The organism is Leucobacter triazinivorans (genome assembly GCF_004208635.1).
In the GTDB taxonomy this organism is placed as follows: Bacteria; Actinomycetota; Actinomycetes; order Actinomycetales; family Microbacteriaceae; genus Leucobacter; species Leucobacter triazinivorans.
Map to the genome: position 1 here is coordinate 2,235,528 of NZ_CP035806.1, position 57,307 is coordinate 2,292,834.

Sequence of the window (57,307 nt, forward strand, 5' to 3'; positions counted from 1 at the left end):
GAATTGGACGCCCGCTCAGGGCGAGGGGGAGCAGCAGTCGGCGCTCGAGCAGTTCGGCGTCAATCTCACGGAGGAGGCCCGGTCGGGCAAGCTCGACCCAGTCATCGGGCGTGACGGCGAGATCCGTCGGGTGAGCCAGGTGCTCACCCGGCGCACGAAGAACAACCCCGTGCTGATCGGCGAGCCCGGCGTGGGCAAGACCGCCGTCGTCGAGGGGCTCGCTCAGCGCATCGTCGCGGGCGACGTGGCCGAGTCGCTGAAGGACAAGGAGCTCATCTCGCTCGACATCTCGGCGCTGATCGCGGGTGCGAAGTACCGCGGCGAGTTCGAGGAGCGCATGAAGGCCGTGCTGCAGGAGATCAAGGACTCCGACGGCAAGATCATCACGTTCATCGACGAGCTCCACACGCTCATGGGCGCCGGCGGCGGCGAGTCGTCGGTGGCGGCCTCGCAGATGCTCAAGCCCATGCTGGCCCGCGGTGAGCTGCGGCTCATCGGCGCGACCACGCTCGACGAATACCGGGAGTACATCGAGAAGGATGCGGCGCTCGAGCGGCGCTTCCAGCAGGTCTACGTCGGCGAGCCCTCGGTGGAGGACACGATCGCGATCCTGCGCGGACTGAAGGAGCGATACGAGGCGCACCACAAGGTGACGATCGCCGACTCGGCGCTTGTCGCCGCGGCCGGCCTCTCGAACCGCTACATCACGGCCCGTCAGCTGCCCGACAAGGCCATCGACCTCATCGACGAGGCGGCCTCGCGACTGCGCATGGAGATCGACTCCGCGCCGGTCGAGATCGACGAGCTGCGCCGTGCCGTCGATCGCATGAAGCTCGAGGACCTCGCGCTGAAGAAGGAGAAGGACGCCGCCTCGAAGGAGCGCCGTGCGAAACTGCAGGAGGACCTCGCGGCGAAGCAGGCCGAGCTCGACGTGCTCGAGGCCCGGTGGGAGCAGGAGCGCGCCTCACTCAACCGGGTGGGCGAGCTGCGCGAGAAGCGCGACCGCTTGAATATGGAGGCCCAGGTGGCGCAGCGCGAGGGCAACCTCGAGAAGGCGTCGAGGCTGCTCTACGGCGAACTCCCCGCGATCGAGAAGCAGATCGCCGAAGCCGAGAACGCCGAGCTCTCGCACGAGGTGGGCGGCGAGCCGCGCATGGTCAACGAGCAGGTGACCGACGAGGACATCGCCGGTGTGGTCGCCGCCTGGACGGGGATCCCGGTCGGCCGCCTGCTGCAGGGCGAGACGGAGAAGCTGCTCGCGCTCGAGCAGGAGCTGGGCAAGCGGCTCGTCGGCCAGGGCGACGCCGTGCGGGCGGTGGCCGACGCGGTGCGTCGCACGCGGGCGGGTATCGCGGATCCCAACCGTCCCACCGGCTCCTTCCTGTTCCTCGGCCCCACGGGTGTCGGCAAGACCGAGCTGGCGAAGGCCCTCGCCGAGTTCCTGTTCGACGACGAGCGCGCCATGGTGCGCATCGACATGTCGGAGTACGGCGAGAAGCACTCGGTGTCCCGGCTCGTCGGCGCCCCTCCGGGGTACGTCGGCTACGAGCAGGGCGGCCAGCTCACCGAGGCGGTGCGCCGCCGCCCCTACTCGGTCGTGCTGCTCGACGAGGTCGAGAAAGCTCACCCCGAGGTGTTCGACGTGCTGCTGCAGGTGCTCGATGACGGCCGCCTCACCGACGGGCAGGGCCGCACGGTGGACTTCCGCAACGTGATCCTGATCCTCACGTCGAACCTGGGCAGCCAGTACCTCATCGATCCCGAGATGGGGTGGGGCGAGAAGGAGGACGCGGTGCGCGAGACGGTGCGTCGCGCGTTCAAGCCCGAGTTCATCAACCGGCTCGACGAGATGGTGATCTTCCGCCCCCTCTCGGAGGCCGATCTCGCTCAGATCGTCGAGCTCTCGATCGACCGGCTGCAGCTGCGGCTGTCGGATCGGCGGCTTACCCTCGGGGTCACGCCCGAGGCGCGGGCCTGGCTCGCATCGCGCGGCTACGACCCGATCTACGGCGCCCGCCCGCTGCGCCGCCTCATGCAGCACGAGATCGATGATCGTCTGGCGCGGGCGATCCTCTCGGGCGAGGTGCGCGACGGCGACGCGGTGCGCGTCGACGTGGCGGCCGACGGCGACGGCCTCGTGCTCGAGAGCGCGGGATCGGCGCCCGCCGCCTCGGTCGGCTCGCCCGGGTTCGCGGGCGCGAGCGGCGAGGGTCCCGATGACGTGATCGAGGCTGAGCTGCTCGACGACTGATCCGGACGCCCCGTCCCGCGCGCATCTCGCGGGACGGGGCGTCGTCGCATCCGCGGCGCCCCGGTTCCGGGCTCTGCCCCGGCTCCGGTCCCGGGGCAGGCCCCGGCTCCGCGCCGCACCCGCGCCCCCTCCCGCGCTGCTCCCGCCCCGCCCCTCGTCGTACGCCCTTCCCGTGCCCCACCCGCATTCGCGCGTCAGTTGATGTCACCAAAACAGCCGCGAGGCCGCAACTACTGGCGCGCGTAGCGCAGGGGCCACGGGAGGGGCGGGGGCGCCTGCGCGGAAGCGCTCGAGCCCGCCTCCGTGCCCCCGCGCAGAAAGATCACAAAACGGTAACGAACTTCGCTATGCTGTGAGGCACCGCGCGACGAAGCGCGGCGCGAGGAGGCTCCGGCATGAGGGATGCGGCCACCGGTTGGGGGCGCGGTGCGCTGCGCACCGGGCTGCTCGCATGGACGCTCACGACCCTGCTGCTGGTGCTCTGGGGGGCCACCCCGCACGCGGCGGCCGCGAGCAGCATGCAGATGCACGGCGCCCTGCACCGCGACGGCGCGGTCGGCATCATCTCGCACCGCGGAGCCGCCGCGATCGCCCCGGAGAACACGCTCGCCGCCATGCGGGTCGCCATCGATCGGGGCGTCGAGTTCGTCGAGACGGATGTGCAGTTGACGGCCGACGGGGTGCCGATCCTCATGCACGATCCCACGCTCGACCGCACCACGAGCGGCAGCGGCCCCGTCGCACTCCGCAGCTTTGACGAGATCCGAGCGCTCGACGCCGGCAGCTGGTTCTCGCCCGAGTTCGCGGGCGAGGTCGTGCCCACGCTCGAAGAGTTCCTCGACGCGCTCGAACCGTCGACCACGCGCGCGCTCGTCGAGCTGAAGGGGGAGTGGGCGATCGAGCAGCTGGAGGCCGTCACCGAGTTGCTGCGGTCGCGGTACATGGTCAATCGCGTGGCGCTGCAGTCCTTCGAGACGCCGACGCTGGAGGGTCTGCAGCAGGTGGCGCCCGAGTTCGCGCGCGTGCTGCTGACCCGGGAGTGGGACGAGGGCACCGTGCAGCAGGCGACGGAGCTGCAGGTCTCGGCCGTGGGTGCGCGCACCAAGCTGTACGACCGGCGCCCCGAGCTGCTGCAGCGACTGCGCGCCGTCGGCATCGGGTCGCTCGTCTACACACTGAACACCGAGAAGCGCTGGGACCAGGCGAGCCGGCGGGGCGTCGACCTCGTCGTCACCGACGACCCGGTGCGGCTGGCCGTCTGGCGCGACGCGGCCTGACCGGCGCCCAACCGCGGCCCGACCGCGGCCCGCCGTCTCACAGCGTCACGCGGGCCGCAGGTCGCGGCGCGGCTGGTAGCGTCGGATCGGATCCGGCACCCCATTCCGAAGGAGCACTGCAGCGATGAGCACACAGACACAGGCCCGCACCGTCATCGGCGACTCGGGGATCGAGATCGCGCCGCTCGCGCTCGGCGGCAACGTATTCGGCTGGACCGCCGATCGCGAGACCTCGTTCGCCGTGCTCGACGCCTTCGTCGCGGGCGGCGGAGACTTCGTCGACACTGCCGATGGCTACTCCCACTGGGTGCCGGGGAACTCCGGCGGCGAGTCCGAGACGATCATCGGTCAGTGGCTCGCGTCGGGTCGGGATCGCGACGGCGTGGTCATCGCGACGAAGGTGTCGACGCACCCCGAGTTCACGGGGCTCGCAGCGGCGAACGTGCAGGCCGCCGCCGAGGCATCGCTGCGACGGCTGCAGACCGACCGGATCGACCTCTACTACGCCCACTTCGACGATGCGGAGGCCCCGCTCGAGCACACGGTGGCTGCCTTCTCCCGCCTCGTCGACGAGGGCAAGGTGCGCGCCATCGGCGTCTCCAATTACACGGCGGATCGCATCGCGGAGTGGTTCCGCATCGCGCGCGAGGGCGGCTACCACCTGCCCGTGGCCCTGCAGCCGCACTACAACCTCGTGGAGCGCGACTTCGAGACGAACGGTCTGCGCGAGGTCGCCGCGCAAGAGTCGCTCGCGGTGTTCCCCTACTACTCGCTGGCGAAGGGGTTCCTCGCCGGCAAGTACCGCGAGGCGGCCGACGCCACCGCTCCCGGCGCCAGCGCCCGCGCCGAGGGGGCGGCAGCCTACCTCGACGATCGCGGGCGCGCAGTGCTGGACGCCCTCGACGCGGTCGCGACGGCGCACGGCGCGCCCGTCGCATCGGTGGCGCTCGCCTGGCTGCGTCAGCAGCCCACGGTCGCGGCGCCCATCGCGAGCGCGCGCAATACCGAGCAGCTGCCCGCGCTGCTCGCGGCGCTGTCGCTCGAGCTCTCCCCGGAGGAGATCGCGGACCTCACCGCTGCGTCGGCGTAGGGGCACCCTCGCCGGGTGAGCGAGCGGAGCCCGGGGTGTCGACTCGCAGCGCTCGCCCAACCGGCGGTACGGGTCTGCTCCCGCTGATCAAGCAGAGGCGAAGCCGGAGTCGAAATCGAAACCCGGAGCGGCCACCGCGCTCACCCGCCGAGAGCGGCCGTGATGCGCTCGGGCGAGAGCGCCGCGTCGATCGCCAGCTGCGCAGCGCCGAGGATCGCGGCGTTCGCCGCGGCGCGCGACGGCGCGATCGTCAGGTGCTCGGTGGAGAGCGGGATCGAGCGGGCGTAGACCACCTCGCGCACTCCGGCCACCAGGTGCTCGGCCGCCTGCGCCATGGTGCCGCCGATCACGATGGTCGACGGGTTCATGAGACTGACGCAGGCGGTCAGCACCTCCCCGATATCGCGGCCGGCCTGCCGGATCGCCTGGATCGCCGCGACGTCGCCGCTCTTCGCGAGCGCGACGACCTCGCTCGGGCGCTCGATGCGTCGCTCCGGCGTGCTCAGCGCCCGCGCGAGGGCGCGGCCCGAGGCCACCGCCTCGATGCAGCCGCGGTTGCCGCAGGGGCACGGAGTGTCGGCGGCGCGGGCGAGGGCGACGTGCCCGATGTCGCCGGCCGCGCCGTGGGCCCCGCGGCGCAGGGTGCCGCCCGAGATGACGCCGGCGCCGATGCCGCTGGCGACCTTCACGAAGATGAGATCGGTGACGCCGGGCCAGGAGGTGCTCAGCTCGCCCAGCGCCATGATGTTGACGTCGTTGTCGACGAGCACGGGGGCATCGATCTCGGCCCGGATCGCGGCGGGGATGTCGAAGCGGTCCCACCCGGGCATGATGGGCGGGTTGATCGGCCGGCCGGTGGAGAACTCCACGGGGCCGGGCACCCCGATCCCGATGCCGGCGACGTGGTCCGCCGTGTACCCGAGATCGGGCAGCAGGGTCTGCGCGGCGCGCAGGATCCACGTCATCGCCGCCTCGGGCCCCTCGGCGATGTCGCGCGGGGAGGAGACCTCCGCGAGCAGTTCGCCGTCGAGATCGGTGACCGCGACACGGGCGTGCAGCGCACCGAGGTCGGCGGCCAGCACGACCCGCGCGCGGGGGTTGAAGGCGATCTGCGAGGACGGGCGGCCGCCGGTGGACGCCGCGTCCTCGACCGGGGCGATGAGGCCCAGGTCGAGCAGCTGATCGATGCGCTGGGTGATCGTGGGGCGGGAGAGCCCGGTGATCTGCGCGAGCTTCGCCCGCGTGCGGGGCCGCCCGTCCCTCAGGAGCTGCAGGAGCCCGCCCGCCGTGGAGATCGCGGAGCCGTTCACCGGATGGGGCAGAGTCACACTTTCAGTAAATCACAGATGAAAGTTGATAACAGTTTGATCACTTATGAAAACAGATTGACAAAAGTAGGGTGGCCGGGAACAGAATAGACACATGCAGACGACGTTGTCTCGCCGCCCCATGCAGGTCGGCATGCTCGGAGCCGGGTTCATGGCGCGCACCCACACGGCCGCGGCCCGTGCCGCCGGAGCAGAGCTCGCGGCCATCGCCTCGTCGTCCCCGGTGCGCGCCGCCGACGCGGCGGCGGTGCTCGGATACGCGCGGGCCGTGCCCGCGGACGAGCTGCTCGCCCAGGGGCTGCCCGTGGTGCACGTGTGCACCCCCAACCAGAGCCACGTCGAGTACGCGCGCGCCGCACTGCGCGCCGGCTCCGACGTCATCTGCGAGAAGCCCCTCGCGACGAGCGGGGCCGAGGCCCGGCGGCTGGCGGAGGAGGCCGAGGCGGCCGGGCGCTTCGGAGCGGTCCCGTTCGTCTACCGGTACCACCCGATGGTGCGGGAGGCCCGCGCTCGGATCGCCGCGGGCGAGGCGGGAGCGGTGCTCACGATCGCGGGGCTCTACCTCCAGGACTGGCTGCTCGACCCCGACGACGACAACTGGCGCGTGGGGGCCGGATCGGGCGGCCCGTCGCGCGCATTCGCCGACATCGGCTCCCACCTCGTGGATCTCGTGGAGTTCGTGAGCGGCGACCGCATCACCCGCCTCGTCGCGACCACGCGCACCGTGCACCCCGAGCGCGCAGGGCAGCCCGTCGACACCGAGGACGCCGTCGCGCTGACGCTCGAGCTCGCGGGCGGCGGCATCGGTGCGCTGCTCGTCTCGCAGGTCGCCCCCGGCCGGAAGAACGGCCTCGTGCTCGAGGTCGCCGGCTCACGGGAGAGCCTGCGCTTCGAGCAGGAGGATCCCGAGCGCCTCTGGGTGGGCCGGCGCGGCCACTCCGTGCTGCTCCGCCGGGACCCCGAAACACTCGCGGCCGACGCGGCGCGCCTCTCGCCCCTCCCCGCTGGGCATCCGCAGGGATACCAGGACGCGTTCAACGCCTTCGTCGCCGACGCCTACGCCGTCGCCGCCGGCGAGCGCCGCGAGGGGGTGCCGACCTTCGCCGACGGGGCGAGGGCGGCCGGGATCACCGACGCCGTGCTCGAATCGGCTCGCACCGGCGGCTGGGCGGAGGTGAGCGACGCATGACCGGGATCGACGCGCCCGCCGCCGGGCCTCCGGGGGCCTCCGCGGTGCGCGACGCGACAGCGCCCGCGGTCGCCCCCGTGCTCTCCGCCGTCGACGTGCGCAAGCAGTTCTTCGGGGTCGAGGTGCTGCACGGCGTCTCGCTCGATCTCGTGCCCGGAACGGTCCACGGCCTCGTGGGCGAGAACGGCGCGGGCAAGTCGACGCTCATGAAGATCATCGCCGGCGTCTATCGGCGCGACGGGGGCGAGGTGCGGCTCGACGGCGAGACCGTGGACTTCGGGCACCCGGTGGCCGCCGCGCGCGCCGGGGTGGCGACCGTGTTCCAGGAGTTCAACCTGCTTCCGGATCGCACGGTCGCGCAGAACGTCTTCCTGGGGCGCGAACCCGCGCGCTTCGGTCTCGTCGACGTCGCGGCCATGCGGCGCTCGACGCAGGAGCTGCTCGACGGCCTCGGCATCGCGGGCATCTCGCCCGACGCCACGGTGGGCGGACTCACCGTCGCCGAGCAGCAGATCGTCGAGATCGTGAAGGCGCTCTCGGTCGACGCGCGTGTGATCTCGATGGACGAGCCCACCGCGGCGCTCGCCGATCACGAGGTGTCGATCCTCTACCGCGTGATCCGGCGCCTGCGCGAGCGCGGCGTCGCGATCCTGTACGTCTCGCACCGGTTGCAGGAGATCTTCGACCTGTGCGACACCATCACGGTGCTGAAGGACGGATCGCTCGTGTCGTCCGGACCCGCGGCCGAGCTGGATCAGCCGACGCTCGTGCGCCGGATGGTCGGCCGCCCCATCAGCGCGTTCTTCCCCGACGCCGAGCCGGGCACCGAGCTCGGTGGATCCCTCGTGACCGTGCGCGGCGGGGGGAACGCGCAGCTCGACGGCATCGACCTCGACCTGCGCGCCGGCGAGGTGGTCGGAGTCTCCGGCCTGCAGGGATCGGGCCGCACCGAACTGGTCGAGGCGATCTTCGGCGCGGCGCCCTTCACCCGCGGGGAGCTGCGCCTCGACGGGGCCCGGGTCTCCATCCGGCAGCCGCGTCAGGCGGTGCGGCGCGGCATCGCGCTCGTCACCGAGGACCGCAAGCGCACGGGACTCGCGCTGCACCAGTCGATCCTCGACAACGCGCTGCTCGCGATCCGCAGCGTCTTCCCCCGCCGCACTCGCTCGAAGCGCGCCGAGATCCCCGGCGTCTTCACGGCGCTCGAGCTCGTGAGCCGGGGGCCGGGCCAGGAGGTGCAGGCGCTCTCGGGCGGCAACCAGCAGAAGGTGGTGCTCGCGAAGTGGCTCGCGACCGCGCCGCGGGTGGTGCTGCTCGACGAGCCGACCCGCGGTATCGACGTGGGCGCCAAGATCGCGGTGTACCGGCTGATCCGAGAGCTGGCGAAGCGGGGGGTGGCGATCCTGTTCGTCTCGAGCGAGCTGCCCGAGGTGATCGGCATGGCGGATCGGATCGTCGTGATGCGCGACGGACGCATCGCCGGCGAGCTGCCCGCGGGATCGTCGGAGGAGACCGTGCTGGGGCTCGCGACGGGCGCCGCCGACGAGAGGGGAGGCGCGTGATGGCCGCACTGGGCGCACGACTGCGAGCACTGGACACGACCGCGATCGTCTTCATCGCCCTGATCGCGGTGCTCGTGCTGAGCGCCGTGCTCGTCGCGATCGCCGGGCGCAATCTGTTCAGCCCCGGCAGCATCCGCGACATCCTCACCGGCATGAGCGTGCTCGGGTTCGTGGCCATCGGGCAGACGCTCGTGATCCTGGGCGGGTCGCTGGATCTCTCGGTGCCCTACGTGGTGAGCCTCACGAGCCTCATCGCGGCGCAGACGATGGACGGACGCCCCGGCATGATCGTGCCGGGCGTGCTGCTCGCGCTCGGCGTCGCCGCGCTCATCGGGCTCGCGAACGGCCTCATCGTCACCTTCCTCAAGGTGCACGGCTTCATCACCACGCTGGGCGTCGGACTCATCCTCAAGGGATACCTCGACACCAACTACAAGGGCACCGCGGGATCCGTGCCGTGGGAGTTCCAGCTCTTCGGGGCCACCGGCATCGGGCCGGTGCCGGTGTCGACCGTCGTGATGCTCGCGCTGGCCGCGGCGGTGGCGTTCCTCCTCGCGCGCGGCCGCTTCGGGCACCACCTGTTCGCGGTCGGCGGCAACGCCGAGGTCGCCCGCCTGTCGGGCGTGCGCACGCGGCGCCCGCTCATCTGGGCGCACGTGCTCTGCTCGGCGTTCGCGGGCGCGGCCGGTCTGCTGCTCGCGAGCCGGCTCGGCGTCGGCAGCCCGACGGTCGGGGTGCAGGGCGGATACGACCTGCTCTCGATCGCCGCCGTCGTGCTGGGCGGCACGCTGCTGGCCGGCGGGCGCGGCTCGATCTGGGGCACCATCGGCGGCGTCGCGATCTTCGCCGTGCTCGACAACCTCATGAGCGTGCTGCAGGTCAACCCGTTCCTGAAGGACGTGGTGCGCGGGGCGGTCATCGTGATCGCCGTGGCCGTCTACTCCCGGCGGCGCCTCGTGGTGCGCCGCGAGCGCTTCACGCGCACCGGAGCCGATGCCGTGCCGGTGGAGGCCGCGAGCCGAGGAGGTGCGCGATGAGCCCGGCGCAGCGCGGATCCGGCGAGCTCGCCCGCGTCGCCCGCGCGCTCATCAGCCCGCGCGGCGCCGTCTACCTCCTGCTGGTCGTGCTGCTCGTGGTCGTCGCCGTGCTCAACCCCTCCTTCGCCGAGCCGGGGCAGTTCGTCCGCTACATCCAGCGGGTCGCCCCGATCGCGATCGTCGCGATCGGGCAGTACTTCGTGATCGTGAGCGGCGAGTTCGATCTCTCGCAGGGGTCGCTCGTGACGACGCAGGTGGTGCTCGCGGGCACCCTCATCGGCCAGGACGACGACAAGGCGCTGCCGGTGCTCCTCCTGCTCCTCGTGCTCGGCACCGTCGTCGGCATCGTGAACGGCCTCGTGACGACGCTGCTCCGGGTGCCGTCGTTCATCGTGACCCTCGGCATGATGCTGGTGCTCTACGGCGGGGTCATGTGGTGGACGGGCGGCGCGGCGACGGGCAATCCGGCGGATTCGTTCCGCCAGATCGGTCGCGGCGGGATCACGGGGCTGCCCGTGATCGGCGTCCTCCCCTGGGCCGTCGTCACGCTGGCTGCGGTGGTTGCAGTGGCGGCCTGGCTGTCCCGCCGACCGTTCGGGCGCACCCTCATCGCGATCGGCGACAACCCCGCGGCCGGCGCCTTCGCCGGCGCATCGGTGTGGCGCACGAAGACCGCCGCCTTCGTCATCTCCTCGCTGTGCGCGACGGTCGCCGGGGTGCTGCTCGTCGGGTACGCCGGCGTGCACCCCTCGGTCGGCCGGGGCTACGAGTTCACGGCCATCACGGCGGTGGTGCTCGGCGGGGTCGTGCTCGGCGGCGGCCGGGGCTCGGTGTGGGGAGCGCTCGCCGGGGCGTTCGCGCTCGAGACGCTCTTCACCCTGCTGAACTTCACCGCGGTGCCCTCCACCATGCGCGACGCCATCCAGGGGGCGATCATCATCGCGGCCGTGGCCTACTCGGGCGTCGTGTTCGGAGCCATCAGGCGCCGCGCGCTCGCCGACGGGGCCGACGGCGCTGCACGACCACCCGGGACCACCGGGCCAGAACCGGCGGGGAGCGCCCCGCCACCAGATCCCGCCGGCGGCGTTGCCGCGCGGGCCACACACACGAAGGAGAATCGATCATGAAACGATCGTTGAGGATCACCGCGGGGCTGGTGGGCGCCGCATCGCTGATCCTGCTTGCGGGGTGCACGACCGACCCGTCGGTGGAGGCGCCGCCCGAGCAGGAGACGACCGAGGAGACCGAGGGGTCGGGCGAGTGGTTCGATCAGGCGCTCTTCGACAAGCAGTTCGACGAGCGATCGGTGGTGCCCGAGGGCCCCGCCGACGAGCCCTATCTGCAGACCATCAACGCCGAGATGCGCGACACCTCGGAGTACGCCTCCGAGGGCGCGAAGAAGCTCTGCTTCGCCAACGCGTCGATCTCGAACCCGTGGCGTCAGACGGGCTGGATCACCATGAACGAGCAGTTGCAGGTGCTGCAGGATTCGGGCGCCTTCTCCTCGATGGAGACCCGCGATGCGAAGGACAGCGATGACACGCAGATCGCGGACATCGACTACTTCATCGCCGAGGGCGACTGCGACGGGTTCATCATCTCCCCCAACTCGACCGCGGCGATGACGCCGGCGGTGGAGCGCGCCTGCGAGACCGGGAAGCCGGTCGTGGTCTTCGACCGCGGCGTGCAGACCGACTGCGCCGTGACGTTCATCCACCCGATCGGCGGCTTCGCCTGGGGCATCGACACGGCGGAGTTCCTGATCGACAACCTGAATGAGGGCGACAAGGTGGTGGCGCTGCGCATTCTGCCCGGCGTCGACGTGCTCGAGCAGCGCTGGGCCGCTGCCGACAAGCTGTTCGGCGAGGCCGGCATCGAGGCGGTCGACTACTTCACCGGCGCGGATCCCGCGGAGATCAAGAAGATCATCTCGGACGAGCTGGCGAAGGGCGACGTGCAGGGCATCTGGATGGACGCGGGCGACGGCGCCGTGGCGGCGATCGAGGCGTTCGAGGACGCGGGTGTGGACTACCCGGTGATGACCGGTGAGGACGAGCTGAGCTTCTTGCGCAAGTGGAAGGAGACCGGGCTCACGGGTCTCGCTCCCGTCTACTCGAACTTCCAGTGGCGCACGCCGCTGCTCGCGATGGAGAAGATCTTCGCCGGCGAGGAGGTGCCGCAGGAATGGGTGCTGCCGCAGAGCCCCATCACTGCGGAGGAGCTCGACGAGTACCTGGCGCTGAACGACGGCATGCCCGACGGCCACTACGCGAAGTTCGGCGGCGAGAATCTGCCGGGCTACCCGCAGGTCTGGCAGGATCGGGTCATCCCGTAGATCGGATCTGAGGCCGTCCTGCTCAGGGGCGGCCTCGGGTCATCCTGCGCGAGGAATGTCCCCGATCATCCTGTGCGAGGAATGTCCCCGTCATCCTGCGCGAGAAGCGTCCCCGTCATCCTGCGCGAGGAACGAGTCGCAGGATCCATCCCCTGCGCGAGGAATTTCCCCGTCATCCTGCGCGAGGAACGAGTCGCAGGATCCATCCCCTGCGCGAGGTGGATCCTGCGACTTCGCGCAGGATGACCGGGTGCGATCTCGCGCGGACACGACGAATGAGCAATGATTCTGTAAGGGGAGCGATATGCAGCGACAGCTCGGAGTGAACACCTGGGTCTGGGCCTCGCCGCTCGACGACGCGTCTCTGCACGAGATCGCGCATCGGGCGCGCGGCATCGGCTACGAGCTGCTCGAGCTGCCCGTGGAGTCCCCGGGGGGCTGGTCCCCGGCGCTCGCCGCCGAGCGGCTCGGCGAGCTCGGCATGGGCGCACGCGTCGTCGGCGCTATGGGCGCGGGGCGGGACCTGCTCGACGAGGCGCTGCGCGCGGCCACGCAGGACTACCTGCGCCACTGCGTCGACGTCGCCGTGGCCCTCGGATCGCCGACGGTCGCCGGGCCTTTCACCGCGCGCACGGGACGCGTCTGGCGCATGGACGCCGCCGAACGCACGGCGGCGGTCGCAACGCTGCGCCGCGCGCTGCGGCCGGTCGCCGAGTACGCCGCGGAACGGGGCGTGACGCTCGCGATCGAGCCGCTCAACCGCTACGAGACGAGTCTCATCAATACGGTCGACCAGGCGCTCGACGCCCTCGGGCCGCTGCTCGGCGCGGGGGTCGGGATCGCGCTCGACGCCTACCACCTGAACATCGAGGAGCGCTCGCCCGCGGCCGCCATCCGTGCGGCCGGGCCGCACGTGGCCGTGGTGCAGGTCTGCGGCAACGACCGCGGACCTGCGGGGCCCGACCACACCGACTGGGAGGGCTTCCTCGATGCGCTCGACGCCGTGGGCTACACCGGGCCGCTCACGCTCGAGAGCTTCACGGGCGACAACGACACGATCGCCACGGCGGCCTCCATCTGGCGGCCGCTCGCCGAGAGCCAGGACGCACTCGCCCGCATCACGTTCGATTTTCTCACCGATGCTCAGCAGCGAAGGAGCCGCAGATCATGACGCACGACGTCTCGCACCCCGTCACCCTGTTCACCGGGCAGTGGGCCGACCTGCCCCTCGAGGAGGTGGCGAGGCTCGCCGCCGAGTGGGGCTATGACGGCCTCGAGATCGCCGCGTCGGGCGATCACCTCGATCTGGCCCGGGCCGACGCGGACGACGCCTATCTGCGCTCGCGCCTCGAGATCCTCGATCGCCACGGTCTGCGGGTGTGGGCCATCTCCAACCATCTCGCCGGGCAGGCGGTCTGCGACGATCCCATCGACTTCAGGCATCGCGCCATCGTGCGTCCCTACATCTGGGGCGACGGCGATCCCGAGGGCGTGCGTCAGCGCGCGGCCGAGGACATGCAGCGCGCGGCGCGGGTGGCCCGCAAGCTCGGCGCCGAGGTCGTCACCGGCTTCACCGGGTCGAAGATCTGGCCTTACGTGGCGATGTTCCCGCCGGTGCCCGCCGAGGTGATCGACGACGGATACGAGGATTTCGCGCGGCGGTGGAACCCGATCCTCGACGTGTTCGACGCCGAGGGCGTGCGGTACGCGCACGAGGTGCACCCGTCCGAGATCGCCTACGACTACTGGACGACGGTGCGCGCCCTCGAGGCCGTCGACCACCGGCACGCGTTCGGTCTCAACTGGGATCCCAGCCACATCGTCTGGCAGGGCGTCGATCCCGTCGGATTCATCGTCGACTTCGCCGATCGCATCTGCCACGTCGACTGCAAGGACACGCGCCTGCGCCCGCAGACGGGTCGCGCCGGGATCCTCGGATCGCATCTGCCGTGGGGAGACCCCCGGCGGGGGTGGGACTTCGTCTCCACCGGGCACGGCGACATCCACTGGGAGGACGCGTTCCGGGCCCTCGGCTCCATCGGGTACGCGGGGCCGATATCGATCGAGTGGGAGGACGCCGGGATGGATCGGCTGCACGGCGCGGCCGAGGCGGTGACGAGGATCCGTTCGCTGCTCTGGAAGCGCCCCGACGCGTCGTTCGACGCGGCCTTCTCCCAGCAGGAGCCGGGCGCCCCCCGGTCGAGCGCCGCGGAGCCGGCGCCCGGCAACTCTCAGACACCCCGAACGTAGAATGGTGGTGTGAGCGACAAACTGCTGCATCTGGTGCGCCACGGCGAGGTGCACAACCCCGACCGTGTGCTGTACGGCCGCCTGCCGGGGTTCCGGCTCTCCGAGCTCGGTCACCGCATGGCCGAGGCGGCGGCGCTCGAGCTTGCCGGCAGCGACCGCATCGTCGCCCGCCTCATCGCCTCGCCGCTCGAGCGCACGCGGCAGTCGGCCCGTCCCATCGCGAGTGCGCTGGGCCTCGAGGTCGCGGTCGACGAGCGCATCGTGGAACCGGAGAATGCGTTCGAGGGCATGGTCAACGTCGGCCCCGACTCGGCATTCCGCCAGCCGCGCTACTGGTACCGGTTCCTGAACCCGTTCCGCCCCAGCTGGGGCGAGCCGTACCGCCGGGTGGCGTCGCGCGTGCGCGAGGCGATGGACGAGGCCTGGGAGGCGACGCGCGACGGCGACATCGTGATGGTGTCGCATCAGGCGCCCATCTGGATCGCTCACCTCGACGTCGCGGGCAAGCCGCTGTTCCACAACCCTGCCGCGCGGCGCTGCGAACTCTCGAGCATCACGAGCTTCGAGAAGCGCGGAGAGCGCTGGTTCGAGGTCGACTACCGCACGCCCGCTGCCGGTCTGCTCGACGACGCCGTGGATGTGGGGGCGGTATGAGCGCCCGTCGTGTTCGGGCCGCACTGGCCCTGCCGTTCGCCGCGCTGCTCCTGCTCGCCGGCTGCAGCTCCGGCGACGGCGATCTCGCGGCCGAGTGGAACGAAGCGAGCGGCAAAGGATACGTGTCCGGCGACGGATCCTCCCTGAGCATCGCTCCGGAGCAGCGCACGCTGCCCGTCGAGTTCTCGGGAGAGACCGAGAGCGGAGACGACTACGGTTCGGATGACACCCTCGGCAGCGTCACCGTGGTCAACTTCTGGTACGCCGGCTGCGCCCCGTGCCGAGCCGAGGCGCCGGACCTCGTGGAGGCATTCGACGAGTTCTCCCCGCAGGGCGTCAAGTTCGTGGGAGTCAACACGCGCGATCAGGTCGCGCAGGCGCGCCAGTTCTCCGAGCGCTTCGACATCGAGTACCCGTCGATCATGGACAACGCCGGGGGACGCGCGGTGCAGCGCGCGTTCGCCGGGCAGGTGCCGCTCAACGCGGTGCCGACCACGCTCGTGCTCGACGCCGAGGGGCGCGTGGCCCACCGGGTGCTCGGTCAGCTCGCCGGCGCATCGCAGCTGCGCACGCTGATCGGCGAGACCCTTGCCGAGGCGGGCGACGGGTCCTCGGATCCCGCGTCCGATCCCGCGCCCGCGGACGAGACGACCGAGCAGTAGCGGTGGACGTGCAGCACCTCGTCGCCGACGGGCAGTTGCTCGTCGCCTCGGCGATCGCGCTCGCGGCCGGAGTGATCTCCTTCCTGTCGCCGTGCGTGCTGCCGCTCGTGCCCGGCTACCTCGCATACGTGAGCGCGACCGCGGACGCCCCGCGGAGCGCCGCGAGGGCGCGCGGCGCCGCGGGCGGCGGTGCGGACCGAGAGGCGGAGCCGGCGAGCGCCGCCGTCGGCGGGCCGCCGGCGCGCGGGCGCCTCGTGCTCGGCTCGCTGCTGTTCGTCGCCGGGTTCACCGCCGTGCTCGTCGCCTTCCTCGCCGCGGCGGGCACCGTCGGCGTCTGGCTGCTGGAGTGGGAGCAGCTCATCACCCGGGTCATGGGTGCGGTGGTGATCCTCATGGGGCTCGTGTTCATCGGCGGGATCGGGATCATGCAGCGCACCACGAAGCTGCGCGTGAAGCCGCGCACCGGGCTCATCGGCGCCCCCCTGCTCGGGGTGGTCTTCGCGATCGGGTGGACTCCGTGCCTCGGCCCGACCCTCGCCGCCATCATGACGCTGAGCGTGCAGCAGGGATCGGTGGGCCGCTCCGTCGTGCTCGCGCTCGCCTACTGCCTCGGGCTCGGCCTGCCGTTCGTGCTCGCGGCCTTCGGCTTCGGGTGGATGACGCAGACCATGACCTTCTTCAAACGGCACATTCGCACCGTGAACCTGATCGGCGGCGCGCTGCTGATCCTCATCGGTCTCCTCATGGTGACCGGACTCTGGAGCCAGATGATGTACGCACTGCAGGCGGTGATCGGCGGATATGTCACGCCCCTCTGATTACGACGACGGAACGGGCGCCGGCGGAGCGCTGCGCGCGGAATCGCCCGAGCTCGGGCTGCGGGGCTGGCTGCGGTGGTTCTGGCGGCAGCTCACCAGCATGCGAGTGGCCCTCATCCTGCTGCTGCTGCTCGCCGTCGCGGCGATCCCCGGCTCGCTCGTGCCGCAGCGCGGCGCCGACCCCAACGGCGTGGTGCAGTACGAGCAGGATCACCCGGAGCTGTTCCCGATCCTCGACGCGTTCCCCATCCAGGCGTTCGACGTCTACGGATCGGTGTGGTTCTCGGCGATCTACCTGCTGCTGTTCATCTCGCTCATCGGCTGCGTGCTGCCCCGGATCGCGCACCACTGGAAGGCCTGGCGGGGCCGGCCGCCCAAGACGCCCGTGCGGCTGCAGCGCATGGCCGGGTTCTCCGAGCTGCGCCTGTCGAATCCGGATGCGACGCCGGCCGAGCGCGAGGCGTTCGCCGCGCGCGCGATCGACGAGGCCGCAGCCGTCCTACGGCGGATGCGCTACCGCGTCGAGGTGCAGCGCGCCACCCGGCGGGGGGTCGAGGAGGTATCGGTGTCGGCGGAGCGCGGATATCTGCGCGAGACCGGCAATCTGCTGTTCCACGTCTCCCTCCTCGGGGTGCTCGTGAGCGTGGGCCTCGGCGGAGTCTTCACGTTCAACGGCCAGAAGGTGCTGATCGAGGGCGAGACGATGGTCAATCAGCTCATCGACTACGACACGGCCACCTCCGGCCGCTCCTTCGACAGCTCCAGCCTCGAGCCCTTCAGCCTGCGCCTCGACTCGCTCGACGTCACGTACAACACCCCGGACGACGGCAACGTGCAGGCCATCGGGCTGGTCAAGGACTACACGGCCAACATGACGCTCATCTCGCCCGAGGGCGAGGAGTCGGGGCACATCATCCGGGTGAACCATCCGCTGCGCGTGCACGGATCGCCGGTCTACCTCATCGCCAACGGCTACGCGCCGAGGATCACGATCCGCAACGCCGAGGGAACCGTCGTCTACAGCGAGGCGATGCCGTTCATCCCGCAGGACAATCTGAACATGACCTCGCTCGGCGTGGTGAAGGTGCCCGACGGGATCGTCGACGCGTCCGGCGAGCCGGTGCAGATCGGCCTGCGGGGCTTCTTCTATCCCACCAAGGTCGATCTCGATACTGGGGCGTACACGTCCAACTACCCCGACCTGGAGAACCCGGTGCTCACCCTCGACGTGTTCGAGGGCGACCTCGGCATCGACCAGGGCATTCCGCAGTCGGTGTACGCGCTCGACACGAGCGGCATGGAGCAGCTGACGGGGCGCGCGGTCGACGTCGACTCCATCGAGCTGCGTCCCGGCGAGCAGGCGGAGCTGCCCAACGGCTTCGGCACGATCGAGTTCGAATCGGTGCCGCGCTACGCCTCGTTCGACGTGATGCAGAATCCGGCTCAGGTCTGGATCCTGGTGTTCGCGGTGCTGGCGCTCGGCGGCCTCATGTGGTCGCTGTTCGTGCCGCGCCGCCGCATGTGGGTGAAGGCGCTGCCGTCGGAGGACGGCCTGGTGCTGCAGTACGCGGCGCTGGCGCGGGGCGACGATCCGGCGCTGGAGCGCGCCGTCGAAGAGCTGCGCGACCGCCACCGCGAGCAGCTCTAGGCTCGGGCGGCGGATCGTGCTCCTGCGCGGGGCGGGCGATCCGTCCTGCCCGGTCATCCTGCGCGGGGCGGGCGATCCGTCCGACCCGGTCATCCTGCGCGGGGCGGGCGATCCGTCCGACCCGGTCATCCTGCGCGGAGCGAGCGATCCGTCCGACCCGGTCATCCTGCGCGGAGCGAGCGCAGCGAGTGCAGTCGCTGTGAGTCTTGGGGTGGCTGGTCTGGGACTGGCTGGCAGGGTAGATATCGGCCGTTACTTCCCTGAGGGTGTGGCTCTCTCAGTCGCTGACCCCGGCCCGTTGTTGTGATCGGGTGGGTGTCTGGATCCTGATTTGTCCACCCTGTGGGCGGAGGCGCGGTCGGTGCTGCCCTGCCCACTCCAATGACTTGATCAGAAGAACGCCCGCCCCGGGTGAGAAGGGGTGTGGCTCGTCACAGTGTTGTCTTGGCGTGAATTTTCCCCAGGTCAGCACCGGCCGCGTGACGGTCGGTACCGATCCTTTGGAAGAAAGACACCACCGCCATGACTATTGTCGCGCATCAGCATCCGTATGTGATTGGGGTCGATACCCACGCCCGTACGCACACCTACGCGGTCCTGTCCCCGCTCGGGGAACTCCTGGACATCGCCCAGTTCCCGACGACGACCGCGGGGATGCAACGAGCAATCTCGTGGGGTGCGCGCCGCACTGGTGGTGATCTCGACACGCTCTGGGTGATCGAAGGCACCGCTTCCTATGGCGCACGATTGGTGATGCTCGTCGCGAGCACCGGATACGAAGTCGTGGAAGCGCCGGTGACGCCTGGGCGGGTGCGGGCCGGGAAAGGGAAATCGGATCCGTTCGATGCCCGCCAGATCGCGGCTGCCGCACTCCCGCTGCAGGAGATAGAGTTGCGTCGTCCTCGGGCCGGGCACGGGTATCGTCTGGCATTGCGTGTGCTATTGACCGCGAGAGATGATCTCACGCACGAGCACACGCAGAAGATGAATGCGCTCACGGCATTGCTGCGAGTGCATGATCTCGGCATCGATGCCCGCCGCCCACTCACACGTACCCAGGTCGCACAGATCGCGAAGTGGCGATGTCGCTCGGAAGAGATCGCGCTGCAGATCGCGCGTGCAGAAGCTGTTCGGCTTGCGAAACGATTGAGCGAGCTCGCGTTGGAGATCCGTTCAAACCAAGACCAGATCCATACCCTGCTCCAGGCCACACCAGCGAGCGAGTTGCTCGAGATCACAGGAATCGGTCCCATCGGGGCGGCCGTGATCTACACGGCCTGGTCGCATCAGGGGCGGGTTCGTTCGGAAGCATCGTTCGCGGCACTGGCGGGGGTGTCCCCGGTTCCCGCGTCGTCGGGGAACACCGTCCGGCACCGATTGAACCGCGGCGGGGATCGGAGAGTGAACCGGGCACTACATCTCGCCGCGGTCACCAGAGCGCGTTGCGACGAAGAAACCAAAGCATATATTGCGAAACGGACCGCGCAAGGACGCACCCCGAAAGAGATTCGCCGCTGCCTGAAACGCTACCTCGCACGCCGCGTCTACAAGATCCTCAACGCAGCAACAACACCCCCGACCCCGAATTGACAAACATAGAAGAATCAGGATCCACACCGCCGAGTGCGGCGTCGCGCGCACTCGAACCCGACGCGGCCCGCGCCGCAACCGCCTCAGAAACGCCAGACGGCGGCCTGGAAGCCCGCCGGGGGCGCTGGCGTCCAGCTCTCGTTCTTGCCGACGAGACCGGAGCCGCCCGGGTTGTTCGACTCGATGATGGTGAAGGTGCCGTCGTCGTGCACCTCGGTGATGAGCACGGTGTGCACGCCGGTGACCCACGAGGTGGGCGACGCGACGTACTCGTATTGGATGACGTCGCCGGGCTCGGCCGCGGCGAGCGTCACCCGCGTGGCGCCGTCGTAGTTGGAGACGGGGTCGCCGCCGCCGCCCCAGTTGCCGCCGCCCGCGCGGATCCAGCGCTGCGCCGACATGATGCATTCGCCCGGCTGGCTCCAGCCCGTGGGGCGGCTCGTGCCGACCTCGCTCTCGGCCAGCGCGATCGCCGCGTCGACATCGTAGCCGTGGGCCACGTGGGCGACGTCGTCGATGCTGAGCACCGAATCGATGGGGGCTCCGGCCAGCGCGTCGCCGGTGTCGAGGGTCTGCGACGCCGTCGTGACCGGCTGCACCGAGGCCACCGAGAAGTCCTCGATCGGGGCATCTGCGACGGCCGGGGCTGCGCCGAAGGCGAAGGTGACCGATGCGACCAGGCTCACTGCGAACGCCTTGGCAGATACTCTCACGCGAAAAACTCCGGGGTTGTCCAACAAAAAACGCCGGGCCGTGGCCCGTGCGCCTCAACCAGTATGCGTTACCGTTCTGTTACTTTCAAGTCCAGAGGCGAAATCGCGCGTTCATGCGGCAAGCTCGGAGGCTGCGTTCAGGCGGCGCTCGGGCGGGCCGGGTTCGGTTCCGCGGTGAGAACCCGCTAGACTGGTGCGCGCCGGCTTCGCGGCCAGTGAGGAGGATTCGCCTAGCGGCCTATGGCGCACGCCTGGAACGCGTGTTGGGTTCACGCCCTCGGGGGTTCAAATCCCCCATCCTCCGCTCCGAGCCCCGTCGCATTCGCGGCGGGGCTCTTCGCATGCTGCGGCAGTGCGAGCGCCGCGGCGGCGAAGAACGCGATCGCGCCGATGAACGTGCCCCAGTTCGCGAGGGCCGCGTTCTCGGGGGCGCCGTCGGCGAGCACGTAGGCGCCGACGGCCGAGCCGGCGAACGCGACGCAGCCGATCGCGTTGAGGAGCGCGGCCCACCACGCCGGACGGCTCGGCTCCCACGCCGTCCCGCGTTCCCGCGCATACGCGACGGAGGTCAGGGCCGCGCTGATGAGGAATGCCGCGGAGCCGCCGGCGTCGGGCCTCCACACGAGACGATCGTCGGCGCTCACGGTCGCGGCGGTCAGCGCGGCACTCGTGCTGACATTGAACAGGATGGTGCCGAGGCTCTGCGTCGCCGCCGCCGCCCACTCGGCCCGCACCCTCGGCCGGGCGCCCACGGCGCTCCGTGCGCGCACAGGCCCGCTCGCGGCGAGCTGCATGAGCCCTGCCGCGGTGAAGAACCAGGCGCCGATGAAGCAGAGCGCATTGGTGAGACGCGCGCTTCCCGGATCCCAGATGCTTGCGGCGGCCCCCACCGCGAACAGTGCGGCGCCGATCATGAACGCCGTGCTCTGCACGATCAGGGCGACGGACGACGAGCGGTGCGCCGCTCGATCGTCGCCGGTGTGCGATGGCACGGGAATGGCCCCTCCCTGCATGCGAGCCGCCGGGCCGGAGCGCCGAGCGCGCCGGCCCCCGGGCCTCAGTGCGTGAAATTGGTGCGCGGCGCATCCCGCGGGATCGGGGCGGAGAGCCGCTCGAGGAAGTCGACCTCTTCGCGGATCGCGGTCAGCAGCAGCTCTGCGAGATCGCGGCTCAGTCCCATCCGCACGACGATGCGCTGCACGACGAGATCGCTCAGAGCGTCCGGCATCGGGTAGGCCGGTACGAGCCAGCCCCGCATGCGGAGTCGATCCGCCAGGTCGTAGAGATCCCAGTTCCGCTCGCCGGGCACGAGCTTCCACGCGAACACGGGGATGGTGTCGCCGGTGCTGACGAGCTCGAACGGGGGCAGCTCGGCGATCGCCGAAGAGAGGTAGGTCGCGACGTCGATCGACGCCTGCTGCACGGCGCGGTAGCCCTCGCGCCCCAGCCGCAGGAACTGGTAGTACTGCAGCAGCACCTGCGCGCCGGGTCGCGAGAAGTTGAGGGCGAGGGTCGGCATGTCGCCGCCGAGGTAGCTGACGTGGAAGATGAGGCTCTCCGGGCAGGCCGCGCGGTCGCGCCAGACCACCCAGCCCACGCCCGGGTAGACGAGCCCGTACTTGTGCCCCGAAGTGCTGATGGAGTTGACGCGGTCGACGGCGAAGTCCCAGGTGAGGTCGGGCTGGCAGAAGGGGGCCACCATGGCGCCCGAGGCGCCGTCGACGTGGATCTTGACGTCGACGCCCGTGGCCTCCTGGATCTCGTCGAGCTTCGCCGCGATCTGCTGCACCGGCTCGTACAGGCCGGTGTAGGTCTGTCCGAGGATCGCGACGACGCCGATGGTGTGCTCGTCGACGTACTGCTCGAGCTCGTGCCCGTCGAGCACCAGGTGGTCCTCGGTGACGGGGACGTAGCGCGCCTCGACGTCCCAGTAGTTGCAGAACTTCTCCCACACGACCTGCACCCCGGCCGACAGCACCAGGTTGGGCGTCTCGGTCGACTGTCCGGCCGCTCGGCGCCGCTCCTGCCAGAGACGCTTGAGGGCGAGGCCGCCGAGCATGCACGCCTCGGAGGATCCGATGGTCGAGGTGCCGATCGTGTTGTCCGGATCCCGCACGTGCCAGAGGTCGGCGAGCATGCGCCAGCAGCGATCCTCGATCGCGGCCGTCGCCGGGTACTCGTCCTTGTCGATCATGTTCTTGTCGGCGGCCTCGGCGTAGAGGCGCTGCGCGTTGTCGTCCATCCACGTCGACACGAACGTCGCGAGGTTCAGCCTCGAGTTGCCGTCGAGCATCGCCTCGTCGTGCACGATCTGATAGGCCGTGTCGCTCGCCATCATGGCCTCGGGGAGCTCGAACCGGGGCAGTGCGGTGGCTTCGCCGGGACGGGCGAATACCGGATTGATCGTGAGCACGGCCGCGTCGGATCGCGCTGCGGCGTCTCGGTACATCTCGGACATGTGATCCTCGTTTCTCTCCGGAGAGGTGGCGGGCTCGCGAGGGCCGACTGCTTCGAGACTATGGGCAGCGGGCGGGCGAGTTCAAGGAACGCGCTGAGCCGTGAGTCGAGCCGCGACGCGCCGCGCTGAGCCGCGGGTCGCGCCGCGAAGCGCCGGGCGGTCGATGCTACGCGGCGCCGCGCCCGCCCTCCGGCAGCGAACGGAGTTCTGCCTCCTGGAACCGCTTCGGCGAGCGGCCGTGGGCGCGCGTGAACGCGCGGGTGAAGGCGGCCCCATCGGCGTATCCCACGCGGCGCGCCACCCGGGTCGGGGGTTCGCCCTCGCGCAGCATGCGCCGCGCCCACGACATCCGGGCGCGCGCCCGCCACGTCGAGAGCGTGGTGCCGGTGAGCTGCTCCACCGCCCGTCGCAGCGCGGCGGGGGCCACGCGGGCCTGTGCCGCGAGCGCCTCCGATGAGCGGCCGTCCTCCGGTGCGCGGGCGAGGCGGGCCAGCACCTCGTAGGCGGCCCGGGTGGTCTCGGGGTCGAGCGACACGGGATCGTCGACGCCGAGCGCCGTCTGCAGCGCCGCACGAGCCTCGCCGGCGCCCAGCGGCCCGACGCCCGCATACTCCCAGGCCGCCAGGCGGATCAGCGTCTCGTGCGCCTCGGGGCCGACCCGGGAGACGACCCCGCGGCCCAGCTCGCATCCGCCCGGCAGCCATCCGATCGGCATCACCGCGGAACCCGCGTCGGCGCGGAGCGCAACGGTCGAGCCGGCCGGCAGGCACGCGATGTCGCTCGCGCGCAGCGGCTCCTCCGCGCCGTCGATCTCCAGTCGGGCCGTGCCGGAGGCCACCCAGACCACCACGTGGTAGCCGTTGCACTGCGGGCCGAGCACCGCGACGCGGCGGTCCACCGGTGCGGGGGTCGGGTGGTCCCGCAGCAGGTCTCCCGGGGTCGCCCCCCACTCGCGGCGGAACGCGCGGGCGAAGGCCTGCGGGCTCCCGTACGCCGTGCCGGCCACGCCCGCGGCGACGCTCCCGTCGACCAGGATCCGCTCAGCGGCCCGCGCGAGCACGTGTCTCGCGCGCCAGCGCACCGGCGTCCACCCGGTCTCGGCGCGGAACCGTCGTGCGAGCACGCTGCCGCCCATCCCGTGCGACGCCCCGATCTCGGCCGGTGAGCGAGACGGGTCCTCGAGCAGCTCCTCGGCGACTCGGCGCAGTTCGGGGGAGCGCGGCAGCGCCGGGGGCTGGGCCACGGGGCAGCCGTGCCCGATCCAGGCGAGGATGGCGGTCGCTCGCACGCCGCCGCCGCGCAGCACGCCGAGACTGCGCATGAACGCCGCGAGCAGCGCGTCCCGCGAGCGGGCGGGGACGGTCACTCGGGTGGGCGCGGTCGGTCCCGCGGCGCGATCCGCGCTCCGCACCCGGATCGGCAGCACGCAGGAGTCGGAGGCCCCCCGCACCTGGGCGCGCCGCCCTGCGGGGATCCAGAGCGCTTCGCCGGACGCGAGGCGCCAGTGGCCGGAATCGAGCGCCGCCGACGCACTGCCGGCGACGACCCACAGGAGCACCGGCGCATTCCCGTCCAGGGTCGCTCGGGTCGGCCAGGCGGGGATCGCCGTGAGGTCGAAGGAGCGGAGTGAGGACAAGAATGCGCCGATCTGGGTGCAAGAAGTTAGGTAAGCCCATCCTAACCTCGATGGAGAGCACGCCGCTCAGCGCCGAAGTCGACGCGCGTCATCCCGCGATCGCGGACGACTGCCCGTCGGCCTCCCGCCGGCGGAGCGATGAAAGGAATCATGAACACACACGCAACCGTGCGCCGCCGCGCCGTCGCCATGCTCGGTCTGGCCCTGACGGGCGCGATCGCCCTGTCCGGATGCGCCGCCCCCGCGGCCGAGGAGACCGCGCAGGCCGATGCGCCGGCGGCGGCCGCGGAGTGGCCCCGCACCTTCGAGAATGCGGACGGGACGACCACCGAGATCCCCGAGCAGCCCGAGCGCGTCGTCTCGACGGCGGTCTCGGTGACCGGCACCCTGCTCGCCATCGACGCCCCGGTGGTCGCGAGCGGCTCGCAGGTGGGCGGCGTCTGGTTCGATCAGTGGGCCGACGTCGCCGATGAGCGCGAGGTCGACAACCTCTGGAGCGTCGGCGAGTTCGACCTCGAAGCCGTGATGGCGAGCGATCCCGATCTCATCGTCGTCGCGACGAGCGGTCGTGACGCGCTCACTGACCAGGTCGCCGACCTCCAGTCGGTGGCGCCCACCGTGGTCGTCGACTACGGGGCGCAGACCTGGCAGGATCTGGCGCTCGAGCTCGGCGCGGCCACGGGGCTCGAGAGCGAGGCGGAGGGTGCCGTCGACGACTTCGACGCCCTCGTCGGCGAGACCGCCGCCGCGATCGACGTGCCCGACGGCACCGCCAACATCGTCTCGTTCAACGGCCCCGGGCAGGACAACCCGATCGGCCGGGTCGGCGGCTCGCACGCCGACCTGCTCGAGTCGCTCGGCTTCACGGTCGAGGATCCCGATCCGAGCTGGCACACGCAGGCGCAGGGGCGTTCCGACTTCGTGTGGGCGAGCTACGAGATGCTGCTGCAGCTGACGAGCGAGACGACGTTCATCCTGTCGGCCGACGACGAGATGGCGCAGGGCTTCGCCACGGATCCGGTGCTGGCGAACGTCCCGTCGGTCGCGGCCGGCCAGGTCTACGGGCTGGGCGTCAACTCGTTCCGCATGGACCCCTACAGCTCGGCCGAGATCGTCGAGCACGTGCGGGACCTGTTCTCCTGAACCCATGCGTCGGCCGGCCGCAGCTGCTGCGGCCGGCCGCGCTGCGCGAACCATGACTGCCACCGCATCCCCCGCCGTTCCTCGTACTCCGGCGCCCGCCGTCGGCGACACGGCGCGTCGCGCCGACGGGCCGCCGGCCACCCGGCGTCGCGCCGCCGCCGTGCTCATCGTCGCCGGTCTGCTCGTCGGCGCGCTCGTCGTGCTGAGCTCTCTCGTGGGCACGCGCATGCTCGTGCCGTCGGACCTCTGGCGCGTCGTCGCCGACTTCGATCCCGCCGACGACGCGCACCTGCTGCTCGTCAACCGCCGTCTCCCGCGCGCCGCGCTGGCGGTGCTCGTGGGGGCGGGGCTCGGCGCGGCAGGCGTCGTCATGCAGTCGCTCACCCGCAACCCGATCGCCGAGCCCGGACTGCTCGGTGTGAGCGCCGGGGCGGCCGTCGCCGTCGCCGTGGCGATCGCTCTGGCGGGCATCGTCGCCCCGATCGCCTACTTCGGGGCGGCCCTCGTGGGCGCCGCCGCAGCGGGAGCGCTCGTGATGCTGCTCGGCGGCGTGCGCCGGGGATCGGACCCCGTGCGCCTCGTGCTCGCGGGTGCCGCGCTGGCCGTGGTGCTCGGGGCGCTCGCGCAGATCGTCATCGTCAACGGCGACGAGCAGGTCTTCGACCGCTACCGCGCCTGGGCGGTCGGCTCGCTCGCGGGCCGCGACCTCGAGGTGCTTCCGCTCGCCGCGGCGTGCATCGGCGCGGGGCTCGCGCTCGCCGCCGCGCTGTCGCGAGCCCTCGATGCCGCAGCGCTCGGGCCGGAGACGGCGCGCGCGCTGGGCTCGCGCCCCGCCGCGGTCTGGGCGGTGGCCGGTCTCGCGGTGGTGGTGCTCTCGGGCGGTGCCACCGCGGCCGCCGGCCCGATCGCCTTCGTCGGGCTCACCGCGCCGCACATCGCCCGCCTGCTGGTGGGCTCGGATCACCGCCGCATGCTGCCCGTGGCGATGGCGCTCGGCGCCGCACTCGTGCTGATCGCAGACGTGCTGGGCAGGGTCGTGGCGCCGCCGGGCGAGGTCGGCGTGGGGATCATGGTCGCCCTCCTCGGCGGGCCATTCTTCGTCGCGCTCGTGCGACGTCGGCGATTGGCGCCGCTGTGAACCGCCTCGCGGCGCACCGCCCCCCGGGCGGGCGGCGCGTCCTGCGCCTCGGGACGCTCTCGCTGCTCGTGCGCCCCCGTACCGCTCTCGTCGCGATCGCGCTGGTCGGAGTCGCCCTGCTCGCGGGCGCCGCTGCGCTGACGGTGGGCAGTCTGCCGGTGCCCTTCGGCGCGGTGCCCGGGGCCGTGCTCGGAATCGCCGACGACGCGACGGTCGTGCGCGCGGTGCAGGGCGTTCGGCTGCCGCGGGTGCTCAGCGCGCTCGGGGCGGGCGCTGCGCTCGGCATCTCCGGGGCGGTCTTCCAGTCGCTCTCTCGCAACGCCCTCGGATCGCCCGACGTGATCGGGTTCACGACGGGCGCGGCCACGGGTGCGCTCGTGCAGATCGTACTCTTCGGGGCGCAGCCGACCCAGGTGGCGCTCGGCACGGTCGTGGGCGGCGCCGTCGCCGCCGGGCTCGTGCTCCTCCTCGCGCGCCGCGGCGGCGGGATGGCCGGGCGGCAGATGATCCTCGTCGGGATCGGCATCGGGGCCATCGCCTCGGCGATCAACGGTCTGCTGCTCGTGCGGGGCACGATCGACGCGTCGAGCCAGGCCAATCTCTGGCTCTCCGGATCGCTCGACGCCCGTCAGTGGGGGCATGCCCTGCCGGTGCTGCTCGGGGTCGCGGTGGTGCTGCCGGTCGTGCTCCTGCTCTCCCGTCGCGCGACGCTGATGGAGCTCGGCGACGACGTCGCCGAGCAGCTCGGGGTGCGCACCGAGCGCACCCGGCTCGCGCTCGTGATCTGCGCCGTCGCGCTCGCCGCGCTCGCCACCGCGGCGGTCGGGCCGATCGCGTTCGTCGCGCTCGCCGCGCCGCAGCTGGTGCGGCGCCTGATGCGGGCCGATGCGCCTCCGGTCGTCGGCGGGGCCGCGATGGGGGCGGTCCTGCTGGTGATCGCGGATCTCGCGACCCAACTGCTTCCGGTGACTTTCGCGGTGCCGGTCGGCCGGATGACGGGTGTCATCGGGGGCCTGTATCTGCTGTGGCTGTTGCTGCCGGGTCGTGGCTCGGCAGAAGGAAGGGGATGGCGCTGATGACCGATTCGCTCGAGGCGCAGGGACTCACGCTGCGCTACGATCGGCGCACGATCGTGGAAGAGCTCGACGTGCGGCTGCCCGAGGGGCGCATCACGGTGATCCTGGGCGCGAACGCGTGCGGCAAGTCGACGCTGCTGCGCGGGCTCGCCCGGCTGCTCGTGCCCGCCGAGGGACGGGTGCTGCTCGACGGGACGGACGTGCGCGAGTTGGGTCCGAAGGCGCTCGCGCGCCGCGTGGGGTTCCTGCCGCAGGCGGCGTCGGCGCCGGGCGGGGTGACCGTGGCGGAGCTCGTCGCGCGCGGGCGGTACCCGCACCAGCGCGTGCTGCAGCAGTGGTCTGCGGAGGACGCCGACGCGGTGAACGACGCGATGCGCGCGACGGGGGTGTCCGCGCTGCACGATCGCCCGATCGACGAGCTGTCGGGGGGCCAGCGGCAGCGGGTCTGGATCGCGATGCTGCTCGCCCAGCAGACGTCCGTGATGCTGCTCGACGAACCCACGACCTATCTCGACATCGCGCATCAGCTCGAGGTGCTGGAATTGTGTCGACGGCTGAACCGCGAGGAGGGCCGCACCGTGGTGCTCGTGCTGCACGATCTCGACCAGGCCTGCCGCTATGCCGACCACCTCGTGGTGATGTGCGACGGGCGGATCCTCGACGCCGGGCCGCCGGCCGGGGTGATGACCGAGCGGCTGATCGCGGAGGCGTTCGGGCTGGAGGCGCTGGTGCAGGCGCATCCCGTCACCGGGAGCCCCATGATCGTGCCGATCGCCCCGATCGCCCCGATCGCCCCGATCTCGCGGGACGCCCCGGCGGCCGCCGGCGCAGCGGAGGCGATCGCGTGACCCTCCTCACCGGGTTCACCGCGGCCCCCACGTGGATGCGCGGCCAGGCGTGGCGGCGGGCCGACTCGCGGGTCGAGGAGCTGCTCTCGGGCGCTCCGATCGTCGACGCGGTGGTGCTGGCCGAGCAGGCCGGCTTCGACGCGGTCTTCCGCCCGGACGCGCTCACGCTGCCGATCGACACGATCCGGGAGGATCCGGCGCATCTCGGGCTCGACCCGGTCGTGCAGGCCGCCCAGCTCGCCGCGGCGACGCATCGGATCGCGCTCATCCCGACCGTGTCGGCGACGTTCTCGGAACCCTATCCCGTCGCGCGGCAGCTCGTCTCGCTGGAGCATCTGGCACCCGGGCGGATCGGCTGGAACGTGGTGACCTCGAGGACGGGCGACGGCCAGTTCTCGGTCGCCCGCCTGCCGGATTCCGCGGCCCGGTGGCGGCGCGCCGAAGAGCTCATCGACGCGGTGGAGTCGCTCCGCGCGGGATTCCCCGCCGCGGCCCTGCGCGCAGACCGCACGGACGGCACTCTCGTCGATCCGGCCCTCGTGCGACCGAGCGATCATGCCGGCGAGCACTTCCGGGTCGCCGGTCCGCTGCCCCTGCCGGGTGCGGTTCCCGAGGCGGGCGCCGCGCCGCGCCGACTCCCCCTGCTGATCGCCGGCGGCGGCCCGGCGCAGGCGCTCGCGGGCCGTCGCGCCGACGCCGTGTTCGCCGCCGCCGTCGAGCCGATGGCCGGTCGCGCGCAGCGCTCCGCGATCCGCGACGCCGCAGCCGCCGCCGGCCGCGCGGATCCTCCCCGATTGCTGCCCGGGCTCAGCCTGCTGCTCGCCGACACGCGCGAGCAGGCGCGCGAGCTCGCGCGCACGAGCGCCCCCGCGGGAGCAGGGCGCCCTCCGGGTGGGCCGCACTGGACCGTGATCGGCACGCCCGAGGACGCCGTAGCCTCGATCGCGGAGCGGGCGCGGCATGGCGGGCTCGACGGCTTCATCGTGTTCCCCATCGGATGGTGGCGATCGGTGGAGCTCGTCTGCGGAGCCGTCATGCCCCGGCTCCGTGAGCTCGGGCTGATCGCCTCCGAGCCCCATCCCGACCCGTTCACGACACGACAGGAGACGCACGAATGACCAGCACCGCGAAGACGCACCCGATCGAGGGCGCGAACCGCTCCGGACAGACCCGGGTGGCGCTGCTCCCGACCGTCGGCCGCCGCCTGCTGCGCGTGCAGCGCACGGAGCGCATCACGCCGCGCTACCGGCGCATCGTGTTCGTCGGAGCGGATCTCGGCGCGGACTTCCCCGTGCGCCGCTTCGCGCCGACCGACCATGTGAAGCTGTTCTTCCCACACCCGCGGACCGGTGAGCTGGTGCTCCCGATGATCACGGAGCGCGGCTGGGAGCTTCCGCAGGACGCGGGCGATCCGATCTTCCGCGACTACACCGTGCGCTCGTTCGATGCGGCCGCTCGAGAGCTGGCCATCGACTTCGTGCTGCACGACCACGGCGTGGCCGGTAGGTGGGCGGGCAGCGCGGGCCCGGGTGATGAGATCGGCCAGCTCGGCCCGCGGGGCAACGTGCTCTTCCCGGAGGACTACCCGCACTACCTCGCCGCCGGAGACGAGACGGCGCTGCCCGCGATCGCGCGATTCGTGGAGGAGGCGCCCCGGGGCTCGCGGGTGACCGCGGTGATCGAGGTGGCCGACCTCGGCGAGGAGCAGAAGCTGCGCGCCGCCGACGGGGTCGAGCTGGATCTGCGCTGGGTGCACCGCGACCGAGCCCGGATCGGCGAGGGGCACCTGTCCGCGCTCGAGACCGCCGTGCGCGCGGCGGGGCTCGCGCCCGAGGAGCGCGTCTTCGCGTTCGTGGCCGGTGAGGCGAACGCGCTCAAGCCGATCCGCCGCTTTCTGCGCCGCGAGCTCGGGTACGGCAAGGAGCAGGTCGACGTCGACGGGTATTGGAAGCGCGGTGTCGTGAATCTGGATCACCACGCCGACGAGTCGGAGGAGCCGGACTCCGAGTGACGCGGGAGCCGGTGCGCGCCTGCGGTGCAGGCCTCGCGCGCGGCTCTGCGCCCGCATCCGTTCCCGCGGCGAATACTGTGGATGCGATGAACCGGCCGCACTTTCCTTCACGTGCCCGCACCGGGTGTGCCACACTCTTGATTGGGGATCCGAACTTGATCTGACGCGAGGTGATGGCGATGTCCGAGAGCCGGGAGAACGCGCCCCGAAGGCGCCAGCAGCGCGGCATCGAGACGCAGTCCGCCCTGCTCGAGGCGGCGGGTCGGGTGTTCTCGCGGATGGAGTACGACAAGGCGAAGTTGAAGGACATCTCCGATGATGCGGGGATCAGCCTGGGGTCGTTGTACTTCCATTTCGGGAACAAGGATGATGTGGCTGCTGCGGTGCTGGATGCGCAGCAGGAGCGGATGACCGAGGTGCTGTCGTCGGTGGTGGAGACGGAGGGGTCGTCTCTGGGGCGGTTGTTGGATCTGCTGGATGGTGTGGCGGAGTTGATCTCGGCGGATGCGCTGGTGCAGGCGGGGATTCGTCTGGTGGGTTCGTTGCCGGATGAGTTGAAGGATCGCGGGTACGGGTTCTACGAGGAGTGGCAGCGGGTGGCGGAGACGCTGATCCGCGAGGGCCTCGAAGACGGCTCCGTCACCACCGCGCGGCAGACCCCCGCGGAGCTCGCCGAACTCGTGAACGAGCTCTTCGTCGGCGCACAGGTGCTCGCGGGCATGAAGGACGGTTGGCAGACGCTGCCCGAGCGGATCCGCAGGATCCGGCCCGTGCTCGAGTCCGTGCTCGCGCCCTCGTCCGCGGCTTGAGCCGCGCCGAGCGCATCATGGATCCTGCGACGGTTCCCGCCCGACTCGCGCACAAGACCGACCGGAGCAACATGTGGCTCACGGAGGCCCTGCCGGGCGACGGCGAATCCGTCGCGTTCCGGTTCCGCGTGCCCGACGCGGTGCGCGTCGGCGGCGGCGTCGGGGGAACCAGCCGCCCCGGGCGCATGATCTCGGCACGCCGGAGGGGATCGAGGCCGTCGCGGAGTGCGTGCGGGAGCTGCTGGAGCAGTATCCGCAGTACCGGCTGCGGGTACTGGTGAACAACGCCGCGAAGCTGCTCAGCCCGTCGTTCGCCGAGACCGAGTTCGCCGACTTCGACCGCTACTTCGCGGTCAACGCCCGGGCCCCGTTCTTTCTCGCGCAGCGACTGGTGCAGGTGATGCCCGAGGGCGGCTCGATCGTCAACGTCTCGTCTGCGTCGGCGCACTTCTCGAGCCCGGGGGACATCGTCTACGCGATGAGCAAGGCCGCGGTCGAGTCGCTCACGAAGAACATGGCCGAGGCGGTCGCAGCGCAGGGGATCCGCGTGAACGCCGTGATCCCGGGTTTCACCGACAACGGCCACCCCGGCTTCGGCAAGCCGGCCGTGCTGGAGTACATGTCGTCGTTCTCCGTGCTCGGCGGAGTCTCTCAACCGGAGACGGTGGCGGCCGCGGTCGCGTTCCTCGCTTCGGACGCGGCGGCGCGCACCACGGGAGCCCTGCTCGACGTGACGGGCGGCAGCATTCTCGGTGCGCGAGGATCGCGCAGCCACTCCGTGAAGGATCTGCTGGTGCCGGACGCAGGGCAAGCTCCTGGGTGACGCGACTAGGAGCGATGGGAGACGTGTGGAAGAATCTCACTCACGGCCGAGATTCGGCCTGGGGAGCTGAGGGAGAGCACCGGTGAACCGAGTGGGAGAAGTGCGTCGGAAGCAGCAGCGCGGGATCAGAACGCGCATGGCCCTGCTCGAGGCGGCGGGTCGGGTGTTCTCGCGGATGGAGTACGACAAGGCGAAGTTGAAGGACATCTCCGATGATGCGGGGATCAGCCTGGGGTCGTTGTACTTCCATTTCGGGAACAAGGATGATGTGGCTGCTGCGGTGCTGGATGCGCAGCAGGAGCGGATGACCGAGGTGCTGTCGTCGGTGGTGGAGACGGAGGGGTCGTCTCTGGGGCGGTTGTTGGATCTGCTGGATGGTGTGGCGGAGTTGATCTCGGCGGATGCGCTGGTGCAGGCGGGGATTCGTCTGGTGGGTTCGTTGCCGGATGAGTTGAAGGATCGCGGGTACGGGTTCTACGAGGAGTGGCAGCGGGTGGCGGAGACGCTGATCCGCGAGGGCCTCGAAGACGGCTCCGTCACCTCGACTGCTCCGGCCCCCGAACTGGCGGAGGTCGTGCACGAGACCTTCATCGGCGCGCAGGTGCTCTCGGGCATGATGGACGGCTGGCAGACGCTGCCGGCGCGTATCGAGCGCGCGCGCCCGCGCTTGGAGGCGCTGCTCGCGCCCGAGGCCTGAGCCCGAGCGGCCGGGGGCCGCGCGCGGCGGCCTCGATGGTGAGGCCTAGTCCGCGGGCGCCGCGATGCGCACCGACGCGAGCTGCTCCGCGCGTGTGGGCGCTGCGTGCACGGTGACGAGCTCATCGGCGTCGGCGAAGCGGGCGAAGGCCTCCAGCTCGTCGCGCACGCGATCGCGCCCGCCGATGGCGGTGTACTGCAGCATGCCGCGGATCTCGCGCCCCGCCGGGGTGTCGACCAGTGCCGAGGCCTCGTCAACGGTGAGCTCCTGCTCGCGGCCGCGGGAGAGGAAGCGCCGCACGCGGTCGACCTCCGTGCGCACGAACAGCGCCTCCGCCTCGGCATCGCTCTCCGCGGCGACGACGTTGACGCCGGCGCTGACGTAGGGCTCCGGGTGGGCGTGGCTCGGCACATAGTTCGCGCGGTAGTGCTGCACCGCACCCGTCAGCTGCTGCGGGGCGAAGTGCGAGGCGAACGAGTAGGGCAGCCCGAGTTGCGCGGCGAGGCTCGCGCCGAACAGGCTGGAGCCGAGGATCGTGAGCGGCACCCGCGTGCCGCGTCCCGGGTAGGCGTTGACCGCGTTACGGGGCAGCTCGTCGGAGAGGTAGCCCTGCAGCTCCAGCACATCGCTGGGAAAGCTCTCGGCCGCCTGATGGGTGCGGCGCAGCGCGCGGAACGTGGCGCCGTCGGTGCCCGGGGCGCGTCCGAGCCCGAGGTGGATGCGCCCGGGGTGCAGCTCGGCGAGCGTGCCGAACTGCTCGGCGACCACGAGCGGCGAGTGATTCGGCAGCATCACGCCGCCGGCGCCCAGCCCGATCCGTGAGGTGTGCGCGGCCACGTGCGCGATGAGCACCGCGGTCGCGCTCGACGCGATCGACGGCATGTTGTGGTGCTCGGCGTACCACATGCGCTGGTACCCGCTGGTCTCGGCGAGTCGCGCCACCGCCACGGAGTGCTCGAAGGCGTCGGCGATGCTGCCGTCGGCTTCCACGGTGGCGAGATCGAGGATCGAGAGCGGTGTCGAGGCCATACCGGGGCCAACGCGGATCGGCGCGGTGCTATTCCGCGCCGGCGGCGGGCGCCCCGGATCAGACGACGTCGCGCCGCCAGCGCAGCGCCCACCCCGCGGCGACGGCGATGATCGCATAGCCGAGCAGCACCAGCAGGCCACCCCAGATCCCGAGCGCCCCCGCACCGTCGGGGAGCGAGGGATCGAGCGACGACATGCTCGTCATGACGCTTGCGCCGACGAACGCGTCCGTCGCCGAGCCGGGGAGGAACTTGGCCACCTGGGCGCTCCACTCCCAGAACTGGGCGCCGGTGCGCAGGACGGGCTCGACGAACTGGGTGAACACGAGCGCCAGCACGATGGCGAAGGCCTGATTGCGCACGAGTACGCCCACGCCGAACCCGATGATGCTCCACAGGCCGATCGCGGCGAGCACGCGCACGACGAGCATCCAGGTGTCGCCCGAGTCGAGCATCGCCTCGCCGCCGGTCGCCGCCAGCACCGGCGCACCGACGCCGATGGCGCCGAGCAGTCCCGCGATCCCGAGCACGATCCCGAAGCCGAGCAGCACGACGGTCTTGCTGAGCAGCACGATCCCGCGCCTGGGCTCGAGGGTGAAGGTGAGAGCGAGCGTGCGGTGGCGCAGCTCGCCGGTCGCCATGAGCGCGCCGAGCAGCAGCGGGATCACGTAGCCGAAGGTCGAGACGGACGAGTAGACCATGTTCGCGGTCTGCTGCGGGGGCAGCGAGATGCCTCCCATTTCGTCGCTCATCGCGCCGAAGATGAAGGCGAACATGGCCGCCATCATGGCCGAGTAGAGGCCGAGGACGAGTCCGAGGATCCACCAGAGCTTCGTGGCGCGCACCTTGCGCCACTCGGCCGAGAGGCTGCGCATCAGGCGGTTCATGCCGCACCCCCTTCCGTCGCGGGTGCTGCCGGCGGCTCGGCGCCCCGATCCTCCACCAGCTCCAGGAAGCTCTGCTCCAGTTCGCTCTGCTCGACGCTGAGGTGGGCGAGTGGGATCGCGGCGCCGAGCGCCACGAGGCCCACGGCCGCGGGGTCCAGGCCCGTCACCCGCATCGTGCTGCCCCGGGCGCCGTGCACCTGGGCCCCGGCGGCCTGCAGCGCGCGCGCCAGTTCCGGCTGCTCGCCGGAATCGGGGCGGGCGACGCCGACGAGCACGGTGCGCTCGCCGGTGCCCCGCTGCAGCTCGGCGAGCGTCCCGGTGAACGCGAGTTCGCCGCGTCGGATCACCACCACGTCGTCGACCGTCTGCTGCACCTCGCTGAGCAGGTGCGACGACAGGAGCACCGTCTTGCCCTCGCCGGCGAGGTGTCGCAGCAGCAGGCGGATCCAGCGGATCCCCTCGGGGTCGAGGCCGTTGATCGGCTCGTCCAGCAGCACGACTCCGGGGTCGCCGAGCAGTGCGGCCGCCAGGGCGAGGCGCTGGCGCATGCCGAGCGAGTACCCGCCGGTCTTGCGGTCGGCGGCGTCGGCCAGGCCCACGAGTTCGAGCTTCTCGTCGACCGCGCTCCGGGGGACGCCGATGGCGCGCCGCACGATGTCGAGGTGCGCGCGGCCCGTGTGCGCGGGATGGAAGTCGGCCGAGAGCGAACTGCCCACCGTGAGTGCCGGGCGCTCGAGCGCGGCGTAGGGGACGCCCCCGATCGTGGCGGTGCCGTGGTCGGGGCGGGTGAGGCCGAGCACCATCGAGAGGGTGGTGGTCTTGCCCGAGCCGTTCGGCCCGAGGAACCCGGTGACGCGCCCCGGTTCGGCGGCGAAGCTGAGCCCCCGTACGGCCTGCACGGCGCCGAAGCGCTTGGAGAGCTCCGACACCTCCACGCGTATCGCTTGCTGAGCCATGTGATCCTCTCGCCGGCGCGGTCGCTGACATTAACTCTATCTCAGATAGAACTAATGGCGCGGATCCTTCGCTCGACCGGTCTTCACCCCGGCGTGCGCCCCCTTCGCGCGTCAGTAGATGTCGCCACACCCGACGCGAGGCAGCAACTACTGGCGCGCGTAGGCGGAGGGGCGGTGATATCGGGTGCCGAGGATCAGTGCCCGCCGCCGGTGTAGGGGCCGCGCTCGGCCAGCACCTTCATGCGCTCGGGTAGCGCGAAGCGCGGATCCACCGTGCTCTCCTCGCCCGCGACCAGCTGCGCGGCCCACTCGCCGAGCTGCGGCGAGAACTTGAAGCCGTGGCCCGACAGCCCCGCGATCGTGACGAGGCGGCCGCTCGCGCTGCGGTCGACCACCGGGAGCCGATCCGGCGTGTACGCGCAGTGGTGCACGCTCTCGCGCACCGGCTCGGGGTTGAGCCCCTCGAAGAGCTCGGCGGCGCGCTGCCCGATCTTGATGAGCTCCTCGCGGGTGTGGTGCGTCGGCACGTCGGCCACGTCGCGGAACACCGGCCACTCGGGGTTGGTGCAGGCCTTGAACGCGTAGCCGTCGAAGCTCGGCGCGCCGAAGAAGTGCACCGGGCCCGCATCGCGCAGGAACGCGGGGAACTTCTCGGGCACGAACAGGCCGGGCTCCTTCGGCATGAACCAGGTGAGGCCGAGCACCTGCAGGCGCAGCAGATCGTCGAGTTCGGGGGAGAGGCGGGTCGACCAGGATCCCGACGCGAGCACCACCGTGTCGGCGAGCCAGGATCCCTGGGTGGTGCGCACGACGACCCCGTCGGAGCGCTCCTCGATCCCGATGACCGGGGTGTTGAAGAAGAGCCGGGCGCCGTTCGCCTCGGCCAGGTCGAGCGCGCTCATCACGGCGACCTCGGGGCGCAGCCCGCCGCCGTGCTCGTCGAGCAGGCCCACGTCGCCGTCGAAGATCGTGTGCTGCGGGAACTCCTTCCGCAGCTCCTCGGTGCTGAGGGTGCGGTGGGGGATGTCGTACTCGCGCACCGTGCCGAGTGCGGTCTCGAGATCCGGGAAGCCCTCGGGCGCGATGCTCAGGCAGCCGACTTCGGAGTAGATATCGCGGCCCGATTCCTTCTCCAGCTCCCGCCACAGATCCCGGGAGCGCTGGATCATGCGCACGTAGGTGCCGCCCTCGTGCACCGCGGTGCGGAATACGCGCGACTCCCCGACGTACGATCCGTGCGCGTGCACGCGGCCGTACTGCTCGATGCCGACCACGTCGAGCCCCTCGCGCTTGCTCAGCTGCCACAGCGCCATCGAGCCGACGGTTCCGGCGCCGATCACCAGCGCATCAGTCTTCTGCAGGTCCATTCGATCCTCTATCTCGAGTCGGGTCGTCCTGCGCGAAGTCGCAGGATCTCGATCGTTCGTTGTCTCTGATGCGCCGTTCTCCCCGAGTGGGATTCTGCGACTGCGCGCAGAATGACGGAGAAGTCCGTGCGCCGGGGCGAGGGCTCAGGCCAGCGCCGGCTCGTCCCACAGCTTGAGCTTGGTGCCGATGCCGTCGCGCACCGCGTTGCGGTAGACCTTCGTCGCCCACGCCACGTCCTCGACGGGCATGCCGCCGACGGAGTAGATGAACACCTCGTCGTCGTTGCGGCGCGCGGGGGTGAGGCCCTGGATAATCTCGCCCATGTCCTCGAACTGCTCAGGGGTCATGCGACCGTCGCGCACGCGGTCGACGAGGTGCATGCCCCAGATGCCGACCGTCTCGTGGGCGGGGGCGGGGATCTCCTCGGCCCAGGCCTGGTAGATCTTGCGCGCGTCGGCAACGTGGCGCGACCGCAGCACGAGGCTCTCCTCGACCGCGAGGTGCGCCGAGCAGCAGATGAACGCGCCGGGCTTGACCCACTCGTCGCGCACGGTCGGATAGTGCTCCGATCCCATGGGGCTGGGCACGGCGATGCTCACGATGTCGGATCCGCGCACGGCGGCCTCCATATCGGGCACCTGCTCGATCGTGGTGATCTGGGGGAACTTCTCCCTCGCCCACGCGATGAAGGTGTCGATGCCGGCCTGGCCGCGACCCGAAACCTTGACGGTGTCGATGCCGGGGCGCACGGCCATGAACGACTCGAGCGAGGTGCGGTTCATGGGGCCGGGGCCGACGATGCCGACGACCCTGGCGTCCTCGCGGGCCAGGTAGCGGGCGCCGACGCCGGGAATGGCGCCGGTGCGGTAGGCGCTCAGCAGGTTGGCGCTCATGATCGCGAGCGGGGCGCCGGTGTCCTTGTCGTTCAGGGTGAACATGAGGATGGAGCGGGGGAGTCCCTGCTTCTTGTTCTCGATGTTGGAGCCGTACCACTTGCAGCCGGCGACCTGGTAGTCGCCGCCGAGGTAGGCGGGCATCGCCATGAAGCGGCGATCCGGGCCGTCGACGGGCATGCCGGGAAACTCTTCGGTCTCGGGGAAGAAGATCTGCGCGCCGTGCGAGTTGTTCTCGCTGCCGGCCATGCGGTAGTCGCCCTGCGCGAAGAGGCCGAGCATGTCGCTCATCGTGTCGACGCACTCGGCCATGTCCGTGACGCCGGCGCGGATCATGTCGGGCTCGTTGAGGTACAGGAATTCGATCGTGGTGTCCGGCACGGCGGTGTGTCCCTTCATCGGTGCGTCGGGCGGCTGCGCCCGGAGAGGGATCCGGTCGCGATCCGCTCGGTAGCGTCAGCCTAAAACTATCCATCTGGATAGTCAAGGGCGGATTTTGGGATCGCCGGCCGGCGGTCGGCCGACGCGCGGAATCGCTACCGGCCTTCGCGCACCGATTTACCGCAGAGCGCGTGGGAATGCGGGAAAGGAGGTGTTTTCCGGCACATCGGTGCGCGAAGAGTGAGCGGGGGCGGGGAGTGAGGGGGTCGGGGTCGAGGGAGCCGGGGTGTGGGACAGGGGCGCGGGAGCCGGGGTGTGGGACAGGGGCGCGGGAGCCGGGGTGTGGGGCGGGGCGCGGGAGCCGAGGTGCGAGAGAATCCCGCGACTCCGCCGACTCCGCCGACTCAGGCGGACTGCGCGGCCGCGACGAGGGCGCGCATGCGGCGCATCGCGGGAGCGACGTCCTCCGGGGCGACGAGCTGCTTGAACACGATCCCGTCGAGGGCGAACCAGATCAGCTCGGTCAGGTCGGCGTCGTCGACTCCCAGGCGCGCCAGCTGACGGGCGATCGCCTCGCGGTAGGCGCGGTAGTGCTGCTCGGCCAGCGGACGCAGCTCGGGGCGCCGCCGTGATTCGAGCAGCAGCTCGTACTGAAACGACTGGATGCCGGCCTCGCGATCCGCGAGCGACTCGATCCCGGCGGCGAACTCCTCCGCGGTGAGCGCGCTGCTGAGCATGTTGGATCCGCGCAGGCTCTCGTCGATCGCGAACTCCATGGCCTCGGCGATGAGCTGATCCCGTGAGCCGAAGTGGTGCCGCACGAGACCGTGCGAGACCCCGGCCTCGGCGGCGACCGCTCGATAGGTCAGCGAGCGCAGGCCGCCCGCGGCCACGACGACAATGGTGGCCCGCAGCAGGGCGGCGCGGCCGGAGGGGTGACTCATGCACACGAGCGTAGCGAGTGCCGGGCGCTCCCACTGCCAGGTCCGTTTTCCGCGTGCGTCGCCGGCGGCGGCGCGGAACAATGGTTCCGTGACCAGCCAGCCCCCCGCTCTCGACTTCGACGCCTGCTATCGAGCTGCGTCGGGGCGTGATCCGCGCTGGGATGGGCGCGTCTATCTCGGCGTGACGAGCACCGGGATCTACTGCCGCCCGTCGTGCCCGGCGCGCAAGCCGCGCCCCGAGAACTGCCGCTTCTTCCCGAGTGCGGCGGCGTGCGTGGCCGCGGGATTCCGCGCGTGCAAGCGCTGCCGACCCGACGCGCTGCCCGGCACGCGCGACTGGGACGTGCGCGGCGATCTCGTGGCGCGTGCGGTGCGCCGCATCCGGGACGGCGCCGTCGACGCCGTCGGGGTGGCGGGCCTCGCGGCCGAGCTCGCCGTCAGCGAGCGGCACCTGCGGCGCATGATGGTCGACGAGATCGGCGCGAGCCCGCTGCAGCTCGCCCGCACGCGGCGGGCCCACGCGGCGCGCGCCCTCATCGAGGAGACGGATCTGCCGCTGGCCGACATCGCGTTCGCCGCGGGTTTCGGCAGCGTGCGCCAGTTCGGCGACACGATGCGCGAGGAGTTCGGGATCGCGCCGTCGCGCATGTCGCGGCGTCGTGGCAGTGCGGCGGATCCGCTCGGTCCGGTTGATCCGGTCTCCGATCCAGCCTCCGGCCCGGTCTCCGACGAGCGTCCGAGGCTCGCGCTGCGTCTGCGCACCCGGGCCCCGTTCGGCGCGGTCGCGATCCGGGCGCACCTGGAAGCGCACGCCGTTCCCGGCCGCGACGTCATCGATCCCGACGGCTCGACGGCCCACGCCGTCGATGTGCCGGGCGGCACCGCGATCGTGCGCATCGATTGGGCCGAGGTGCCGCCCCCGGCGGCCCAGTCGCACGGCGGTGCGGCGGTGGTGGGCGTGCCCGTCGTGCTCACCCTGCCGCGGCTCGCCGACGCCATGCCCGCGATCCAGACGGTGCGCCGCATGCTCGACCTCGACGCGGATCCCGCGCAGATCGCCGAAGCGCTCGAGCGCGACCCCCGGCTCGGCGGGCTGCTCGCGCGCAGGCCGGGGCTGCGGCTGCCCGCGGCGCGTGAGCCCCGGGAGTTCGCGCTCGGCACTGTCCTGGGGCAGCAGGTCTCGCTCGCGGCGGCGCGCACTCTGCAGGGGCGGCTCGCGGCCGCGTTCGCGCGCTCGGGCGCGCTCGCCGCACCCGGCTTCCTGGCCGGGCCGGATCCCGAACGCATCGCCGCCTGCGACGCGCAGGAATTGCGGGATCGCCTCGGGCTCACCCGGGCCCGGGCCGAAACGCTGCGCTCGCTCGCGGGCGCGCTCGCCTGCGGTCTCGATGTGGGTCCGGGCGCCGACCGCGACCGGGCGCGGGCCGAGCTCGCCGCGATACGCGGGATCGGCCCCTGGACCGTGGAGATCGTCGCCCTGCGCTCGCTCGGCGATCCCGATGCCTACCCCGCGGGCGATCTGATCCTGCGCCGCGCCCTCGGAGTGGCCGCCGGAAGCGAGGCCGAGCGCCTCGCCGAGACCTGGCGGCCCTTCCGGGGCTACGCCACCCAGCACCTCTGGGCCGACTTCCTCGAGGCGGCCGCACGAAAGGACACCCCATGACTTCCCCGACGCCCCTCTCCTCCGCCGTGGTCGACGTCGTCGGCCGCCCGTTCCGCGCGATCTGGACCCCCGAGGACGGCGCCCTCCGGGCCGGAGGGTTCGCGACCGACGCCGATCCCGGGGCCGACCGCCTGATCGCGCGGCTCGAGCGGCTCGATCCCGCGCTCGCGGCGCGCGGCCTCGCCGCCGCTCCTGCGACCGACGGCCCGGTCGTCGATGCGCTGCGCGCCTACGCCGGCGGCGACCTCACCGCGATCGACGCGATCCCGGTCGCGCAGCCGGAGACGCCGTTCCGCGGTGAGGTGTGGCGCGCGCTGCGGCGGGTGCCCGGCGGCCGCGCCGTGACCTATACCGAGCTCGCGACGCTTGCGGGCCGCCCCGCGGCCGTGCGGGCCGCCGCCTCGGGCTGTGCGAACAACCTCGTGGCGCTCGTGGTGCCGTGCCACCGGATCGTGCGCGCGGACGGCGGGCTCGGCGGGTATCTCTTCGGCGCCGACCTCAAGGAGCGCCTGCTGCGCCACGAGGGCGCGCTGCGCTGAGGCCGAAGCTGCGGCGAAGGCGCGAGGACGCGAGTCGTCTTCGCGTGGCCCGGCCCGGCCTGCCCCGGCCCTATCCACGGGACGCCCAGGACCCCGACATTCGCGCGTCAGTAGTTGTCACCAAACCTGACGGGAGGCAGCAACTACTGACGCGCGTGGGGAGTGGGCACCGGAGGCCGGGGTCCCTCAACGAGAGGAATGGGGGCTGAGAGCAGGCTTCCCGGAGGCCCCGAAGCACGAAGCCCCCTGCCGCGAGGCAGAGGGCTTCAGTGGAGGGACCGACGGGAATCGAACCCCGGCCGGTCGCTTGGGGCGACGCGTCAGCGTTGCGCGGCCACGCCGCATGGCGCGCCCTCGCGCCATGTTTCGGGTTCTCAGAGATTCCCGGAGGCCCCGAAGCACGAAGCCCCCTGCCGCGAGGCAGAGGGCTTCAGTGGAGGGACCGACGGGAATCGAACCCGCGTTCTCAGCTTGGGAAGCTGATGTCTTACCATTAGACGACGATCCCAGGGCGATGGCGCCGCCCCAACTATAGCAGGGGAACGAGGTGCCGAATCACCGCTCTCCGCCTACTGGCAGACGGCGCCCTCCTGCAGCGCAGCGACCTGCTCATCTGCCGTCCACGGCAGCTCGGGTGCTGCTCCCGTCTCCGACGAGATCGAGGCGAGTTGGAAGGCGAGCGCCCTGACGAACGACGCGCCTGCTGCGGAGTTGTTCAGGGCCACGACCACTGAGTATCCCGACTCGGGGTCGTGATAGGCCGCGGTGAGCGTGCCCGTGATCGCCCCGCTCCGGCCGTAGAGCGGGCCCATCTTCTCCGTGCCGAACGTCCACTGGCGGCCCCCCTCGGCGGGCTCCTCGGTCGGGGTGCCCTCTTCGTCGCGCTTCGGGTTCTGCGCGGGGAACGCGTCGGTGACGATCGAGGCGGCGTCCCCGCCGAAGTCGCCGTCGAAGTAGTGCTCGTAGAAGTTCTTGAGATCGGTAACCGTCGTGACGGTGGCGCCGGCGCCGGAGAGCATCGACGGGGAGACCTCCGGCACATCGACCGGACCCGCATCGCACACCGCAGCGCCGCCGCTCAGCGGATAGTTGGTGCCGGCGAGCGTCGGCTCGGCGACGGTCGTGCTCGAGAGCTCGGGGAACGAGCTCGACGGCATCCCGGCCTTCGCGAAGACGTGCTCCGAGAGCAGTTCCGACACGTCCTGGCCCGTCTTCACCTTCAGCACACGCGCGAGCAGCACCGCGTTCGTGTCGGACTCGTGCATGTCGAGGCCGGGCCACGACAGGGGGGAGTGGGCGAGGCCCTGGGCGAGCAACTCCTGCTCGGGCCAGAATCGCGTGGGGTTGTTGGCGAACAGGGTGCCGAAGCCCTGCTTGAAGTCGGCGAGGCCGGATCGCATGTCGCAGAGTTGGCGGTAGGTGATGCCCTCGATCCCCGACTGCCGCGTGAGGTCCTTCGAGATCTCGCGGTCCAGGTCGACCCGGCCCTCCTCGACCAGATCGAGCAGCAGCGCGCACATCACGGGTTGCGTGGCCTGCGCGCCGCGGATCCTGACCGAGCCGTCGACATCGCCGTATCCGTGCACGTACGCCTGCTCCCCGGACCAGACGCCCACGACCGCCTGGGTCGATCCGCTCAACGTCATCGCGTTCTCGATGGCGCCGTCGATTCCGGAGGCGAGAGCTTCGTCGACGGTGTTGACGTCACCCGCCGGCGCGGCAAGATCGCCGCCGGTGCATGCGGTGAGCCCGAGCGCCGTCGTCACGAGCAGTGCGGTCGCGACGAGGCGCGATCGATGTGCAAGCTTCGGGATCACACTCAACCGCCAATCTGATTGCGTCGTAGGGGCGCAGAACACGCCAGAGTCTACTGCGTGCCGCTGGGAGCAATGCGCGCGGGGCGCGAAGTGAGGCTGACCTTACTAGACTGGAGCGGTGACGAGCTTTAGTGCAGACGTGATCGCGGGCGTGACCGGACACATGAACGGCGACCACGCCGAAGACAACCTCCTGATCGCGCGGGCCTTCGGGCACCCCGAGGCGACGGCGAGCCGCATGATCGACGTGACCACCGAGAGCGGTGTCTGGCTGATCGCGGATCCGTCGGGCGAGCACGAGCTCGCGGTTCGGTGGCCGACCGGCCCGATCGCGGAGCGCCCCGAGATCCGCCGCGAGGTCGTCGCCCTGTACCGCGCGGCGTGCGAGGAGCTGGGGATCGAGCCGCGCGAGGAGCATGCCACGCAGGGCGGTGCCGAGGTGGGCGCCGGCCACCACGACAACCACGGGCGCCGCGGGCGCCACGCGCACCACGCAGGCGAGGCGTCCGAGGGCGAGAGCGCCGATGCGCTCGAGAGCGACAAGCCGTTCTCGGTCGTGGTGCGCGAGAGCTCGTGGTCCGATCACTCCGACAGCGAGGGCGCCTCCTTCATGGAGGAGATCATGCGCGGCCGCGGCACGATGCAGGACTACATCGACCTGGTCGCGCAGCACTACTTCATGTACGAGGCGCTCGAGGAGGCGGCGGCGCGGTTCGCGGACGATCCTCGCTTCGCGTCGTTCCACAGCGATGCGCTGCTGCGCATGCCGGCGCTCGAGGCCGATCTCGCCCACCTCGTCGGCGACGACTGGCGGGATCGCGTCGAAGCGGTTCCGGCGACTGCAGCGTACGCTGCGCGCATCCGCGAGGTGGCCGAGGAGGGTTGGGTCGCGGGCGTCGTCGCGCACCACTACACGCGCTACCTCGGCGACCTCTCGGGCGGGCAGATGATCGCGCGGCGGGTCGCCAAGCAGCACGGGCTCGAGCGCGATGGCATCGCCTTCTACGACTTCTCGGAGCTGGGGTCGCTGACCGAGTTCAAGAACGGCTACCGCGCAGCGCTCGACGCGTTGGGCACCGGTCTCGACGACGCCGAGCAGGCGCGCATGCTCGACGAGGTGCGGGCGGCCTACGGCTTCAACACCGCGGTCTTCGTCGACCTCGGGAAGCAGAAGGCCGCGGCGAGCGCCTAGCGCTCGGCGGCTGCGGCGTGCGCCGCGAGGTCAGTCAGACGTCGTCTCGCTCGCCGTCCGCTCGTTCATGAAGCGCACCACGTTGGGGTCGACGATCACGTCCCGGGGCTGCAGCGGCCGCTGCAGGTAGAGGCCGTCGAGCGAGCGCACACGGCTGAGCGCGACGTAGGTCTGGCCCGCGCTGAACGCGCGCGGGCCGAGATCCACCACCGCCGCGTCGTAGGTGTGTCCCTGCGACTTGTGCACGGTCACCGCCCAGGCGAGGCGCAGCGGGAACTGCTCGAACTCGGCCACGACTTCCTTCTCGAGCTTCTTCGTCTCGGCGTCGTACCGGTACCGGTAGCGCTCCCAGACGGTGGGCTCCACCTCGAACTCCTCGCGATCCACCTCCACCCAGACGGTCCCCTCGATGCGCGACACCGTGCCGATGGTGCCGTTGACCCAGCGCCCGTCGGAATCGTTGCGCAGGAACATCACCTGGGCGCCGGGCTTCAGCTCGAGCACCTCGTCGGCCGGATATGTGTTCTCGCGGAACTCGCCGTTGACCTCGGCGACGGCGCGCAGCGATGAACCGCCGATCTCGGCGAGCCGCTGCGCGTTGATGCGGTTGACGGTCGCGTTGGTGGTGGCCAGTGTGATCACGTCGCGCGGTGCGGGCCGCGCCCCGGCCGAGTTGAGCTCCTCCGCCTGATCCTCTTGCACCATTCCGTGCCGCACGGCGCCGAGGATCTGCTTGAAGCGATCGTCGCGCTGGCGGTGCACCTCGCTGAGCTCGATCACCGCCAGCGGGGATGCGGCCCACACCTTCGCGTCGAAGAACCAGAGCGAGCGGTAGGTGTCGGCGAAGTAGGCGCGCTCGTGCGGATCGCGCGGGGGCACCGGCGGCAGCTGGAACGGGTCGCCGAACATGATGATCTGCGCACCGCCGAAGGGATCGTGCTTCTTCCCGCGGGCCAGGCGCAGCGAGCGGTCGATCGCGTCCATGAGGTCTGCCGAGACCATCGAGATCTCGTCGATGACGAGCGTGTCGATCGAGGCGAGCATCTTCTTCAGCTCTGCGGGCTGGTCGAGATCGTGATCCGCGATGATGCCGGTCGGCAGGCGCAGCAGCGAGTGGATCGTCTGCCCGCCGACGTTCAGCGCGGCGACACCGGTGGGCGCGCAGACCGCGATGATCTTGCTCGTGTTCCAGGCGAGATGGTTCAGGATCGTCGACTTGCCGGTGCCGGCGCGGCCGGTGACGAAGATGTGCTCGCGGGTGTGCTCGATGCGCTCGTAGACGGCGAGCTGCTCGGGGGAGAGCGGGGGATTCGGCACTCCAACATCGTAGCCTGCGGGCCGAGCCCTCGGCCGCTCCTGGATCAGGCCGGGGCTTTGACGGGCAGCAGCAGGAGCAGGCCGAGCAGCAGCACGAGGGAGACGCCGATGATGCCGAAGATGGTGGTGCCGCCGAGCGCGACCGCGGCGGTGAAGGCCGCCGGCGCGAGGAAGGAGACCGCGCGGCCCGTCGTGGCGTACAGGCCGAAGATCTCGCCCTCGCGTCCGGGCGGGATCAGCCGGGAGAGGAAGGAGCGGGAGGCCGACTGCACCGGGCCCACGAATACCGAGAGCGTCAGGCCGAAGACCCAGAAGACCCAGCTGCCGAGCGGGTTCAGCAGGAACAGCAGCATGCCGCAGACCACCATGAGCACGATCGAGGCGAGCATCACCGTCTTCGCGCCGATGCGATCCTCGAGCACCCCGCCGGCGATGGTCGCGGCGCCTGCCACGACGTTCGCGACGATGGCGAACAGGATGACGGTCGTACTGTCGAAGCCGAAGCTGCGGGCGGCGATGACGCCGGCGAAGGTGAAGACGCCCGCGAGGCCGTCGCGGAACACGGCGCTGGCGATCAGGAAATGGAGGGTATGGCGCGCGGTGCGCCACAGCGTCGCGATGCTGCGGAAGAGCTCGCGGTACCCCGTGAGGAGGCCCTTCCCGGTGCTCGGAGCGTTCGGGTCGGCCGGAATCTCGGGCACGGCGAAGAAGACGGGGATCGCGAAGAGGCCGAACCAGGCCGCGGAGACGACCATGGCGACGCGGATGTTCCAGCCGCCGTCCGACGTGACGCCGAACCAGCCGACCTCCGGGAACACGAACCCGATGAGCAGGATGGCGAGCAGGACGATGCCGCCCAGGTACCCCATGCCCCATCCGAATCCGGAGACCTTGCCCACGTTGCGGCTGTCCGAGACCTGCGAGAGCATCGCGTTGTAGCTGACGCTCGCGAACTCGAACGCGACGTTGCCGATGGCGAGCAGGATCAGGCCGAGCAGCAGGTACTGCTCCTCGGGGGCGACGAGCACCATGAGCGCCGTTGCGGCCACGACCACGGCGGTGTTGACGCCCAGCCAGGTCTTGCGCCGGCCGGCCGCGTCGGTGAGCCGGCCGAGCACCGGTGCGACCAGGGCCACCACGACGCCGGCCACGAGCAGCGCGATGCCGAGCTTCGTCGAGACCTCGGCTTCATCACCGAAGGGGGCCGAGGTGAGGTAGACGGTGAAGACGAAGGTGGTCACGACCGCCTGGAAGGCGGCCGATCCCCAGTCCCAGAGCGACCAGGCGAGGATCGTGCGCTTCTGCACGTGTGACGGCTGCGCGGTTGTGGCGGCGTGCACCGCGCTGTTCTCGCTCATGTCGCCAGCGTACTGCCATACCGGGGTGCGCCGCCGGGTGTTTCCTCTCGCGCTACCCGACGGTCGCCAGCGCGAACGGGAGCACCGCCGCGGCCCCGGCGGCGATGAGCGCTCGGGACGCGACGGTGACGGTCCAGCGGCTGTCGACGAGGTCGTCGACGAGCAGGAGCGGGCCGGGAGCCTGCTCGACGGAGGCCGCGAGCTCGGCGGACACGCTGAAGCGCCGCCACACCGAGGCCAGGCGGAACGCGCTGTTGCCGCCGGGGCCCGTGACCGCCACGTCGGGGTCGACGTCCAGCGTGCCGAGCAGGGGCAGCCGACCGAGGCGCGCGATCTCGGCGGCGGTGCTCGACACGAGGCGTGGCCGCGTGAGCGAGGGCATCGCGACGACGCCGACGGGGCGCTGCTCCCACGGCCAGTCTCGCAGCGCCGCGACGACGCCCGTCACGAGCCGATCGTCGATCTCGCGATCGACGGCGCCGGCGGCGAAGAGTTCGCGCAGCGGACCGCCCCACCCCAGGTCGGTGAGTCGCGCGAGCGCGCGGCCCTCGAGGGGTCGTTCTGCGACCGGAATCCGCCCCTTCACCGGGACTCCGCGGCGGTCGGCGCCGCTGGGCCACTGCGCGCGCGGCTCGATCGGCACGCCCGCGCGCCGCAGTCGCGCTGCCGCCTGCTCTGCGGCTGCCGCGGGGACCTCCGACGGCATCCAGGGCCCGGCGCACACGTCGCACCGGCCGCAGGGCGCGGCGGTGGTGTCGTCGAGCTGCCGCTGCAGCGTCTCCATGCGGCACCGCTCTCCCCGCTCGTAGTCGAGCATCGCGCGCTGCTCTGCCGTGCGAGCGGCCGCGATCCGCCCGTACCGCTCCGCGTCGTAGCTCCAGCCCTGACCCGTCGACACCCACCCGCCGCTCACCCGCCGCACCGAGCCGTCGACGTCGAGCACCTTCAGCAGCAGCTCGAGCGGCGTCCGTTTGATGTCGACGCGCGCCTCGATGGCGGGCGTCGAGAGCGGTGCGCCGTCTGCCGCGTCGAGCGCGGCGAGCACGGCCGCGGCCCGCTCGGGGTCGGGCATCGACGCGGTCGCGAAGTAGTGCCAGACCTCCTCGTCCTCAGCGCCGGGAAGCAGCAGCACATCGGCGTGGGCGGTGCCGCGACCGGCGCGGCCCACCTGCTGGTAGTAGGCCACCGGGGATGAGGGGGCGCCGAGGTGCAGCACGAAGCCGAGGTCGGGCTTGTCGAATCCCATGCCGAGCGCGCTGGTGGCCACGAGCGCCTTCACCTCGTCGGCCTTGAGCGCCGCCTCGAGGCGCTCCCGCTCCTCGGGATCGGTGCGTCCCGTGTACGGCGCGACCGCATGGCCGGCCTCTCGCAGCACCTGCGCGGCATCCTCCGCGGCCGACACCGTCAGCGCGTAGACGATGCCGCTGCCCCGCAGCTCGCCGAGGTGGGCCGCGAGCCAGGCCAGGCGGTCCTGCGCGGAGGGCAAGCGCAGGCAGCCGAGCCGCAGGGAGTCGCGGGCGAGGCTGCCCCGCAGAGTGAGCACGTCGTCGCCGAGCTGCTCGACGACGTCGCTCACCACTCGCTCATTGGCGGTCGCGGTGGTGGCGAGTACCGGGACGCCGCGCCCGAGCGCGGCGAGGAGCGCGGCGATGCGCCGGTAGTCGGGGCGGAAATCGTGTCCCCAGTCCGAGATGCAGTGCGCCTCGTCGATGACGAGGAGGCCCATGCGCGCGAGCAGCTGGGGCAGTCGGGTCTCGCGGAACCGGGGGTTGTTGAGACGTTCGGGGGAGACGAGCAGCACATCGAGGTCGTCGGAGTCGAGGCGCCGTTCGATCTCCGCCCACTCGTCTGCCGTCGCGGAGTTGATGGCGGCTGCGCGCACACCGGCGCGCTCCGCGGCGGATACCTGATCGCGCATCAGGGCGAGCAGCGGCGAGACGAGGAGGGTGGGGCCTGATCCTCTCGCTCGCAGCAGCGCGGTGGCGACGAAGTAGACGGCCGACTTGCCCCACCCGGTGCGCTGCACCACGAGCGCTCGCCGGCGCTCGTCGACGAGCGCGCCGATGGCCTCGAACTGGCCGGGGTGGAACGCGGCGTCGACGCGCCCGGTGAGGCGGCGGAGCACGTCGAGTGCTTCGGCGCGTGTGGAGTGCTCGCTCGAGTGCATGGCTCCGATGATGCCAGCCGCCTCCGACATTCGTCCCAATGGCTGAAAGTTGAGTGAATTCGACTCAACTTTTTCCGGCGTGACTTGACTCGGCCGCGACGTCGCGTAAACTTGAGTGCAACAGGCTCAAGCCCGCGGGGATCCGCGCGGCCGGGCCGCACCAGCCGCGGGGCGCGCAACGCCCCGATCCCGAACCCGGAATGGAGAACACATGTCACGTGCAGTAGGCATCGACCTCGGCACCACGAACTCGGTCGTCGCCGTGCTCGAGGGTGGCGAGCCCACCGTCATCGCGAACGCCGAGGGGTTCCGCACGACGCCCTCGATCGTCGCATTCACCAAGGATGGCGAGGTGCTCGTCGGCGAGACCGCCAAGCGCCAGGCCGTGACCAACGTCGATCGCACGATCGCCTCGGTCAAGCGCCACATGGGCACCGACTGGAAGAGCGACGAGGTCGACGGCAAGCGCTACACCGCGCAGGAGATCAGCGCTCGCACGCTCATGAAGCTGAAGCGCGACGCCGAGACCTACCTCGGCGACCAGGTGACCGACGCGGTCATCACCGTGCCCGCCTACTTCAACGACGCCGAGCGCCAGGCCACCAAGGAGGCCGGCGAGATCGCGGGCCTCAACGTGCTCCGCATCATCAACGAGCCGACCGCTGCGGCGCTCGCCTACGGCCTCGACAAGGGCAAGGAGGACGAGCTCATCCTCGTCTTCGACCTCGGCGGCGGCACCTTCGACGTCTCGCTGCTCGAGGTGGGCAAGGACGAGGACTTCTCTACCATCCAGGTGCGCTCGACCGCCGGCGACAACCGCCTCGGCGGCGACGACTGGGATCAGCGCATCGTCGACTGGCTCATCACGCAGTTCAAGTCGTCGACCGGTGTCGACGTGGCGAAGGACAAGATCGCCCTGCAGCGCCTGAAGGAGGCCGCGGAGCAGGCCAAGAAGGAGCTCTCGAACTCGATGAGCACCCAGATCCAGCTCCCCTACCTCTCGCTCACCGAGAACGGCCCCGCCAACCTCGACGAGACCCTCACCCGCGCCAAGTTCGAGGAGCTCACCAAGGATCTGCTCGAGCGCACGCGCAAGCCCTTCGAGGACGTGATCAAGGAGGCCGGCGTCAAGGTCGCCGACATCGCGCACGTGGTGCTCGTGGGCGGCTCGACCCGCATGCCCGCCGTGACCGATCTGGTCAAGAAGCTCACCGGCGGCAAGGAGCCCAACAAGGGGGTCAACCCCGATGAGGTCGTGGCGGTCGGTGCCGCTCTGCAGGCCGGCGTGCTGAAGGGCGAGCGCAAGGACGTGCTGCTGATCGATGTCACCCCCCTGAGCCTCGGCATCGAGACCAAGGGCGGCATCATGACGAAGCTCATCGAGCGCAACACCGCGATCCCGACCAAGCGCAGCGAGACGTTCACCACCGCCGAGGACAACCAGCCGTCGGTCGCCATCCAGGTGTTCCAGGGCGAGCGCGAGTTCACCCGCGACAACAAGAACCTGGGAACGTTCGAGCTCACCGGCATCGCCCCGGCCCCCCGCGGTGTTCCGCAGATCGAGGTCACCTTCGACATCGACGCCAACGGCATCGTGCAGGTGTCCGCGAAGGACAAGGGCACGGGCAAGGAGCAGACGATCACCATCTCCGGCGGCTCGACGCTCTCGAAGGAGGACATCGAGCGCATGGTGCGCGAGGCCGAGGAGCACGCGGCCGAGGACAAGAAGCGCCGCGAGTCGGCCGAGCAGCGCAACAACGCCGAGCAGCTCGCCTACTCGGTCGAGAAGCTCATCAGCGAGAACGAGGACAAGCTGCCCGAGGACGTCAAGACCGAGGTGCAGGGCGACCTCGACGAGCTGAAGCAGGCGCTCGCGGGCGAGGACGACGAGGCCGTGAAGACCGCCTCCGACAAGCTCGGCCAGAGCCAGACCAAGCTCGGCGAGGCCATCTACGCGGCCGCGCAGGCAGAGGCCCCCGCGGCCGACGCCGAGGACCAGTCGGGCGATGACGACGTCGTGGACGCCGAGGTCGTCGAAGACGATGAGGAGAAGAAGTAGCGATGGTCGACAAGGAACAGCGCACGCCGGGCGAGGATCCCGATCGCGACGATGTTCCTGCGGGGCCGGCTCGGGACGATGCGCCACGCGCGTCGTCGCCGGGATCGGCCGGCTCACCAGCCGCGGGGCCGGAGGCGGATGACGCTTCCGGCCCCGCGCCGCAGGAGGACGCCGACGGCGACCTGACCGTCGACGACATCCTGGGGGCGGAGCAGAGCGCCCACGCCGCGGCAGCCGAGGGCGCCGCGGACGGCGGCGAGACTGCCGACAGCCCGTACCTCGAGGATCTGCGCCGGCTCACGGCGGAGTACGCGAACTACCGCAAGCGCACCGAGGCGAACGCCGAGCGCGACAAGCAGCGCGCCACCGCAGCGGCGGTGACCCCGCTGCTGACCGTGCTCGACGACCTCGACCGCGCCGAGCAGCACGGTGATCTCGCCGACGGGTCCGCGTTCGCGACCATCGCGCAGAAGATCCGGGGCACCATGGAGCGACTCGGTCTCGAGGGCTTCGGCGAGAAGGGCGAGCCCTTCGACCCGCAGCTGCATGAGGCGATCGCCCAGGTGCCGGTTCCGGGCACCGAGCAGCACACCATCCTGGACGTGATCGAGCGGGGGTACCGCATCGGCGATGTCGAACTGCGCCCCGCCAAGGTAGCGGTGGCGGTGGGGGCTGATGGCTAGTCAGGATTGGCTCGAGAAGGATTTCTACCAGATCCTCGGCGTGTCCAAGGACGCGAGCGACGCCGAGCTGAAGAAGACCTACCGCAAGCTCGCCCGCAAGTATCACCCGGATTCGAATCCGGGTGACACCGCGGCCGAGGCGAGGTTCAAGGAGATCAGCGAAGCCTACTCGGTGCTCTCCGATCCCGAGCAGCGCGCCGAGTACGACCAGATCCGCGCCATGGGTGCGGGCGGAGCCCGCTTCACCGCCGGCGGCGGGGGAGCGCAGGGCTTCGAGGACGTCTTCGGCGGCATGTTCGGGGGCGGCCGCGGCGGCACCCACTTCAGCTACCAGCAGGGCGGCGGCCAGGGCTTCGAGGACATCTTCGGCGGCATGTTCGGAGGGGGCGCGCCGCGCGGACCCCAGCCCGGTCGCGACATCCAGGCGTCGACCACGCTCGATTTCGAGACCGCGGTGCGCGGCGACACGGTCACTCTGCAGGCCCCCAACGGGCCGGTGAAGGTGAAGATTCCCGCGGGCGTCTCGGACGGCCAGAAGATCAAGGTGCGCGGCAAGGGCGAGCCGAGCCCGAGCGGCGGGCCGGCCGGCGACATCATCCTCACGATCAGCGTGCGCAAGCACCCGGTCTTCGAGCGCGACGGCCAGAACCTGCGCCTCAAGCTGCCGGTGACGTTCTCCGAGGCGGCGCTCGGCGCGACCGTCGAGGTGCCCACGCTCGAGGGGGCGCCGGTGAAGCTCAAGGTGCAGCCGGGGACGCCGAGCGGCCGTGTGCTGCGCGTCAAGGGGCGTGGCGTCAAGAGTGCGAAGGGCACCGGCGACCTGCTGGCCGAGGTGCAGGTGGTCGTGCCGTCGCACCTTTCGGATTCGGCACGCGAGGCGCTCGAGGCGTTTCGCGCCGTCGAACCGCAGGAGAATCCGCGAGAGGATCTGCTCGCGCGGTCGCGCGGCTAGCGGATCCGGGCCGCTCGGCAGGTGCTCCCGTCGAGCGGCCCGTCACCCGGGTCGGGTGGAGCGTCACCCGGTCGGTCGGAGCGAGCACCGGGCTGAGCGCCTCGCGCAGCGACGAGTCGTCTCTGTGAACACCCCACCGGATCCCTCACGAAAGGACATCTCATGGCGGCGCCCCAGATGGATCGCTACACGCCCGTCTTCGCGATCGCGGCGGCGGCAGAACTCGCCGAGATGCACCCGCAGACGTTGCGGCAGTACGACCGCATCGGGCTGGTGTCGCCCCAGCGCACCCGGGGCAACACGCGCCGCTACTCTCTGCACGACGTCGCGCGGCTGCGCGAGGTCGCCCGGCTCTCGGCCGAGGGGCTCAGTCTCGAGGGGATCCGCAGGGTGCTGCAGCTCGAGGATCGCGTGCGCGAGCTCGAAGGCCGTGTCTCCGAGCTCGAGCACGCGCTGACCGAGGAGCGGCTGCGACGCCCCGAGCGGCGCGTCTTCGCCGCGGGGGCGGCGGGCGGCGAGGTGATCACGCTGCGACGCGGCACGCGGGTGCGGCGCAACGCCGAGATCGTCGTCTGGAAGCCGTAGGGGTCCGCTCCGCGGGGTGGGCGGCGCTGCCGGAGCTGATGCATAGCGTCGCCTTGTTCGCGGAGCTCTCACCCGCTGCTGCTGTGGTGGTCCGTCCCCGTCATCCTGCGCGGAGTCGCAGGATCCATCCGCGCATTTCGCGGGAACGCTATGACATCAGGCGAGCCGCAGGATCCATCACCGAGCGAATCGGAAGCCCGCGCCGCTAACGTGGTGGGGTGAGCGCCGCCGAGACTTCTGACTTCTCCGAGCTCTTCGCGGAGCTGTCGCGGGAGCCGGACTTCGATGCACCCGAGCTGCAGGCCCACGACGCCGCCGACGAGCTGATCCTCGCCACGGCTGCCGATGCGGTGCGCCGACTCGGGCACGGCGAGCTCGTGGTGATCGGGGATCGCCACGGCGCGCTCACGCTCGGCGCCGCAGGAGTGCTCGGCGCGAGGGGGATCCGTACGCACCAGGACCCGCTGCTCGGGGAGCGCGCGCTGGTCCGCAACGCGGAGCGCCTCCGACTGACGGACGCGTTCGCCTCGCACGCGCTCGACGCAGCGCTGCTCGACGGTGCACGAGTGGTGCTGCTGCAGCTGCCGCGCGGGCTCGACGCGCTCGAGGAGATCGCGTCGTGCGTCGCGCGCTGGGCTGCGCCCGATGTGCGCGTCTACGCCGGCGGCCGCGTGAAGCACATGACTCGCGCCATGAACGAGGTACTCGGCCGATGCTTCGCGGAGGTCTCGGCCGGGCTCGGGTGGCGCAAGTCCAGGGTGCTCATGGCGCGGGGCCCGCGGGATCCCGGCCGCCCGTCGTTCCCGCGCTGGGGCGACGATGCGGCGCTTCCGTTCCGCGTGGCGGCGTACGGTGCGACCTTCGGGGGACCGACGCTCGACCACGGCAGTCGGCTCCTGCTCGCGGGGCTCGGGGATGCGGCACCGGGCGCGCGGCGGATCGTCGATCTCGGTTGCGGCAACGGCGTGCTCGCTGTGTCGGCCGCTCTCGCCCGCCCGGAGGCGGCCGTCGTCGCCACGGACCAGTCGGCCGCGGCCGTCGCGGCGACCCGGCTCACAGTCGAGGCCGCGGGTGTGGCCGAGCGCGTCGAGATCCACCGCGCCGACGCTCTGGACGCGGTGCCGGACGGATGGGCCGAGCTGATCCTGCTCAATCCGCCGTTCCACGCGGGCGCCGCGGTGCACGCGGGGGTGGCGCATCGCTTGATCCGGGCGTGCCGTCGCGCGCTCGCGCCCGGAGGCGAGCTGCGCCTGGTGTTCAACTCGCACCTGCGATACCGCGCGCTCGTCGAGCGCGCGGTCGGCCCGAGTCGCCAGGTCGCCCGCGACCGCACGTTCACGGTGCTGTCGGCGATTCGCGGCTGAGCGGCGCCGGCCCGGCCCGCCCCGCGCCGCGCCCCGCCCGCGCCGCGCCGCACCTCCACCGTGCCGCCACCGCCCCGCGCCTCCGCCGCGCCGCGCGCCGCGCGCCGCGCCTCCAGCGTGCCGCCACCGCGCCGCGCCCGCGCCGAGCGCAGGCGTGAAGTGCGAGTCGCGATATGCCGCTAATCCTGCGCCGAAGCGGCAGATCGCGACTCCCACTCGTGCCGTGCCGAGGCAGGACGCAGGACGCAGGGCGCAGGACGCAGGGCGCAGGACGCAGGGCGCAGGAGGCAGAGGCATGAGGCAGGGGCACAGGCGGCAGGCGGGTGCGGGCGCCGGGGGTGGAACGCAGGCGCGAGTCGGCGCAGAACCTGCTCGTGCCGGGCGATCAGCTCTTGCGGCGGTGCTGCTCGTCCTGCTCCGCGCGCGCTTTGATGAGATCCCGCGCCGAGAGCTGGTGCAGTCGCTGTCCGTAGTCGTCAGCGGTGATGCCGCTGAGGAAGGTGCCGGGATCAACGCCGAGCGCGCTTCCGATCCGCACGAGAGTTTCGGCCGTCGGACTCGAGGCTCCGCGCTCGATCTTGCCGATGCTGGTCCAGCTGATCTCGGAGAGTTCGCCGAGATCTTCGAGCGAGATGCCGAGCCGGTGGCGGACTGCACGCACGCGCTGGCCGATCTGCAGCGCGGCGGACGAGTGGATCTTGGACACCGGACTAGCGTGCTCGTCTCGGTTCCGAAGTGCCAGAAGTCAAACGCACTGGCTGAAAACGGCCAGTGCTTCAGGGGTCGATCAGCTCCCCTCGGGGCCCTGCGCTCGGGCGCGCTCCGGAGCCGGAACGTCGCTGGTCGTCTGCGCTGCCGCAGCCGCCTCCGCCCCGGTGGACTCAGCCGTGCCCGAAGTCGCCGCGGCACGCGATGCGGGATCGGCGGGCTCGCCGGAGTGGGCGTCGGCAGAAGTCGGCCCGCCTGCTTCGGCGGCCGCGATCGCGTCGTCTTCGGCGATGTCGTCCGCCGTGCGATCGCGATTGCGCCAGTCGTAGATGCTGGCCGAGGCGGTCTCGCGCGGCTTCGAAAGCAGAAGCAATGAGAGCGAGACGCTGATGAGGGCCGCGAGCACTGCGGCGACGACCGCCGAGAGCATCGGCGAGAATCGCAGTGAGAGCCCGAGCAGGTAGATGAGTGCGAACGGCACCGCGAAGAAGAGCAGGCGCAGCACGGTGTAGGTGATCCAGGCGGAGCGGGGGGTCTTCACGCGTGCGAGTCTACTCGCGGCGCCTGAGCTGAAACCCGGCGTCTGCCCACCGCTCTCGGCTCCGTCCGGATCCCTGCCCCTTGCCGCCGGACCGCCGCTCCGGGCCGTCGCGCCGGGCCACCGCTCCGGGCCGCCGCTCCGGGCCGTCGCGCCGGGCCACCGCTCCGGGCCGCCGGCCTCAGTCCCGCCGGACGCTCCCCGGCCCCCTGTCTCGCCTCGCCCCGGGACCCCATCCCGCACTCGAGAACACAGCGGCGCCGAGGCGACCAGCGGGAAGCCAGACACGGCCGGTACGATGGGGGCATGGTGCGAGTCGTGATTGTCGGGATCGTCGTCGCCGTGGCGTTCACGCTGTACGCCCTGGTCGACGCGGCGATGACCGACGCCTCGCGTGCACGCGGGGTGAGCAAGCCGCTCTGGGTCGTGATCGTCGTGCTGCTGCCGGTGATCGGCGGCGTGCTCTGGTTCGTGATCGGCAAGGGCGCCAAGTCGACCGCGGCGCGGCGTCCCGCTCCCGACGACGATCCGCGCTTCACCGGCACTCGCCTCTCGAACGAGGATCTCGACGCGCACATGCGCGATCTCGAGGAGCGGCTGCGGGAGCTCGACAACGAGACCTATCCGGGCGAGGGGCAAGCGGGGCCGGATCCCGAGCCGACCGCGGAGACGGAGCGCGAGACGACCGAGGGCGCCCGCGACCACGAGGCGCCCGATGAGTCGCGAGGCGCCGAAGACGCCGCAGGGCAGCCGGGCGGGGGCGACGAATCCGCCAACGGCAGCGACGCGCGCCCCGACGGCGACGCGGCGCAGAAGTGAGCCCCGCGCCACGGCCCGCACCGGCGTCGATGTTCGCGGTCGAGTT

At 71.3% G+C, this 57,307-nt stretch carries 51 protein-coding genes and 2 tRNA genes (2 of these 53 only partly in view); 35 read left to right on the top strand and 18 right to left on the bottom strand.

The window, feature by feature from the left end; genetic code table 11:
- From EVS81_RS10135 to EVS81_RS10145, 3 genes are all read left to right on the top strand, one after another.
- Positions 1-2,251, top strand: the 3' portion of a protein-coding gene (locus tag EVS81_RS10135; RefSeq protein WP_130110290.1) for an ATP-dependent Clp protease ATP-binding subunit. It extends 8 nt beyond the left edge of the window; only the last 2,251 of its 2,259 coding nucleotides appear in the window; the start codon falls outside the window, past its left edge; the stop codon is at positions 2,249-2,251.
- A 395-nt stretch (positions 2,252-2,646) separates the two neighbouring features.
- A complete protein-coding gene (locus EVS81_RS10140) occupies positions 2,647-3,528 on the top strand; it encodes a glycerophosphodiester phosphodiesterase (RefSeq protein ID WP_130110291.1) in 882 nt (293 codons plus the stop codon).
- 124 nt (positions 3,529-3,652) lie between these two features.
- On the top strand, positions 3,653-4,618 hold the full coding sequence (locus EVS81_RS10145; protein ID WP_130110292.1) for an aldo/keto reductase: 966 nt from the start codon (positions 3,653-3,655) through the stop codon (positions 4,616-4,618).
- Positions 4,619-4,758: 140 nt separating this feature from the next.
- On the opposite strand, the gene EVS81_RS10150 is transcribed toward EVS81_RS10145, so the two are convergent.
- A complete protein-coding gene (locus EVS81_RS10150; protein WP_205879313.1) occupies positions 4,759-5,946 on the bottom strand; it encodes an ROK family transcriptional regulator in 1,188 nt (395 codons plus the stop codon).
- Positions 5,947-6,040: 94 nt separating this feature from the next.
- Here EVS81_RS10150 and EVS81_RS10155 point away from each other — a divergent pair, with 94 nt between their 5' ends.
- From EVS81_RS10155 to EVS81_RS10210, 12 genes are all read left to right on the top strand, one after another.
- Positions 6,041-7,135, top strand: a complete 1,095-nt coding sequence (locus EVS81_RS10155) for a Gfo/Idh/MocA family protein (protein WP_165384242.1) — start codon at positions 6,041-6,043, stop codon at positions 7,133-7,135.
- A complete protein-coding gene (locus EVS81_RS10160) occupies positions 7,132-8,697 on the top strand; it encodes a sugar ABC transporter ATP-binding protein (RefSeq protein WP_240739806.1) in 1,566 nt (521 codons plus the stop codon). The genes EVS81_RS10155 and EVS81_RS10160 overlap by 4 nt, the downstream gene beginning before the upstream one ends.
- Positions 8,697-9,734, top strand: coding sequence for an ABC transporter permease (locus EVS81_RS10165; RefSeq protein ID WP_130111395.1), 1,038 nt, complete (start codon positions 8,697-8,699; stop codon positions 9,732-9,734). Before EVS81_RS10160 ends, EVS81_RS10165 begins: the two co-directional genes overlap by 1 nt.
- Positions 9,731-10,861 (top strand): ABC transporter permease, encoded by a 1,131-nt coding sequence (locus tag EVS81_RS10170; protein WP_130110293.1) that lies wholly within the window; start codon positions 9,731-9,733, stop codon positions 10,859-10,861. The genes EVS81_RS10165 and EVS81_RS10170 overlap by 4 nt, the downstream gene beginning before the upstream one ends.
- Positions 10,858-12,069 (top strand): substrate-binding domain-containing protein, encoded by a 1,212-nt coding sequence (locus EVS81_RS10175; protein WP_130110294.1) that lies wholly within the window; start codon positions 10,858-10,860, stop codon positions 12,067-12,069. The genes EVS81_RS10170 and EVS81_RS10175 overlap by 4 nt, the downstream gene beginning before the upstream one ends.
- Positions 12,070-12,373: 304 nt before the next feature.
- Entirely contained in the window at positions 12,374-13,240 is an 867-nt protein-coding gene (locus EVS81_RS10180; RefSeq protein ID WP_130110295.1) for a sugar phosphate isomerase/epimerase family protein, read from the top strand.
- Positions 13,237-14,319, top strand: a complete 1,083-nt coding sequence (locus EVS81_RS10185) for a sugar phosphate isomerase/epimerase family protein (RefSeq protein WP_205879314.1) — start codon at positions 13,237-13,239, stop codon at positions 14,317-14,319. Before EVS81_RS10180 ends, EVS81_RS10185 begins: the two co-directional genes overlap by 4 nt.
- Before the next feature lie 9 nt (positions 14,320-14,328).
- Positions 14,329-14,973 (top strand): histidine phosphatase family protein, encoded by a 645-nt coding sequence (locus tag EVS81_RS10190; RefSeq protein ID WP_130110296.1) that lies wholly within the window; start codon positions 14,329-14,331, stop codon positions 14,971-14,973.
- The gene (locus EVS81_RS10195; protein ID WP_130110297.1) at positions 14,970-15,635 is read left to right on the top strand and encodes a TlpA family protein disulfide reductase; all 666 of its coding nucleotides are present in this window, start codon (positions 14,970-14,972) and stop codon (positions 15,633-15,635) included. Before EVS81_RS10190 ends, EVS81_RS10195 begins: the two co-directional genes overlap by 4 nt.
- Positions 15,636-15,637: 2 nt before the next feature.
- Entirely contained in the window at positions 15,638-16,453 is an 816-nt protein-coding gene (locus EVS81_RS10200) for a cytochrome c biogenesis CcdA family protein (protein WP_130110298.1), read from the top strand.
- Positions 16,437-18,101, top strand: coding sequence for a cytochrome c biogenesis protein ResB (gene resB / locus EVS81_RS10205; protein WP_130110299.1), 1,665 nt, complete (start codon positions 16,437-16,439; stop codon positions 18,099-18,101). Before EVS81_RS10200 ends, resB begins: the two co-directional genes overlap by 17 nt.
- Before the next feature lie 522 nt (positions 18,102-18,623).
- Positions 18,624-19,691, top strand: coding sequence for an IS110 family RNA-guided transposase (locus EVS81_RS10210; RefSeq protein ID WP_130109161.1), 1,068 nt, complete (start codon positions 18,624-18,626; stop codon positions 19,689-19,691).
- Between the two features lie 83 nt (positions 19,692-19,774).
- On the opposite strand, the gene EVS81_RS10215 is transcribed toward EVS81_RS10210, so the two are convergent.
- Positions 19,775-20,377 carry a CHAP domain-containing protein gene (locus tag EVS81_RS10215; RefSeq protein WP_240739807.1) on the bottom strand — a complete coding sequence of 201 codons (603 nt, stop codon included), beginning with the start codon at positions 20,375-20,377 and terminating at the stop codon, positions 19,775-19,777.
- Positions 20,378-20,623: 246 nt separating this feature from the next.
- Between EVS81_RS10215 and EVS81_RS10220 the strand changes: the two genes are divergently transcribed.
- Positions 20,624-20,708, top strand: a tRNA-Ser gene (locus EVS81_RS10220).
- On the opposite strand, the gene EVS81_RS10225 is transcribed toward EVS81_RS10220, so the two are convergent.
- The 3 genes from EVS81_RS10225 to EVS81_RS10235 all read right to left on the bottom strand — a co-directional run bounded on the left by EVS81_RS10225 (position 20,674) and on the right by EVS81_RS10235 (position 24,498).
- On the bottom strand, positions 20,674-21,396 hold the full coding sequence (locus EVS81_RS10225; RefSeq protein WP_205879315.1) for a hypothetical protein: 723 nt from the start codon (positions 21,394-21,396) through the stop codon (positions 20,674-20,676). The genes EVS81_RS10220 and EVS81_RS10225 overlap by 35 nt on opposite strands.
- Positions 21,397-21,461: 65 nt before the next feature.
- Positions 21,462-22,862 carry a glutamate decarboxylase gene (gene gad / locus EVS81_RS10230; RefSeq protein WP_205879316.1) on the bottom strand — a complete coding sequence of 467 codons (1,401 nt, stop codon included), beginning with the start codon at positions 22,860-22,862 and terminating at the stop codon, positions 21,462-21,464.
- Positions 22,863-23,028: 166 nt separating this feature from the next.
- Positions 23,029-24,498 carry a helix-turn-helix domain-containing protein gene (locus EVS81_RS10235; protein WP_130110301.1) on the bottom strand — a complete coding sequence of 490 codons (1,470 nt, stop codon included), beginning with the start codon at positions 24,496-24,498 and terminating at the stop codon, positions 23,029-23,031.
- A gap of 150 nt (positions 24,499-24,648) precedes the next feature.
- On the opposite strand from EVS81_RS10235, the gene fepB reads away from it, so the two are divergent.
- From fepB to EVS81_RS10280, 9 genes are all read left to right on the top strand, one after another.
- On the top strand, positions 24,649-25,641 hold the full coding sequence (gene fepB, locus EVS81_RS10240) for a Fe2+-enterobactin ABC transporter substrate-binding protein (RefSeq protein WP_130110302.1): 993 nt from the start codon (positions 24,649-24,651) through the stop codon (positions 25,639-25,641).
- Between the two features lie 52 nt (positions 25,642-25,693).
- Positions 25,694-26,779, top strand: coding sequence for a FecCD family ABC transporter permease (locus EVS81_RS10245; RefSeq protein ID WP_130110303.1), 1,086 nt, complete (start codon positions 25,694-25,696; stop codon positions 26,777-26,779).
- Positions 26,776-27,855 (top strand): FecCD family ABC transporter permease, encoded by a 1,080-nt coding sequence (locus EVS81_RS10250; protein ID WP_205879318.1) that lies wholly within the window; start codon positions 26,776-26,778, stop codon positions 27,853-27,855. Before EVS81_RS10245 ends, EVS81_RS10250 begins: the two co-directional genes overlap by 4 nt.
- Positions 27,846-28,703, top strand: coding sequence for an ABC transporter ATP-binding protein (locus EVS81_RS10255; protein WP_205879319.1), 858 nt, complete (start codon positions 27,846-27,848; stop codon positions 28,701-28,703). Before EVS81_RS10250 ends, EVS81_RS10255 begins: the two co-directional genes overlap by 10 nt.
- Entirely contained in the window at positions 28,700-29,821 is a 1,122-nt protein-coding gene (locus tag EVS81_RS10260; RefSeq protein ID WP_130110305.1) for an LLM class flavin-dependent oxidoreductase, read from the top strand. Before EVS81_RS10255 ends, EVS81_RS10260 begins: the two co-directional genes overlap by 4 nt.
- Positions 29,818-30,714, top strand: coding sequence for a siderophore-interacting protein (locus EVS81_RS10265; RefSeq protein ID WP_130110306.1), 897 nt, complete (start codon positions 29,818-29,820; stop codon positions 30,712-30,714). Before EVS81_RS10260 ends, EVS81_RS10265 begins: the two co-directional genes overlap by 4 nt.
- A gap of 179 nt (positions 30,715-30,893) precedes the next feature.
- Positions 30,894-31,523: a TetR/AcrR family transcriptional regulator gene (locus tag EVS81_RS10270; protein ID WP_165384243.1), complete on the top strand. Its 630-nt coding sequence runs from the start codon at positions 30,894-30,896 to the stop codon at positions 31,521-31,523.
- A 229-nt stretch (positions 31,524-31,752) separates the two neighbouring features.
- Positions 31,753-32,346: an SDR family NAD(P)-dependent oxidoreductase gene (locus tag EVS81_RS10275; RefSeq protein ID WP_165384244.1), complete on the top strand. Its 594-nt coding sequence runs from the start codon at positions 31,753-31,755 to the stop codon at positions 32,344-32,346.
- A gap of 82 nt (positions 32,347-32,428) precedes the next feature.
- Positions 32,429-33,043: a TetR/AcrR family transcriptional regulator gene (locus tag EVS81_RS10280; RefSeq protein ID WP_130110309.1), complete on the top strand. Its 615-nt coding sequence runs from the start codon at positions 32,429-32,431 to the stop codon at positions 33,041-33,043.
- A 45-nt stretch (positions 33,044-33,088) separates the two neighbouring features.
- On the opposite strand, the gene EVS81_RS10285 is transcribed toward EVS81_RS10280, so the two are convergent.
- From EVS81_RS10285 to EVS81_RS10310, 6 genes are all read right to left on the bottom strand, one after another.
- Positions 33,089-34,072, bottom strand: coding sequence for an LLM class flavin-dependent oxidoreductase (locus EVS81_RS10285; RefSeq protein ID WP_130110310.1), 984 nt, complete (start codon positions 34,070-34,072; stop codon positions 33,089-33,091).
- A gap of 58 nt (positions 34,073-34,130) precedes the next feature.
- On the bottom strand, positions 34,131-34,958 hold the full coding sequence (locus tag EVS81_RS10290; protein ID WP_130110311.1) for an ABC transporter permease: 828 nt from the start codon (positions 34,956-34,958) through the stop codon (positions 34,131-34,133).
- Positions 34,955-35,914 (bottom strand): ATP-binding cassette domain-containing protein, encoded by a 960-nt coding sequence (locus EVS81_RS10295; protein WP_130110312.1) that lies wholly within the window; start codon positions 35,912-35,914, stop codon positions 34,955-34,957. The genes EVS81_RS10290 and EVS81_RS10295 overlap by 4 nt, the downstream gene beginning before the upstream one ends.
- A 194-nt stretch (positions 35,915-36,108) precedes the next feature.
- Positions 36,109-37,281, bottom strand: a complete 1,173-nt coding sequence (solA, locus tag EVS81_RS10300) for an N-methyl-L-tryptophan oxidase (RefSeq protein WP_130110313.1) — start codon at positions 37,279-37,281, stop codon at positions 36,109-36,111.
- Positions 37,282-37,425: 144 nt separating this feature from the next.
- Complete coding sequence (locus EVS81_RS10305; protein WP_130110314.1) at positions 37,426-38,574, bottom strand: tyramine oxidase subunit B; 1,149 nt, start codon at positions 38,572-38,574, stop codon at positions 37,426-37,428.
- Between the two features lie 386 nt (positions 38,575-38,960).
- Entirely contained in the window at positions 38,961-39,500 is a 540-nt protein-coding gene (locus EVS81_RS10310) for a TetR/AcrR family transcriptional regulator (RefSeq protein ID WP_130110315.1), read from the bottom strand.
- Positions 39,501-39,588: 88 nt separating this feature from the next.
- Between EVS81_RS10310 and EVS81_RS10315 the strand changes: the two genes are divergently transcribed.
- Both EVS81_RS10315 and EVS81_RS10320 read left to right on the top strand, forming a co-directional pair.
- Positions 39,589-41,163, top strand: a complete 1,575-nt coding sequence (locus tag EVS81_RS10315; protein WP_205879320.1) for a DNA-3-methyladenine glycosylase 2 family protein — start codon at positions 39,589-39,591, stop codon at positions 41,161-41,163.
- Complete coding sequence (locus tag EVS81_RS10320; RefSeq protein WP_130110317.1) at positions 41,160-41,702, top strand: methylated-DNA--[protein]-cysteine S-methyltransferase; 543 nt, start codon at positions 41,160-41,162, stop codon at positions 41,700-41,702. The genes EVS81_RS10315 and EVS81_RS10320 overlap by 4 nt, the downstream gene beginning before the upstream one ends.
- A gap of 434 nt (positions 41,703-42,136) precedes the next feature.
- Here EVS81_RS10320 and EVS81_RS10325 read toward each other — a convergent pair.
- Positions 42,137-42,210: transfer RNA gene (locus EVS81_RS10325), tRNA-Gly, on the bottom strand.
- Positions 42,211-42,271: 61 nt separating this feature from the next.
- Entirely contained in the window at positions 42,272-43,519 is a 1,248-nt protein-coding gene (locus tag EVS81_RS10330) for a serine hydrolase domain-containing protein (protein ID WP_130110318.1), read from the bottom strand.
- A 118-nt stretch (positions 43,520-43,637) separates the two neighbouring features.
- Here EVS81_RS10330 and EVS81_RS16225 point away from each other — a divergent pair, with 118 nt between their 5' ends.
- The gene (locus tag EVS81_RS16225) at positions 43,638-44,711 is read left to right on the top strand and encodes a biliverdin-producing heme oxygenase (protein ID WP_338034583.1); all 1,074 of its coding nucleotides are present in this window, start codon (positions 43,638-43,640) and stop codon (positions 44,709-44,711) included.
- 30 nt (positions 44,712-44,741) lie between these two features.
- On the opposite strand, the gene EVS81_RS10340 is transcribed toward EVS81_RS16225, so the two are convergent.
- The 3 genes from EVS81_RS10340 to EVS81_RS10350 are packed head-to-tail and all read right to left on the bottom strand — an operon-like array spanning position 44,742 to position 49,583.
- Complete coding sequence (locus tag EVS81_RS10340) at positions 44,742-46,028, bottom strand: ATP-dependent DNA helicase (protein WP_130110319.1); 1,287 nt, start codon at positions 46,026-46,028, stop codon at positions 44,742-44,744.
- Between the two features lie 44 nt (positions 46,029-46,072).
- Complete coding sequence (locus tag EVS81_RS10345; RefSeq protein ID WP_130110320.1) at positions 46,073-47,386, bottom strand: MFS transporter; 1,314 nt, start codon at positions 47,384-47,386, stop codon at positions 46,073-46,075.
- Between the two features lie 52 nt (positions 47,387-47,438).
- Complete coding sequence (locus EVS81_RS10350; protein ID WP_130110321.1) at positions 47,439-49,583, bottom strand: RecQ family ATP-dependent DNA helicase; 2,145 nt, start codon at positions 49,581-49,583, stop codon at positions 47,439-47,441.
- A gap of 181 nt (positions 49,584-49,764) precedes the next feature.
- On the opposite strand from EVS81_RS10350, the gene dnaK reads away from it, so the two are divergent.
- From dnaK to EVS81_RS10375, 5 genes are all read left to right on the top strand, one after another.
- A complete protein-coding gene (gene dnaK, locus EVS81_RS10355; RefSeq protein WP_130110322.1) occupies positions 49,765-51,612 on the top strand; it encodes a molecular chaperone DnaK in 1,848 nt (615 codons plus the stop codon).
- A 2-nt stretch (positions 51,613-51,614) separates the two neighbouring features.
- A complete protein-coding gene (locus EVS81_RS10360) occupies positions 51,615-52,295 on the top strand; it encodes a nucleotide exchange factor GrpE (protein ID WP_130110323.1) in 681 nt (226 codons plus the stop codon).
- Positions 52,288-53,247 carry a DnaJ C-terminal domain-containing protein gene (locus EVS81_RS10365; RefSeq protein WP_130110324.1) on the top strand — a complete coding sequence of 320 codons (960 nt, stop codon included), beginning with the start codon at positions 52,288-52,290 and terminating at the stop codon, positions 53,245-53,247. Before EVS81_RS10360 ends, EVS81_RS10365 begins: the two co-directional genes overlap by 8 nt.
- Positions 53,248-53,409: 162 nt before the next feature.
- Positions 53,410-53,832: a heat shock protein transcriptional repressor HspR gene (locus EVS81_RS10370; protein ID WP_240739808.1), complete on the top strand. Its 423-nt coding sequence runs from the start codon at positions 53,410-53,412 to the stop codon at positions 53,830-53,832.
- A 218-nt stretch (positions 53,833-54,050) separates the two neighbouring features.
- Positions 54,051-55,196 carry a class I SAM-dependent methyltransferase gene (locus tag EVS81_RS10375; RefSeq protein ID WP_130110325.1) on the top strand — a complete coding sequence of 382 codons (1,146 nt, stop codon included), beginning with the start codon at positions 54,051-54,053 and terminating at the stop codon, positions 55,194-55,196.
- Positions 55,197-55,581: 385 nt separating this feature from the next.
- Here the strand turns inward: EVS81_RS10375 and EVS81_RS10380 are convergent, their stop codons facing one another.
- The gene (locus tag EVS81_RS10380) at positions 55,582-55,902 is read right to left on the bottom strand and encodes a helix-turn-helix domain-containing protein (protein WP_130110326.1); all 321 of its coding nucleotides are present in this window, start codon (positions 55,900-55,902) and stop codon (positions 55,582-55,584) included.
- Between the two features lie 81 nt (positions 55,903-55,983).
- Entirely contained in the window at positions 55,984-56,445 is a 462-nt protein-coding gene (locus EVS81_RS10385; RefSeq protein ID WP_130110327.1) for a DUF4229 domain-containing protein, read from the bottom strand.
- A gap of 303 nt (positions 56,446-56,748) precedes the next feature.
- Between EVS81_RS10385 and EVS81_RS15920 the strand changes: the two genes are divergently transcribed.
- Together EVS81_RS15920 and menD are read left to right on the top strand one after the other, a co-directional pair.
- Positions 56,749-57,261, top strand: a complete 513-nt coding sequence (locus EVS81_RS15920; RefSeq protein ID WP_130110328.1) for a PLDc N-terminal domain-containing protein — start codon at positions 56,749-56,751, stop codon at positions 57,259-57,261.
- A 29-nt stretch (positions 57,262-57,290) separates the two neighbouring features.
- Positions 57,291-57,307, top strand: the start of a protein-coding gene (gene menD / locus EVS81_RS10395; RefSeq protein WP_130111400.1) for a 2-succinyl-5-enolpyruvyl-6-hydroxy-3-cyclohexene-1-carboxylic-acid synthase. The gene runs 1,840 nt beyond the window's last position; the window shows 17 of its 1,857 coding nt (coding positions 1-17); its start codon is at positions 57,291-57,293; the stop codon falls past the right edge of the window.

Bases quoted from the DNA above. Each gene is read 5' to 3' on its own strand.
- EVS81_RS10140 (WP_130110291.1), top strand. From the start codon at position 2,647: ATGAGGGATGCGGCCACCGGTTGGGGGCGCGGTGCGCTGCGCACCGGG.
- EVS81_RS10145 (WP_130110292.1), top strand. From the start codon at position 3,653: ATGAGCACACAGACACAGGCCCGCACCGTCATCGGCGACTCGGGGATC.
- EVS81_RS10155 (WP_165384242.1), top strand. From the start codon at position 6,041: ATGCAGACGACGTTGTCTCGCCGCCCCATGCAGGTCGGCATGCTCGGA.
- EVS81_RS10160 (WP_240739806.1), top strand. From the start codon at position 7,132: ATGACCGGGATCGACGCGCCCGCCGCCGGGCCTCCGGGGGCCTCCGCG.
- EVS81_RS10165 (WP_130111395.1), top strand. From the start codon at position 8,697: ATGGCCGCACTGGGCGCACGACTGCGAGCACTGGACACGACCGCGATC.
- EVS81_RS10170 (WP_130110293.1), top strand. From the start codon at position 9,731: ATGAGCCCGGCGCAGCGCGGATCCGGCGAGCTCGCCCGCGTCGCCCGC.
- EVS81_RS10175 (WP_130110294.1), top strand. From the start codon at position 10,858: ATGAAACGATCGTTGAGGATCACCGCGGGGCTGGTGGGCGCCGCATCG.
- EVS81_RS10180 (WP_130110295.1), top strand. From the start codon at position 12,374: ATGCAGCGACAGCTCGGAGTGAACACCTGGGTCTGGGCCTCGCCGCTC.
- EVS81_RS10185 (WP_205879314.1), top strand. From the start codon at position 13,237: ATGACGCACGACGTCTCGCACCCCGTCACCCTGTTCACCGGGCAGTGG.
- EVS81_RS10195 (WP_130110297.1), top strand. From the start codon at position 14,970: ATGAGCGCCCGTCGTGTTCGGGCCGCACTGGCCCTGCCGTTCGCCGCG.
- resB (WP_130110299.1), top strand. From the start codon at position 16,437: ATGTCACGCCCCTCTGATTACGACGACGGAACGGGCGCCGGCGGAGCG.
- EVS81_RS10210 (WP_130109161.1), top strand. From the start codon at position 18,624: ATGACTATTGTCGCGCATCAGCATCCGTATGTGATTGGGGTCGATACC.
- gad (WP_205879316.1), bottom strand. From the start codon at position 22,862: ATGTCCGAGATGTACCGAGACGCCGCAGCGCGATCCGACGCGGCCGTG.
- fepB (WP_130110302.1), top strand. From the start codon at position 24,649: ATGAACACACACGCAACCGTGCGCCGCCGCGCCGTCGCCATGCTCGGT.
- EVS81_RS10245 (WP_130110303.1), top strand. From the start codon at position 25,694: ATGACTGCCACCGCATCCCCCGCCGTTCCTCGTACTCCGGCGCCCGCC.
- EVS81_RS10255 (WP_205879319.1), top strand. From the start codon at position 27,846: ATGGCGCTGATGACCGATTCGCTCGAGGCGCAGGGACTCACGCTGCGC.
- EVS81_RS10265 (WP_130110306.1), top strand. From the start codon at position 29,818: ATGACCAGCACCGCGAAGACGCACCCGATCGAGGGCGCGAACCGCTCC.
- EVS81_RS10270 (WP_165384243.1), top strand. From the start codon at position 30,894: ATGTCCGAGAGCCGGGAGAACGCGCCCCGAAGGCGCCAGCAGCGCGGC.
- EVS81_RS10285 (WP_130110310.1), bottom strand. From the start codon at position 34,072: ATGGCCTCGACACCGCTCTCGATCCTCGATCTCGCCACCGTGGAAGCC.
- EVS81_RS10290 (WP_130110311.1), bottom strand. From the start codon at position 34,958: ATGAACCGCCTGATGCGCAGCCTCTCGGCCGAGTGGCGCAAGGTGCGC.
- EVS81_RS10295 (WP_130110312.1), bottom strand. From the start codon at position 35,914: ATGGCTCAGCAAGCGATACGCGTGGAGGTGTCGGAGCTCTCCAAGCGC.
- solA (WP_130110313.1), bottom strand. From the start codon at position 37,281: ATGGACCTGCAGAAGACTGATGCGCTGGTGATCGGCGCCGGAACCGTC.
- EVS81_RS10305 (WP_130110314.1), bottom strand. From the start codon at position 38,574: ATGAAGGGACACACCGCCGTGCCGGACACCACGATCGAATTCCTGTAC.
- EVS81_RS10310 (WP_130110315.1), bottom strand. From the start codon at position 39,500: ATGAGTCACCCCTCCGGCCGCGCCGCCCTGCTGCGGGCCACCATTGTC.
- EVS81_RS10320 (WP_130110317.1), top strand. From the start codon at position 41,160: ATGACTTCCCCGACGCCCCTCTCCTCCGCCGTGGTCGACGTCGTCGGC.
- EVS81_RS10345 (WP_130110320.1), bottom strand. From the start codon at position 47,386: ATGAGCGAGAACAGCGCGGTGCACGCCGCCACAACCGCGCAGCCGTCA.
- EVS81_RS10350 (WP_130110321.1), bottom strand. From the start codon at position 49,583: ATGTCGGAGGCGGCTGGCATCATCGGAGCCATGCACTCGAGCGAGCAC.
- dnaK (WP_130110322.1), top strand. From the start codon at position 49,765: ATGTCACGTGCAGTAGGCATCGACCTCGGCACCACGAACTCGGTCGTC.
- EVS81_RS10360 (WP_130110323.1), top strand. From the start codon at position 51,615: ATGGTCGACAAGGAACAGCGCACGCCGGGCGAGGATCCCGATCGCGAC.
- EVS81_RS10365 (WP_130110324.1), top strand. From the start codon at position 52,288: ATGGCTAGTCAGGATTGGCTCGAGAAGGATTTCTACCAGATCCTCGGC.
- EVS81_RS10370 (WP_240739808.1), top strand. From the start codon at position 53,410: ATGGCGGCGCCCCAGATGGATCGCTACACGCCCGTCTTCGCGATCGCG.
- EVS81_RS15920 (WP_130110328.1), top strand. From the start codon at position 56,749: ATGGTGCGAGTCGTGATTGTCGGGATCGTCGTCGCCGTGGCGTTCACG.